Source organism: Lysinibacillus odysseyi 34hs-1 = NBRC 100172 (assembly GCF_001591965.1).
GTDB classification, from domain to species: Bacteria; Bacillota; Bacilli; order Bacillales_A; family Planococcaceae; genus Lysinibacillus_B; species Lysinibacillus_B odysseyi.
Window position 1 is genome coordinate 346,029 of the sequence record NZ_BCVX01000004.1, and the last position, 57,143, is coordinate 403,171.

General features: G+C 41.0%; 59 protein-coding genes and 1 pseudogene (2 of these 60 cut by a window edge). 35 read left to right on the forward strand and 25 right to left on the reverse strand.

Translation table 11 applies throughout. The features are described from left to right. The 6 genes from BOD01S_RS08885 to sufB form a co-directional block, all read left to right on the forward strand. Nucleotides 1-84, forward strand: the final stretch of a protein-coding gene (locus BOD01S_RS08885; RefSeq protein WP_036156966.1) for a glutamate synthase subunit beta. Its footprint begins 1,398 nt before the window's first position; only the last 84 of its 1,482 coding nucleotides appear in the window; its start codon lies beyond the left edge, outside the window; its stop codon occupies nt 82-84. Nucleotides 85-789: 705 nt separating this feature from the next. After that, the gene (gene sufC, locus BOD01S_RS08890; RefSeq protein WP_036156964.1) at nt 790-1,569 is read left to right on the forward strand and encodes a Fe-S cluster assembly ATPase SufC; all 780 of its coding nucleotides are present in this window, start codon (nt 790-792) and stop codon (nt 1,567-1,569) included. An 18-nt stretch (nt 1,570-1,587) separates the two neighbouring features. Continuing rightward, a complete protein-coding gene (gene sufD, locus BOD01S_RS08895) occupies nt 1,588-2,895 on the forward strand; it encodes a Fe-S cluster assembly protein SufD (RefSeq protein ID WP_036156962.1) in 1,308 nt (435 codons plus the stop codon). Continuing rightward, nucleotides 2,892-4,121 carry a cysteine desulfurase gene (locus tag BOD01S_RS08900; protein WP_036156960.1) on the forward strand — a complete coding sequence of 410 codons (1,230 nt, stop codon included), beginning with the start codon at nt 2,892-2,894 and terminating at the stop codon, nt 4,119-4,121. Before sufD ends, BOD01S_RS08900 begins: the two co-directional genes overlap by 4 nt. Beyond that, nucleotides 4,111-4,554 carry a Fe-S cluster assembly sulfur transfer protein SufU gene (gene sufU, locus BOD01S_RS08905; RefSeq protein WP_036156958.1) on the forward strand — a complete coding sequence of 148 codons (444 nt, stop codon included), beginning with the start codon at nt 4,111-4,113 and terminating at the stop codon, nt 4,552-4,554. The genes BOD01S_RS08900 and sufU overlap by 11 nt, the downstream gene beginning before the upstream one ends. 170 nt (nt 4,555-4,724) lie before the next feature. Next, the gene (gene sufB / locus BOD01S_RS08910) at nt 4,725-6,122 is read left to right on the forward strand and encodes a Fe-S cluster assembly protein SufB (protein WP_036156956.1); all 1,398 of its coding nucleotides are present in this window, start codon (nt 4,725-4,727) and stop codon (nt 6,120-6,122) included. Nucleotides 6,123-6,189: 67 nt separating this feature from the next. Here sufB and BOD01S_RS08915 read toward each other — a convergent pair whose 3' ends face one another. Together BOD01S_RS08915 and BOD01S_RS08920 are read right to left on the reverse strand one after the other, a co-directional pair. Beyond that, a complete protein-coding gene (locus BOD01S_RS08915) occupies nt 6,190-7,035 on the reverse strand; it encodes an AraC family transcriptional regulator (protein ID WP_036156954.1) in 846 nt (281 codons plus the stop codon). 432 nt (nt 7,036-7,467) lie between these two features. Continuing rightward, nucleotides 7,468-8,193, reverse strand: a complete 726-nt coding sequence (locus BOD01S_RS08920) for a glycerophosphodiester phosphodiesterase (RefSeq protein ID WP_036156952.1) — start codon at nt 8,191-8,193, stop codon at nt 7,468-7,470. A gap of 189 nt (nt 8,194-8,382) precedes the next feature. Here BOD01S_RS08920 and BOD01S_RS08925 point away from each other — a divergent pair, with 189 nt between their 5' ends. The 5 genes from BOD01S_RS08925 to BOD01S_RS23525 all read left to right on the forward strand — a co-directional run bounded on the left by BOD01S_RS08925 (nt 8,383) and on the right by BOD01S_RS23525 (nt 13,912). Further along, nucleotides 8,383-9,471 (forward strand): ABC transporter ATP-binding protein, encoded by a 1,089-nt coding sequence (locus BOD01S_RS08925; RefSeq protein WP_036156950.1) that lies wholly within the window; start codon nt 8,383-8,385, stop codon nt 9,469-9,471. An 11-nt stretch (nt 9,472-9,482) separates the two neighbouring features. Beyond that, the gene (locus BOD01S_RS08930; protein WP_052124934.1) at nt 9,483-10,367 is read left to right on the forward strand and encodes a carbohydrate ABC transporter permease; all 885 of its coding nucleotides are present in this window, start codon (nt 9,483-9,485) and stop codon (nt 10,365-10,367) included. Nucleotides 10,368-10,369: 2 nt separating this feature from the next. Next, nucleotides 10,370-11,182 carry a carbohydrate ABC transporter permease gene (locus tag BOD01S_RS08935; RefSeq protein WP_036157656.1) on the forward strand — a complete coding sequence of 271 codons (813 nt, stop codon included), beginning with the start codon at nt 10,370-10,372 and terminating at the stop codon, nt 11,180-11,182. 20 nt (nt 11,183-11,202) lie between these two features. Beyond that, entirely contained in the window at nt 11,203-12,576 is a 1,374-nt protein-coding gene (locus tag BOD01S_RS08940) for an ABC transporter substrate-binding protein (protein ID WP_081978029.1), read from the forward strand. Nucleotides 12,577-12,883: 307 nt separating this feature from the next. After that, on the forward strand, nt 12,884-13,912 hold the full coding sequence (locus tag BOD01S_RS23525) for an ArsR/SmtB family transcription factor (protein ID WP_081978028.1): 1,029 nt from the start codon (nt 12,884-12,886) through the stop codon (nt 13,910-13,912). A 281-nt stretch (nt 13,913-14,193) separates the two neighbouring features. On the opposite strand, the gene BOD01S_RS08950 is transcribed toward BOD01S_RS23525, so the two are convergent. After that, nucleotides 14,194-14,982 (reverse strand): glycerophosphodiester phosphodiesterase, encoded by a 789-nt coding sequence (locus tag BOD01S_RS08950; protein ID WP_036156947.1) that lies wholly within the window; start codon nt 14,980-14,982, stop codon nt 14,194-14,196. Between the two features lie 99 nt (nt 14,983-15,081). On the opposite strand from BOD01S_RS08950, the gene BOD01S_RS08955 reads away from it, so the two are divergent. From BOD01S_RS08955 to BOD01S_RS08985, 7 genes are all read left to right on the forward strand, one after another. Continuing rightward, a complete protein-coding gene (locus BOD01S_RS08955; protein WP_036156946.1) occupies nt 15,082-15,939 on the forward strand; it encodes a DUF72 domain-containing protein in 858 nt (285 codons plus the stop codon). Next, a complete protein-coding gene (locus BOD01S_RS08960; protein ID WP_036156944.1) occupies nt 15,939-16,760 on the forward strand; it encodes a sulfite exporter TauE/SafE family protein in 822 nt (273 codons plus the stop codon). Before BOD01S_RS08955 ends, BOD01S_RS08960 begins: the two co-directional genes overlap by 1 nt. Before the next feature lie 15 nt (nt 16,761-16,775). Further along, the gene (locus BOD01S_RS08965; RefSeq protein ID WP_036157650.1) at nt 16,776-18,140 is read left to right on the forward strand and encodes a bifunctional metallophosphatase/5'-nucleotidase; all 1,365 of its coding nucleotides are present in this window, start codon (nt 16,776-16,778) and stop codon (nt 18,138-18,140) included. A 78-nt stretch (nt 18,141-18,218) separates the two neighbouring features. Next, the gene (locus BOD01S_RS08970) at nt 18,219-19,322 is read left to right on the forward strand and encodes an HD-GYP domain-containing protein (RefSeq protein ID WP_036156941.1); all 1,104 of its coding nucleotides are present in this window, start codon (nt 18,219-18,221) and stop codon (nt 19,320-19,322) included. Nucleotides 19,323-19,383: 61 nt separating this feature from the next. After that, a complete protein-coding gene (yunB, locus tag BOD01S_RS08975; RefSeq protein WP_036157648.1) occupies nt 19,384-20,133 on the forward strand; it encodes a sporulation protein YunB in 750 nt (249 codons plus the stop codon). Nucleotides 20,134-20,243: 110 nt separating this feature from the next. After that, nucleotides 20,244-21,170 (forward strand): lipoyl synthase, encoded by a 927-nt coding sequence (gene lipA, locus BOD01S_RS08980; RefSeq protein WP_036156939.1) that lies wholly within the window; start codon nt 20,244-20,246, stop codon nt 21,168-21,170. Between the two features lie 51 nt (nt 21,171-21,221). Next, nucleotides 21,222-21,545, forward strand: coding sequence for a YutD family protein (locus BOD01S_RS08985; protein ID WP_036156937.1), 324 nt, complete (start codon nt 21,222-21,224; stop codon nt 21,543-21,545). A gap of 214 nt (nt 21,546-21,759) precedes the next feature. Here the strand turns inward: BOD01S_RS08985 and BOD01S_RS08990 are convergent, their stop codons facing one another. Next, nucleotides 21,760-22,026, reverse strand: coding sequence for a DUF3055 domain-containing protein (locus tag BOD01S_RS08990; RefSeq protein WP_036156935.1), 267 nt, complete (start codon nt 22,024-22,026; stop codon nt 21,760-21,762). Nucleotides 22,027-22,114: 88 nt separating this feature from the next. On the opposite strand from BOD01S_RS08990, the gene BOD01S_RS08995 reads away from it, so the two are divergent. Beyond that, nucleotides 22,115-22,564: a DUF86 domain-containing protein gene (locus BOD01S_RS08995; protein WP_036156933.1), complete on the forward strand. Its 450-nt coding sequence runs from the start codon at nt 22,115-22,117 to the stop codon at nt 22,562-22,564. 1 nt (nt 22,565) lies between these two features. Beyond that, nucleotides 22,566-23,327, forward strand: coding sequence for a TIGR01457 family HAD-type hydrolase (locus tag BOD01S_RS09000; protein ID WP_036156931.1), 762 nt, complete (start codon nt 22,566-22,568; stop codon nt 23,325-23,327). A 210-nt stretch (nt 23,328-23,537) separates the two neighbouring features. Here the strand turns inward: BOD01S_RS09000 and BOD01S_RS09005 are convergent, their stop codons facing one another. Next, nucleotides 23,538-23,774, reverse strand: a complete 237-nt coding sequence (locus BOD01S_RS09005; protein ID WP_036156929.1) for a YuzB family protein — start codon at nt 23,772-23,774, stop codon at nt 23,538-23,540. A 181-nt stretch (nt 23,775-23,955) separates the two neighbouring features. On the opposite strand from BOD01S_RS09005, the gene BOD01S_RS09010 reads away from it, so the two are divergent. Next, nucleotides 23,956-25,026: an NAD(P)/FAD-dependent oxidoreductase gene (locus tag BOD01S_RS09010; protein WP_036156927.1), complete on the forward strand. Its 1,071-nt coding sequence runs from the start codon at nt 23,956-23,958 to the stop codon at nt 25,024-25,026. Nucleotides 25,027-25,177: 151 nt separating this feature from the next. Here BOD01S_RS09010 and BOD01S_RS09015 read toward each other — a convergent pair whose 3' ends face one another. Continuing rightward, nucleotides 25,178-25,552: a HesB/IscA family protein gene (locus BOD01S_RS09015; RefSeq protein WP_036156925.1), complete on the reverse strand. Its 375-nt coding sequence runs from the start codon at nt 25,550-25,552 to the stop codon at nt 25,178-25,180. A 151-nt stretch (nt 25,553-25,703) separates the two neighbouring features. Here BOD01S_RS09015 and BOD01S_RS09020 point away from each other — a divergent pair, with 151 nt between their 5' ends. Beyond that, a complete protein-coding gene (locus BOD01S_RS09020; protein WP_036156924.1) occupies nt 25,704-26,399 on the forward strand; it encodes a DUF2225 domain-containing protein in 696 nt (231 codons plus the stop codon). An 81-nt stretch (nt 26,400-26,480) separates the two neighbouring features. Here BOD01S_RS09020 and BOD01S_RS09025 read toward each other — a convergent pair whose 3' ends face one another. Continuing rightward, nucleotides 26,481-26,717: a NifU family protein gene (locus BOD01S_RS09025; RefSeq protein WP_036156922.1), complete on the reverse strand. Its 237-nt coding sequence runs from the start codon at nt 26,715-26,717 to the stop codon at nt 26,481-26,483. Between the two features lie 85 nt (nt 26,718-26,802). Here BOD01S_RS09025 and BOD01S_RS09030 point away from each other — a divergent pair, with 85 nt between their 5' ends. The 6 genes from BOD01S_RS09030 to BOD01S_RS09055 all read left to right on the forward strand — a co-directional run bounded on the left by BOD01S_RS09030 (nt 26,803) and on the right by BOD01S_RS09055 (nt 33,076). Beyond that, on the forward strand, nt 26,803-27,129 hold the full coding sequence (locus BOD01S_RS09030) for a YuzD family protein (protein WP_036156920.1): 327 nt from the start codon (nt 26,803-26,805) through the stop codon (nt 27,127-27,129). Between the two features lie 173 nt (nt 27,130-27,302). After that, entirely contained in the window at nt 27,303-28,508 is a 1,206-nt protein-coding gene (locus tag BOD01S_RS09035; protein WP_036156918.1) for an EAL-associated domain-containing protein, read from the forward strand. Nucleotides 28,509-28,800: 292 nt separating this feature from the next. Beyond that, nucleotides 28,801-30,012, forward strand: coding sequence for an NAD(P)/FAD-dependent oxidoreductase (locus BOD01S_RS09040; RefSeq protein ID WP_036156916.1), 1,212 nt, complete (start codon nt 28,801-28,803; stop codon nt 30,010-30,012). Between the two features lie 138 nt (nt 30,013-30,150). Then, on the forward strand, nt 30,151-30,648 hold the full coding sequence (locus tag BOD01S_RS09045) for an NUDIX domain-containing protein (RefSeq protein WP_036156914.1): 498 nt from the start codon (nt 30,151-30,153) through the stop codon (nt 30,646-30,648). Nucleotides 30,649-30,772: 124 nt separating this feature from the next. Beyond that, the gene (locus BOD01S_RS09050) at nt 30,773-32,578 is read left to right on the forward strand and encodes a carbon starvation CstA family protein (protein WP_036156912.1); all 1,806 of its coding nucleotides are present in this window, start codon (nt 30,773-30,775) and stop codon (nt 32,576-32,578) included. Nucleotides 32,579-32,743: 165 nt separating this feature from the next. Continuing rightward, nucleotides 32,744-33,076, forward strand: a complete 333-nt coding sequence (locus BOD01S_RS09055) for a YuiB family protein (RefSeq protein WP_036156910.1) — start codon at nt 32,744-32,746, stop codon at nt 33,074-33,076. Between the two features lie 517 nt (nt 33,077-33,593). Here BOD01S_RS09055 and BOD01S_RS09060 read toward each other — a convergent pair. Continuing rightward, nucleotides 33,594-34,109 carry a divergent PAP2 family protein gene (locus tag BOD01S_RS09060; protein WP_407655994.1) on the reverse strand — a complete coding sequence of 172 codons (516 nt, stop codon included), beginning with the start codon at nt 34,107-34,109 and terminating at the stop codon, nt 33,594-33,596. 101 nt (nt 34,110-34,210) lie between these two features. Here BOD01S_RS09060 and BOD01S_RS09065 point away from each other — a divergent pair, with 101 nt between their 5' ends. Both BOD01S_RS09065 and BOD01S_RS22535 read left to right on the forward strand, forming a co-directional pair. Then, nucleotides 34,211-35,704: a leucyl aminopeptidase gene (locus BOD01S_RS09065; protein WP_036156905.1), complete on the forward strand. Its 1,494-nt coding sequence runs from the start codon at nt 34,211-34,213 to the stop codon at nt 35,702-35,704. A 793-nt stretch (nt 35,705-36,497) separates the two neighbouring features. Then, on the forward strand, nt 36,498-36,707 hold the full coding sequence (locus tag BOD01S_RS22535; protein WP_081978026.1) for a hypothetical protein: 210 nt from the start codon (nt 36,498-36,500) through the stop codon (nt 36,705-36,707). A 38-nt stretch (nt 36,708-36,745) separates the two neighbouring features. Here BOD01S_RS22535 and mnhG read toward each other — a convergent pair whose 3' ends face one another. Genes mnhG through BOD01S_RS09100 form a run of 7 tightly spaced genes read right to left on the reverse strand, consistent with a single transcriptional unit; the run spans nt 36,746 to nt 42,504 of the window. Further along, on the reverse strand, nt 36,746-37,114 hold the full coding sequence (gene mnhG / locus BOD01S_RS09070) for a monovalent cation/H(+) antiporter subunit G (RefSeq protein WP_036156903.1): 369 nt from the start codon (nt 37,112-37,114) through the stop codon (nt 36,746-36,748). After that, entirely contained in the window at nt 37,098-37,379 is a 282-nt protein-coding gene (locus BOD01S_RS09075; protein ID WP_036156901.1) for a Na(+)/H(+) antiporter subunit F1, read from the reverse strand. The genes mnhG and BOD01S_RS09075 overlap by 17 nt, the downstream gene beginning before the upstream one ends. Continuing rightward, a complete protein-coding gene (locus BOD01S_RS09080; RefSeq protein ID WP_036156899.1) occupies nt 37,376-37,855 on the reverse strand; it encodes a Na+/H+ antiporter subunit E in 480 nt (159 codons plus the stop codon). The genes BOD01S_RS09075 and BOD01S_RS09080 overlap by 4 nt, the downstream gene beginning before the upstream one ends. A gap of 1 nt (nt 37,856) precedes the next feature. Beyond that, the gene (locus BOD01S_RS09085; RefSeq protein WP_036156897.1) at nt 37,857-39,344 is read right to left on the reverse strand and encodes a Na+/H+ antiporter subunit D; all 1,488 of its coding nucleotides are present in this window, start codon (nt 39,342-39,344) and stop codon (nt 37,857-37,859) included. Further along, complete coding sequence (locus BOD01S_RS09090) at nt 39,337-39,678, reverse strand: Na(+)/H(+) antiporter subunit C (protein ID WP_036156895.1); 342 nt, start codon at nt 39,676-39,678, stop codon at nt 39,337-39,339. Before BOD01S_RS09090 ends, BOD01S_RS09085 begins: the two co-directional genes overlap by 8 nt. Continuing rightward, a complete protein-coding gene (locus BOD01S_RS09095) occupies nt 39,678-40,100 on the reverse strand; it encodes a Na(+)/H(+) antiporter subunit B (protein WP_036156894.1) in 423 nt (140 codons plus the stop codon). Before BOD01S_RS09095 ends, BOD01S_RS09090 begins: the two co-directional genes overlap by 1 nt. Further along, nucleotides 40,087-42,504 (reverse strand): Na+/H+ antiporter subunit A, encoded by a 2,418-nt coding sequence (locus BOD01S_RS09100; RefSeq protein ID WP_088321719.1) that lies wholly within the window; start codon nt 42,502-42,504, stop codon nt 40,087-40,089. Before BOD01S_RS09100 ends, BOD01S_RS09095 begins: the two co-directional genes overlap by 14 nt. Nucleotides 42,505-42,662: 158 nt before the next feature. On the opposite strand from BOD01S_RS09100, the gene BOD01S_RS09105 reads away from it, so the two are divergent. Together BOD01S_RS09105 and BOD01S_RS24025 are read left to right on the forward strand one after the other, a co-directional pair. Further along, nucleotides 42,663-43,223, forward strand: a complete 561-nt coding sequence (locus tag BOD01S_RS09105; RefSeq protein WP_036156889.1) for a DUF5366 family protein — start codon at nt 42,663-42,665, stop codon at nt 43,221-43,223. A gap of 268 nt (nt 43,224-43,491) precedes the next feature. Further along, nucleotides 43,492-43,763: pseudogene (locus tag BOD01S_RS24025) on the forward strand (hypothetical protein); the annotation flags it as partial. Here the strand turns inward: BOD01S_RS24025 and BOD01S_RS09110 are convergent. Beyond that, nucleotides 43,753-45,603: a transglycosylase domain-containing protein gene (locus tag BOD01S_RS09110; protein WP_036156887.1), complete on the reverse strand. Its 1,851-nt coding sequence runs from the start codon at nt 45,601-45,603 to the stop codon at nt 43,753-43,755. The pseudogene BOD01S_RS24025 and the gene BOD01S_RS09110 sit on opposite strands and share 11 nt — an antisense overlap. Nucleotides 45,604-45,657: 54 nt before the next feature. Continuing rightward, nucleotides 45,658-46,875: an MFS transporter gene (locus BOD01S_RS09115; RefSeq protein WP_036156885.1), complete on the reverse strand. Its 1,218-nt coding sequence runs from the start codon at nt 46,873-46,875 to the stop codon at nt 45,658-45,660. Between the two features lie 287 nt (nt 46,876-47,162). On the opposite strand from BOD01S_RS09115, the gene BOD01S_RS09120 reads away from it, so the two are divergent. Continuing rightward, complete coding sequence (locus BOD01S_RS09120; RefSeq protein ID WP_036156883.1) at nt 47,163-47,750, forward strand: peptidylprolyl isomerase; 588 nt, start codon at nt 47,163-47,165, stop codon at nt 47,748-47,750. Nucleotides 47,751-47,771: 21 nt separating this feature from the next. Continuing rightward, nucleotides 47,772-47,996 carry a hypothetical protein gene (locus tag BOD01S_RS09125; RefSeq protein WP_036156881.1) on the forward strand — a complete coding sequence of 75 codons (225 nt, stop codon included), beginning with the start codon at nt 47,772-47,774 and terminating at the stop codon, nt 47,994-47,996. 49 nt (nt 47,997-48,045) lie between these two features. On the opposite strand, the gene BOD01S_RS09130 is transcribed toward BOD01S_RS09125, so the two are convergent. The 8 genes from BOD01S_RS09130 to BOD01S_RS09165 all read right to left on the reverse strand — a co-directional run bounded on the left by BOD01S_RS09130 (nt 48,046) and on the right by BOD01S_RS09165 (nt 56,973). After that, nucleotides 48,046-49,236 (reverse strand): MFS transporter, encoded by a 1,191-nt coding sequence (locus BOD01S_RS09130; protein ID WP_036156879.1) that lies wholly within the window; start codon nt 49,234-49,236, stop codon nt 48,046-48,048. A gap of 21 nt (nt 49,237-49,257) precedes the next feature. Next, nucleotides 49,258-50,529, reverse strand: a complete 1,272-nt coding sequence (locus BOD01S_RS09135; RefSeq protein ID WP_036156877.1) for a TRAP transporter large permease — start codon at nt 50,527-50,529, stop codon at nt 49,258-49,260. After that, on the reverse strand, nt 50,510-50,998 hold the full coding sequence (locus BOD01S_RS09140) for a TRAP transporter small permease (RefSeq protein WP_244887297.1): 489 nt from the start codon (nt 50,996-50,998) through the stop codon (nt 50,510-50,512). The genes BOD01S_RS09135 and BOD01S_RS09140 overlap by 20 nt, the downstream gene beginning before the upstream one ends. A 75-nt stretch (nt 50,999-51,073) precedes the next feature. Next, nucleotides 51,074-52,117, reverse strand: coding sequence for a DctP family TRAP transporter solute-binding subunit (locus BOD01S_RS09145; RefSeq protein ID WP_036156873.1), 1,044 nt, complete (start codon nt 52,115-52,117; stop codon nt 51,074-51,076). A 70-nt stretch (nt 52,118-52,187) separates the two neighbouring features. Beyond that, nucleotides 52,188-53,225, reverse strand: a complete 1,038-nt coding sequence (locus BOD01S_RS09150) for a DctP family TRAP transporter solute-binding subunit (RefSeq protein WP_233153071.1) — start codon at nt 53,223-53,225, stop codon at nt 52,188-52,190. A gap of 179 nt (nt 53,226-53,404) precedes the next feature. Then, nucleotides 53,405-54,073, reverse strand: a complete 669-nt coding sequence (locus BOD01S_RS09155) for a response regulator (protein ID WP_036156871.1) — start codon at nt 54,071-54,073, stop codon at nt 53,405-53,407. Nucleotides 54,074-54,075: 2 nt separating this feature from the next. Further along, nucleotides 54,076-55,611: an ATP-binding protein gene (locus tag BOD01S_RS09160; RefSeq protein ID WP_244887298.1), complete on the reverse strand. Its 1,536-nt coding sequence runs from the start codon at nt 55,609-55,611 to the stop codon at nt 54,076-54,078. 192 nt (nt 55,612-55,803) lie between these two features. After that, nucleotides 55,804-56,973 carry a MalY/PatB family protein gene (locus BOD01S_RS09165; protein ID WP_036156867.1) on the reverse strand — a complete coding sequence of 390 codons (1,170 nt, stop codon included), beginning with the start codon at nt 56,971-56,973 and terminating at the stop codon, nt 55,804-55,806. An 80-nt stretch (nt 56,974-57,053) separates the two neighbouring features. Between BOD01S_RS09165 and BOD01S_RS09170 the strand changes: the two genes are divergently transcribed. Beyond that, a protein-coding gene (locus BOD01S_RS09170; protein WP_174523072.1) for a DUF1871 family protein crosses the window boundary here: on the forward strand, nt 57,054-57,143 show its start. Its footprint extends 171 nt past the window's final position; only the first 90 of its 261 coding nucleotides appear in the window; its start codon is at nt 57,054-57,056; its stop codon lies off the right edge, out of view.

Genomic DNA, 57,143 nt, shown 5'->3' on the forward strand with positions numbered 1-57,143 from the left:
CTTGTCGTATGGGCCATTAAGGAAGGACGCAGCGTAGCAGCAAGCGTACATTATTATTTGCAGGAAACACGGCTATTTGCCTGAGTGATAGGAAAGAGCATTTGGAAAGTTGTTTTGTATCTTCTTTTTATGGTGATAAGAGGAATAGTTTCCGATAGGCACATAAGTAAGTAACTTCGAAAAACACGTAACGAAAAAAAGAGTTATCCAGAAAGACCCCACTTTCTGGATAACTCTTTTTGTATAGCTGCTCTTTGTAGCATAAGCGAGGCAATAAATCTAGTTATCTCAGTCCGCCTCCTATTCTCCCAGAATATCGAAACGGGATATCTTTTGTATTTTCTATATTTGTACCCTCTATAACACGCACCCGCCTTTATATCTAGTAAGAGGAGAACTGGATTTTCCTTTGTTGATGCAAAGAGTCTGATTAATGAATTAGTTGGGAAAGAGAGATAGGTTTAAATTACCCGGAAGAGAGAAATAATTAGGGAGGTTTAAAAGAGATAGGAGGAATGTATGAAAGAAAGGGACGAGGGTGGGACAGAAAGTAGCAAAATGATATTCATTCTCATTAGTGGCATTCTTATTGAAAAAATAAAAATAAAAGTCAAATTCCTTATTAACATATAAAATCTCAATATGGTAGCGTTTTCAAAGGAAAATTAGGAGTTATTTAATTAAAATCATTCTAAACTATTTGCAACTCGATTCTATTTCAGTTAAGATGGTTAATGATGAAAATAAGTAATGGAATATCCATTCAATTGAACATATGGAGGGTAACTTATGGCAACTTTAGAAATCAAAGATCTTCATGTTGAAATCGAAGGCAAAGAGATTTTAAAAGGTGTAAACCTAACTATTAACACAAACGAAATCCATGCAATCATGGGTCCAAACGGTACTGGTAAATCTACATTAGCATCTGCAATCATGGGTCACCCTAAATACGAAGTAACACAAGGTGAAGTATTACTTGATGGTGAGAATGTATTAGAAATGGAAGTAGATGAGCGTGCGAAAGCCGGTCTATTCCTAGCTATGCAATATCCTTCAGAAATCTCTGGTGTAACAAATGCAGACTTCCTGCGTTCTGCAATTAATGCACGCCGTGAAGAAGGCGATGAAATTTCTTTAATGAAATTCATCCGCGAATTAGATAAAACAATGGACTTTTTAGAAATGCCAGAAGAAATGGGCCAACGTTACTTGAACGAAGGCTTCTCCGGTGGTGAGAAAAAGCGTAACGAAATTCTTCAGTTAATGATGATCAAGCCTACTTTCGCTATTCTTGATGAAATCGACTCAGGTCTTGATATCGATGCGCTGAAAGTCGTTTCAAAAGGTATCAATGAAATGCGCGGCGAAGGATTTGGCTGCTTAATGATCACGCACTATCAACGTCTATTAAACTACATCACACCAGATCACGTACACGTTATGATGCAAGGCCGTGTCGTAAAATCAGGTGGTTCTGAATTAGCACAACGCCTAGAAGCCGAAGGCTATGAGTGGATCAAAAAAGAATTAGGTATCGAAGACGAAACAGTTGGTCAAGAAGCATAATTAAGGAGGACGAAAGAGATGACGGTTGAAACTAAATTGGCGTTATCAGCACAAGAAGTACGTTCGTTCTCGCAAAACAACAACGAACCGGCAGCATTTGCTGATTTCCGCGTTGCAGCTCTTGAAAAGGCAGCTGAACTAGCGCTCCCAAAACCAGATAAAACGAACATTACAAAATGGAACTTTACGGAATTCCCAGTTCATGCTGTGGAATCGGCGAAGTTTACATCTTTAGAAGAGCTTCCTGCAGAAGTGAAAGCGCTAATCGACATCGAAGGTCAGGAAAATCTTTATATTCAACGTAATAATACACCAGCCTTTATCAAAGTATCAGAAGAGCTGACTTCAAAAGGCGTGATTTTCACAGATATTGAAACAGCAATCCGTGATCATGCTGAGCTAGTAGAAAAATACTTCATGACAACTGCTGTAAAAGTAGATGAGCATAAATTGGCTGCTTACCATGCAGCATTAGTCAATGGTGGGGTATTCGTTTATGTGCCTCGCAATGTAATTATTGAAGAGCCACTTCAAGTTGTATTTTTAAATGACAATGAAGAAGCTTCATTATTCAACCACGTGCTCATTGTGGCGGAAGAATCTTCAGCGGTTACATACGTAGAAACGTATGTTTCGACAGTGGAAGAGGCAAAAGGCCAAGCAAATATCATCGCTGAAGTGATTGTAAAAGATAATGCACAGGTTACTTTCGGTGCTGTCGATGTATTGGCAAAAGGTTATACGACATATGTTAACCGCCGTGCGCATCTGACACGTGATGCAAAAATTGACTGGGCTCTTGGTCTAATGAATGATTCAGATACAATTTCTGAAAACATTACACATTTAGTAGGTGACGGTTCTGTTGCTGATACAAAAACGGTAGTAGTCGGCCGTGGTTCACAAAAACAAAACTTCACTACTGAAGTTCGTCATTGGGGTAAAAACTCTGATGGGCAAATCCTGACGCATGGTGTAATGAAAGAAGGAGCACAATCTATTTTCAATGGTATTGGTAAAATCGAACATGGTGCGACAAAAGCAAACGCTGAGCAAGAATCACGCGTATTGATGCTTTCTGAGAAAGCACGTGGCGATGCCAACCCAATTCTTTTAATTGATGAAGATGATGTAACAGCAGGACACGCAGCATCTGTTGGACGTGTTGACCCGACTCAACTGTACTATTTGATGAGCCGAGGCATTTCGAAAGCAGAAGCAGAGCGCCTTGTAATTCACGGATTCCTTGCGCCAGTTGTTACTAACTTGCCAATCGAAGGCGTTAAAAAGCAGCTGACGGAGGTTATCGAAAGGAAAGTTCGATAATGAATCAAGACATTAAACGTTATTTCCCAATTTTGAATCAAGAAGTAAACGGGCATCCGCTCGTTTACCTTGATAGTGCTGCAACGTCCCAAAAGCCAATTCAAGTAATCGAAGCGATGAGAAATTACTATGAACTTGACAATTCAAATGTCCACCGCGGTGTTCATACATTAGGAAACCGTGCTACGGATCTTTATGAAGGTGCACGTGAAAAGGTACGCAAGTTCATTAATGCAAATTCGACGAAAGAAGTTATTTTTACTCGCGGTACAACGACTTCTTTAAACACTGTTGCTGGAGGATATGCTCGCCAAACACTCCAGGAAGGCGATGAAATCGTGATTTCCTACATGGAACACCATTCCAACATCATCCCTTGGCAGCAGGTTGCAAAGGAAAAAGGCGCTGTATTAAAGTATTTGGATTTAGAGGCAGATGGTACGATTTCACTTGATACGGTTCGTAAAACAATTACGCCGAAAACAAAAATCGTATCTGTCATGATGGTTTCAAATGTACTGGGTACGATAAATCCAGTAAAAGAGATTGCTAAAATTGCTCATGAAAATGGCGCAATCATGGTTGTTGATGGAGCACAGGCTGTTCCTCATATGAAAGTGGATGTCCAAGACATCGATTGTGACTTTTTAGCCTTCTCAGGCCATAAAATGTGTGGTCCTACGGGTATCGGGGTACTATATGGAAAACAAGCAATCCTTGAAAACATGGAGCCGGTGGAATTTGGCGGGGAAATGATTGACTTTGTGGGTCTTCATGATTCGACATGGAAAGAGCTTCCGTGGAAGTTTGAAGGAGGCACACCAATCATTGCGAGTGCCATTGGACTTGGTGCAGCCATCGATTTCTTAAATGAAATTGGTCTCGAGAACATCGAAGCATATGAGCATAAGCTAGCAGCATATGCGATGGATCAGATGGAAACAATTGATGGTCTAGAGATTTATGGTCCACGTGATCCGAACAAACGCTGCGGCCTGGTGACATTCAATCTAGCTGATGTGCATCCGCATGATGTAGCAACAGTGCTGGACATGAACGGTATCGCTGTACGTGCGGGACACCACTGTGCACAACCGCTGATGAAATGGCTTCAAGTATCGGCAACAGCTCGTGCAAGCTTCTATATGTACAATGACGAAGCAGATATCGATGCACTTGTTGCGGGATTGCAAGCGGCGAAGGAGTATTTTAACGATGTCTTTTAACAATAACCTTGATCAACTGTATCGCTCAGTTATTATGGATCATTATAAAAACCCTCGTAACAAAGGGTCCTTGGAAGATGAAAGTGTTACTATTGATATGAATAACCCAACTTGCGGCGACCGTATCCATTTAACATTAAAAGTAGAAGACGGGATTGTACAGGACGCAAAATTCGATGGTGAAGGCTGCTCCATCTCCATGTCTTCCGCTTCCATGATGACACAAATCGTCAAGGGCAGAAAAAAAGAAGAAGCACTTGAACTAGCGGAAATTTTCTCGAAAATGATGCTGGGTGAAGAGTTTGACGTAGATAAATATGATTTAGGGGACGTGGAGGCACTACAAGGTGTCGCAAAATTCCCGGCACGCATTAAATGTGCAACACTTGCTTGGAAAGCGATGGAAAAAGGCGTGAAAAGCGATAACGAATAGTTATTGCTTAAGTAACGAACTGTCTAGGCAAAGGCGCTGATTGCCTCAAACTTTCAAGATGTGTGATAGTCAGCTGCGATAAAACATGGGCCGGCTGACTATCTGTTCAAGCATTGGAGTGGATGAGCGAGCGCTTTAGCACTTTTCTATAAACGAACGGAGGAGACAACATGGCGAAAAAGATGCCTGATATCGGCGATTACAAATATGGCTTCCATGATAAGGACGTATCAATTTTCCGTTCAAAACGTGGATTAACTGAAGAAATCGTTCGAGAAATTTCGAAAATGAAAGAAGAGCCGGAGTGGATGCTTGAATACCGCTTAAACGCTCTAGAAATCTTCTATTCAAAACCAATGCCGCAGTGGGGCGGCGACCTTTCTGCATTAAACTTCGACGAAATTACGTACTATGTAAAGCCGTCTGAAGCTACGCAAAAATCATGGGATGAAGTACCTGAAGAAATCAAACGTACATTTGATAAATTAGGTATTCCAGAAGCAGAACAAAAATACTTGGCTGGTGTATCTGCTCAGTATGAATCTGAAGTAGTTTACCACAACATGAAACAAGACCTTGAAGATATGGGGATTGTATTTAAAGATACAGACTCAGCACTTCGTGAAAATGAAGACATCTTCAAACAATACTGGGGTACAGTAATTCCAGCGTCAGACAACAAATTCGCTGCACTTAACTCAGCAGTATGGTCAGGCGGTTCATTTATCTATGTACCACCAGGTGTGAAAGTAGAAACACCATTACAAGCTTACTTCCGTATTAACTCTGAAAACATGGGTCAATTCGAACGTACGCTAATCATCGTTGACGAAGGTGCACACGTACACTATGTAGAAGGATGTACAGCACCTGTTTATACAACAAACTCACTACACTCAGCAGTAGTAGAAATCATCGTTAAGAAAGATGCCTACTGCCGTTATACAACGATTCAAAACTGGGCAAACAACGTTTACAACCTAGTAACAAAACGTACAGTTGTAGAAGCAAACGGTACGATGGAATGGATCGACGGAAACATCGGTTCAAAATTAACGATGAAATATCCGGCATGTATCCTAAAAGGTGAAGGCGCACGTGGTATGACATTATCCATCGCATTAGCTGGCCGCGGTCAGCACCAAGATGCTGGTGCGAAAATGATCCACTTAGCACCAAACACATCTTCAACAATCGTATCAAAATCAATTTCTAAACAAGGCGGTAAAGTAACATACCGCGGTATCGTTCGCTTTGGTCCTCGTGCTACGGGTGCACGTGCGAACATCGAGTGTGATACATTAATCATGGATAATGAGTCTACTTCAGACACAATTCCATACAACGAAATCTTAAATGACAATGTATCTTTAGAGCATGAAGCAAAAGTTTCAAAAGTATCTGAAGAGCAATTGTTCTACCTAATGTCTCGTGGTATTTCAGAGGAAGAAGCGACAGAAATGATCGTAATGGGCTTCATCGAGCCGTTCACAAAAGAGCTTCCAATGGAGTACGCAGTAGAGATGAACCGTCTGATCAAGTTCGAAATGGAAGGTTCTATCGGTTAATGATAAAAGATCGAGTGCAATGTGCACTCGATCTTTTTTTCGTCAGTAAAGAGTTCATTCTAATATATTATGGAGAAACAATTGGGACCCACAGCTCATGTCTTGGCTTACGTTTGGGCCCGTAATAGCATTCGATACAAGGCAAATTGGCCAGCTCATAGCCAGACGTCGGTACCCATTCTGTATATAATCTCTTCCATGCTTCTACGATATTCGGAAAAACCGCCCATGTACTTGGAGGAAGAGTGAGAATCTCCATATCATTTGGTGGCTCGCTGTCATATCTTACTCCCATAAAATAAGCAAATTCGTCATCGGTAATGGATGCTTCTTTACCGCAAACACCTAGCAAACCCTCAAGCGAGCATTTTGGATTTTCCCAAGATAGATCAATCAGTTCCTGCATAAAACCATCTTTCTTTGCACCGTTCCATAGCGTAGGGATCGTTTTAAAGGCTCTTGCCGTTTTGACAGGTTTGCTTTTTCCTATGATTCGCAGCTCAAAGTCAATATTTTCAATTCTGTATTCCATTTCTGTGTCTCCTTTTATAGAAATGTGGAAAGAGATTTTAGGGAAGGCCTTTAATTCAACACCTTGCTTTCTAGCTGCAGAAGGAGTTAAGCCGTGTATCTTTTTGAAAGCGCGTGTAAATGAATCAACGGAATCATATCCATATTTTGCTGCGATATCGATGATGAGCACGTTGCTTTTTTGAATTTCAAACGCTGCAATAGTTAAACGTCTTCTTCTGATGTATTCAGAAAGCGATATTCCGGAAATAGAAGAAAACATACGGGGAAAATGGTACTCTGATGTACAGGCAATCTTAGCTATTTCCTTATAGCTTATCTCCCCGTCGATATTTTGTTCAATATAGTCCAATACGTTATTCATTCGCTCCAGCCATTCCATATAATTTAATCTCCCTCAAACAACATAATAAGAAACTTACAAAAGTTTTGCCCGTCATTTCCTGCCTAAAAAAGTCGGATACACCATCTTTAAAATTGAGCAGTATTAATTATATTTTAGAAAATTTACCTGTAAATGTATATTAACTTTTGCTGTAGAATCTTATATTTATACGCCATCATCAACGTATAAAAGAGACATAAACAGCTATGACAGGGCTTATTGACATAGCGCTATTATGAGCGGAACCTTAAACAGGCCATAAAGAGGATTAATCGGTACTGGAGAAATAACTAGTAATGGTTTGTTTCGCTTGCTTCTTCTATAAGAGCAGGAAGAATCGAAGGAAGTACATGTTTAGTAAACGGCCTTTCTAGTCGACATGTTGAAGGGAGAGATAGTAAACGGCCTAGCGATAGTGAATTTAACTGTTCAACTAATACGATGCAGACTAGACAAGATGATATCAGGTACATCAGTAAAAATAGCCTCAATTCCAGCTGTTTGAAGCTGCCTAGCAATTGCTGCATCGTTTACTGTAAAGGCCCTTACTGTGCATCCATCTTCAATCACCCTTTGGATTGCATGGCGGTATATATGGTAGTAATGGATGTGCAGTGCATCCCCAGGCAAAGAATTTACATAAGAATTAATATCAACGATAAGAGAGCTAAACAGCACCCCTGTTTGAATAGTTGGCTGCAATTGATGGAATCGCTGGATGCTCTCATGATTAAAAGAAGAAATGATAATGCGTTCCTGTATTCCGGCCATCTCAATTTCCTCAGAAATAAGCTGTTCAATACCTTTGTATTCAAAAATATCGGATTTGATTTCAATATTCAGGATGTGGTCTGTTTCCTTGAAAACAGCAAGGACCTCTCGAAGAGTAGGAATCTTCTCACCGGCAAACTGCTCCCCAAACCATTTCCCGTAATCGTATTGCCGGAGCTCTTTTAGTGTCATGTCCTTTACAAAGCCGGAACCATTTGACGTACGGTCAATTGTTTCATCATGAATGACAACCAATTGTCTATCCGCCGTTAGATGGACATCAAATTCTACACCGAATATGTCCAGCTCCGCTGCCTTACGGAAAGCAAGAAGTGTATTTTCCGGATATTTTCCACTGAATCCCCTATGTGCAAATAGCTTCATTTTCTTTTGTCCCCACTTTCGTATGAAAAATAGTAAAACTTCTTCTCTGTTTAGAATATAGTGATTCAAAGACCGACACAACCAATTTACAGAAAATTCATATGGAGTTAACGCTCGCTTGATATCGGCCTTTTATAATGGTTTTTGTAAAGGAGCGTTAGCCCGTCAAGAAGGGGGAGAAGAAGGTGCATGGAAAGAGTAAAGCTGGAGAATGTGAAAAAGTCTTATGACAAACAGACGGAAGTGCTCCGGGATATCAATGTAGAAATAGAACCGGGAGAATTTTTTGTGCTAGTGGGCCCATCAGGATGCGGAAAGAGTACAATGTTGCGGGTTATCGCAGGGTTGGAGGAAATATCGGCAGGAAGCCTGATTTTCGGAGAGGAAATCGTTAATGATATTCATCCGAGTAAGCGCGGGATTACGATGGTATTCCAAAATTATGCCCTGTATCCACATATGACAGTAGCTGAAAATATCGGATTTGGGCTTCAGGTGAAGAAGCTTGGCAAACAACTTCGAAAAGAAAAAATAGAAGAAGTGGCGGCTATGCTCGGCTTAAGTGATTATTTGAGCAGGAAGCCGCGGCAGCTATCAGGCGGTCAGCGGCAGCGTGTGGCGCTAGCAAGAGCAATCGTGAATGAGCAGCCGATTTGTTTGATGGATGAGCCCCTTTCCAACCTGGATGCAAAACTGCGTGCCCATATGCGCTCTGAGCTTCGGCGCTTACAAAAAAAGCTAGGCTTTACGATGATCTATGTTACACATGATCAGGTGGAAGCGATGACAATGGGAGACAGGATGATGATTTTAGATAAAGGGATTGCCCAGCAAATCGGCAGTCCGATGGATATTTATAATTATCCTGAGAATACATTCGTCGCTACATTTATCGGCTCGCCGCCAATGAATTTGAAAAAAGCAATTGTACAAGCAGGAGCCCCTGCCATCAGGCTCAGTTCCACTATTACGCTGTCTGTTGAAGCAGAGCTTTTAGAGAAATTACCGGATAGTGTCATTTTCGGGATTCGGCCGGAGCATCTTGTACAGCCGGTAGAAGGAAGCAAGATTTACAAGGCACCGGTAGTAAATGTAGCACTTTTAGGAAATGAAACATTGATTTCGCTTGATTTGGATGGAGAAGAATGGATTTGTAAATGGGGAGGGCAATGGCATTATAAAGTCGGCCAATCACTTGAATTTTCTATTAACGAAGAGGAAGTTTGCTTGTTTGATCCGGAGACAGAAAAAATCATCCAAAAAGGGATGAAAGGATAAGGGGGAAGTTTATGAAGCTATGGAAACGTACTGTAAACGTAAGAGTGGGACTGCTTTACCTGCTCCCCTCGATTATCCTTTTTGGACTGTTCGTATTCTACCCGATGGCAAAGACAATTTATTTAAGCTTCTTTTTAACCAATCAAAACGGCTTGCCTGTCTATTTTAATGGGCTGGAAAACTATACGTTTATCTTTTCGTCGGATGAGTTCCGTAATAGCATGAAGGCGACTTTGTTATTTGTTGTTTATACTGTCCCGGTGAGTGTGTTGATTGCGCTTATCATGGCCATTTTGGCGAATGAAAAACTGAAGGGAGTCGGCTTCTACCGGACTATCTTTTCATCAACGATGGGCATTTCCGTTGCGGCTTCGGCTGTCGTATGGCTGTTTCTGTTCCACCCATCAGTCGGTGCTTTTAACAATATCTTGAAAACCGTTGACTTGCCAGCTGTCCAGTGGCTGCTGGATCCTGATTGGGCCTTGCTTTCTGTTTCCTTGACGACGATCTGGATGAATATTGGCTTCAACTTTCTCGTCATTTTAGGAGGTCTGCAAAATATTGATGAAAGCCTGTATGAAAGTGCAACGATAGACGGGGCAGGTTATTTTACAAAACTGCGCCGAATCACCATTCCGCTTTTATCTCCTACATTATTTTTCATCATTACGATTTCATTAATTAATGCATTCCAGAGCTTCGGCCAAATCGATATTTTAACAAAGGGCGGTCCGATTCAGTCAACAAACCTCGTTGTGTATTCGATTTATAAGGAGGCCTTCGTCAATTATCAGTTCGGTACCGCCAGCGCGCAGGCTATTGTATTATTTGGCGTCGTGCTCATTGTGACGATCCTGCAATTTAAGTTTGGAGAAAGGAAGGTTCATTACCAATGAAAATGCCTCTTTCTCAAAAAATACTCTTCTATATTCTTCTGACGGTTTTTGCCGTTCTCGTATTTTTTCCTGTCGCCTATGCCTTTTTGATTTCATTCATGACGCCGCAGGAAGTGCTGATGGGCAATATTCTGCCGCGCAGCTTTTCATTTGGAAACTACGAACAAGCTTTTGAGCGTCTGCCGCTTCTGAAATATTTATTCAATAGCTTTGTTGTTTCTACAGTCGTCATGGCAGGACAGGTATTGGTATGTGCTATGGCTGCCTATGTATTTGTATTTCTGCCGTTCCGAGGCAGCAACCTGATCTTCTTCCTGTTCATCTCTACGATGATGATTCCGTGGGAGGCAACAATGATTCCGAATTTCCTGCTTATTCAGGGGTTCGGCTGGACGAATACGTATATGGCACTAACACTGCCCTTTTTTGCATCTGCATTTGGTACGTTCCTGTTGCGCCAGCACTTTTTGACAATCCCATATGAATTGTATGAAGCAGCTCAAATTGGAGGAGTCGGCAAGCTGAAGTTTTTCTGGAAGGTTGTATTGCCGATGTCCAAAACAAGTGTCATTACATTGGGCGCCTATAGTTTTTTAACGACGTGGAATATGTATTTATGGCCGCTGCTTACGACAACGAATGATACGGTTAGAACCGTTCAGATCGGTATTCGCCAATTACAGTCAAACGAAAGTGCAACAGATTGGGGGGTGGTCATGGCAGGTGTAATGATTATTATTTTACCTACGTTAATTCTGCTCTTTTTAGGTCAGAAGCAATTGCAAAAAGGATTAACGCAAGGAGCTATTAAATAAATGAAAAGGGGCTTAGAAGAATGTCCAATGTAAAGAAGCTGTTTATGTTTGGTTTGATGTTTGCTTTATTATTTATTATTAGTGCCTGTAATGGCGAGGAAGCTGCTGACGAACAAAATGAATCATCAGAAGGAAAAACAGAAGAAAATACGGCGGCACCAGCCGGAGAAAAAACAAAAATTGAATTTTGGCATGCAATGAGCGGGCCGAACCAACAGGCGATTGATAATATTGTAGCTGACTATAATGCCTCGCAGGACAAATACGAAGTAGAAGCGCTATTTCAAGGAAGCTATGAGGAATCTTTGACAAAGCTTCGAAGTGTTGGCGGGACAGCGGATGCCCCGGCTATTATGCAAGTATTTGAAGTTGGAACAAAATATATGATCGACAGCGGCTATATCGAACCGGTACAAACATTCATTGATAAGGATAACTATGATATCGGCCAATTAGAAGAAAATATCCTAAACTATTATTCTGTCGATGATCAGTTGTATTCAATGCCATTTAACTCTTCTACCCCTGTTATGCTCTACAATAAAGATGCATTTAAAGCTGCCGGGCTGGATCCTGAAAATCCGCCTGAAACATTTGCGGAAGTGAAAGCAGCGGCTGAAAAACTAACAAATGGTGATATGAAGGGCTTTTCAATTCTTTTATACGGCTGGTTCTTTGAAGAAATGCTTGCAACACAGGGCGGTCTTTATGTAGATGCTGACAATGGCCGTACAGGTCAAGTAACAGAAGCATTATTCAATGGCGAAGAAGGACGTCGTGTATTTGAATTCCTCAAAGAAATGAACGATGCGGGCACTCTTGGTAACTTCGGCTCTGTATGGGATGATATCCGGACTGCCTTTGTATCCGGTCAAGTAGCGATGTATCTCGATTCATCTGCCGGGATTTCAGGCCTAGTGGAAAGTGCGCCATTTGAAGTAGGGGCAGCGTACATTCCGTATTCTGAAAAGGCAGAGCGTAACGGGGTTATTATCGGCGGGGCATCATTATGGATGATGAACGGTATCTCCGAAGAGGAGCAGGCTGGTGCGTGGGATTTCATGAAATACTTGCAAACAGCACCTGTTCAGGCAAAATGGCACGTAACAACAGGCTACTTTGCAATCAATCCAGCCGCATATGATGAAGCGATTGTCAAAGAACGTTGGGAACAGTATCCACACTTCCAAGTGACAGTGGACCAACTGCAGGATACAAAGCCGTCTACAGCGACACAAGGAGCCCTGATTTCCGTGTTCCCGGAATCACGCGAGCATATCGTAACAGCAATTGAAGAGCTGTACCAGGGCGGTGACCCACAGGCGGTACTTGACAAGGCAGCAGAGTCTACAAATCGTGCTATCGAAATCGCTAATAAAACGAGCGGTAAATAATTTATGTAAGGGGCTGTGTTAAAGGTCATTTTGACTTTTAACACAGCCTTTTTCCATCATAAATAGCTGCTGTAACATAATGCGCCTGGGTCATCCCCCCTTCCTAAAAGAGATGTTTCGGAATGTCTTCTCGAACAACTACTTCCTTGTTTTAGAAAGGCTGATGACTTTTAACGCGAAAGGGAAATAGTTTGCTTTTTACTGTATACTTGAAAGAGAAAAGAAAAATCCACAGTGAATCATAATAGAAAGTATCTTATAAGACGGCCATCTAATTTGGGAGGCTGCGTTATGTAGAAAGGCGGCTATGCAAAACATGGGGCATGAAGTGGATATGAGAGAACATAACGAAGAGCAGGTCATCTATTTAAGTTCTCCTGTAATCGAAACATTAGCACTGTTCAGCTCGCTGATCCAGGTGAAAAATGACTTTTTAACCGAAGAGAGAGAGCAGTTAGAAGAGGCGTATCAAAACAATTTTGCAGTTGTCCAGTTAAAGAAATTACCAGACTATAGTGTATATAATCTTTTTAATTTACTTATTCCTATACCTCATTTTTCTTCTGTAGAGCTGTTTGCTGAAAGTTTAAAACGGATGGCGCCAGGGAAATTCCTTTATTACTTTTGGGGAGAGGATGTACCCGTAGAAATAGTGACGAAGCTGTGGGAAAGTCCAAAAACAATTTGGGAACTAGATAGCAACTACTATTGGCAGACGGATGAAGTGAAGGCTATTTACGAACAATGGCTTCCGGTGCTGCAGGGTTTTAAGAATGAGCTGGCGGAACTTTTAGTGAACATTTCAAAAACTGCTGTGTTTCATGCAATGTGGCAGGAACGGGAGCCGCTTATGGAAGCATCGATTCGGGAGCTTCAACAACTATCGATGCCTTCGCTATCTTTGGCACAATATGTTATGGGAAAAACCTTTAAACGCACAAGCTTGTATAAAATGTATTACTTCATTCCGAGCTACTGCATGACCCCGGCACGCATCCGCATATTCAATGAATCGGTATGCATGGTGATTTACGGCTGTGCCAATGCATTATCGAATGAACGAGAGTCAAGCGAGGAGCTGGCCATCCGTTTAAAGGCGCTGGCGGATCCGAACCGCCTGCTTATTCTCCGTTTGCTGTCTGTCAAAAAAGAATATGGAGCAAAACTGGCTGAATATATCGGTCTTACAACAGCCACGATTTCCCATCATCTAGACATATTAAAAAAGGCAGGTCTTGTGAAAGAGGAAAAAATCGGCACGATCAAATATTTTGCAGTCGACAAGGAACAGATTACGGAAATGATGCAAAGCCTGCAGCACCTTATCGGGAAATAAGGTACATGATAGTAGTTAAACGAAGAGCAGGGGCCTTTTTTACAAAGTATAGTAGAGAAGGAGAATAGGTTTTATATGTTTTCATCAGGGCTGTGTTAAAAGTTGAAATGACTTTTAACACAGCTTTTTCCATAATATATTTGCTGCAGAGTACCGTTCTCCTGGTGACCGGCTGCCATGTCACCGTTCTAGCCGCGAAGGGTATGTCAAGGTTGCTTGGACATCCATTTTGCGTTTTTATATCGTTTAAATAATCCGTTTATTAATAGTAAACTACCTTTCTACTCATACAAAATAGCATATAAAATATCTGGCCGGTCAGTGATAATCCCATCAATACCATATTTAATTAATTTTTTCATGGCACGGGGCTTATTAATCGTATATACATGCACCTTCAAATGCTGGTCATGGGCTGTTTGGATGAGGCTCTCTGTAACAGCGCCCTGATGAACAATAATCCCGTTTGCATATTGTTTCACTTGCTGCAGCTTTTCTACAGTGAGATCGCTTGTTGCCTCTTCTGTGAATAATTGAAAGAGCTGAAGGGAGCTGTTTTGCATACGAAGCAGGCGCAGGCTTTTTTCTGAAAATGATTGGATGATAATCGTTTCATCATTCAGCCGATCTGCTATTTGCAGCTCTTTTAACAGTGTCGCTTCTACCCCGTCACGTCTGTTTTTTGTTTCGATGTAAAGCTGCTTGTCAGGATATTTTGCCAGCACTTCCTGCAATGTAAGGATAGAGGAAATACCAAATTCATTTTTCCTTTTCAATAATTGCAATTCTGCATATAGATAGTCTTTGATCGCACGTCCATCGCCATAGGAAGGAAGGGCATCATGTTCAACGACCAAGACGTCATCCTTTGTCATCTGCATATCGAACTCTAAATAGTCTGCCCCTTGAGCCAGTGCAAGGTCATACGCCTCAAAGCTGTTTTCAATTGCATAGTAGGAGGCTCCGCGATGTGCAATGATTAAAGGTTTGTTTGTGAATGGATTGTGGAAAAGCAACAACAATATAATAACTGCTAGAATAATAGATAATAGTAAATGCCATTTTTTCAATCCCCTCAGCGCCTTTCAAAATAATAGCTTGCCTATATGATAATTTGTAAAATTGCTATTCGGATAGGCTATAATAAATAACATAAAGGAGGCATTCTCATGATCCACATTGGATTAACAGGATGGGGAGATCATCCGACGCTTTATTCAGAAGTGACATCTGCCCGTGATAAATTATTTGATTATAGCGGCCATTTTCCAGTCGTTGAAGTCGATACTTCATTTTATGCGATTCCTAATCAGACGAATGTGGAAAAATGGTGTAATGAAACGCCTAAAAACTTTCAATTTGTATTAAAGGCCTATCAAGGTATGACGGGCCACCTACGGGATGATTTACCATACGAAACAAAAAATGATATGTTCAATGCCTTTATTGAATGTGCGGAGGGCTTTAGGAAGCACGGAAAATTAGCGATGATTCTCGTCCAGTTTCCTCCTTGGTTTGACTGCTCAGCAAAAAATGTGCAATATATTCGTTATGTGAAGCAGCAGTTAGCCATGTTCCCTATTGCCATCGAATTTCGTAATCAGACTTGGTATGCGGGCGAGATGAGAGAAAGGACGCTTCAATTTTTACGGGAGCAAAACCTGATCCATACCGTTTGTGACGAACCGCAGGCAGGAAGCGGTTCTGCGCCGCTCGTACCTATAGCAACTTCCGATAAAGTGCTTTTACGGATTCATGGACGTAATATCCATGGATGGCGTAACAGCGGAAACAATCAAAATTGGCGCAAGGTCCGCTTTTTATATGATTATAATGAAGAAGAACTGCAAGGGCTGGCTGCTCATATCCGCGCACTTCAAAAGCAGGCAAAGGATGTTTATGTACTTTTTAATAATAACTCGGGAGACCATGCCGCGCCAAATGCAAAACGTATGCAGCAGATCCTTGATTTAGAATTTGAAGGACTGGCACCGAAGCAATTAAAGCTGTTTGAAGGAGAAATTTGATGGCGTTTTTTGTATTATTTATTATTGCGGTAGCATCAGGAATTGTAGGGGCTCTCGTTGGTTTAGGGGGCGGCATTATTTTAGTGCCTGCAACTTTGTATATCGGAAACAAGCTTGAGCTTATAGCAGGAGTTACACCTCAAACAGTTGTTGGCTTATCTGTTATTATGATGATCTTTACAGGGCTTGCTTCTACCCTTTCCTATATGAAAACAAAAACAGTTGATTTTAAATCAGGCTTCATTTTTTTTATTGGAAGTATGCCGGGAGCTGTCGTAGGTGCCTGGATTAATAAGGGCCTGGATTTACCTTCGTTTAATCTTTATTTTGGTATTTTCCTTATTTTTATTGCTATAGTTTTGATGATCCGCGATAAGCTAAGACCGGTAAAATGGTTTGTTGAGAATGGCTGGAAGAGGGAATATAAGGATAGGGAAGGAAATAGTACAGTTTATGGATACCCAATTTGGTTTGCTGTCTTCTTATCCTTTTTTGTTGGGTGTGTATCAGGACTTTTCGGCATCGGCGGTGGAGCAATTCTTGTGCCGGCCATGCTGATCTTATTTCAGTTTCCCCCTCATGTCGCTGTGGCAACAAGTATGTTTTTAGTATTTTTAACGGCTCTTGTTAACTCGGCGAGTCATATCATGCTTGGTAATGTTCTATGGCTGTATACGCTGCCTGTTATACCTGGTGCGTATATTGGAGCAAAAGTCGGGGCAGCTATTAATCAAAAATTAAACTCTACTGCGTTAGTATACGCGCTACGGATTGTTTTATTATTAATGGGAATACGTTTAATTACTGAAGCGTTACTTTAGAAAGGGGCGGAGATGGTGCTCGAAAAAATTCATATATTTCATACAAATGATTTACATAGCCATTTTGAATATTGGCTGCGCATGCAGGCCTTTATAAAAGAGCAGCGTCAATTGTTGGCGGGAAGGGGAGAGGCAAGCTTCCTGCTGGATGTAGGCGATCATCTCGACCGTTCCAATATCTTTACAGAGGCGACGCTCGGCAAAGGAAATGTAGAAATGCTCAATATGGCTTCCTATGATGTCGTAACGATCGGCAATAATGAAGGAATTACATTGGCATTCGATGATTTGTCCGCTCTTTATGAAGGGGCTGATTTTGATGTAGTCGTTGCCAATCTTCGGGCGCTGACAGGAGAAAACCCAAGCTGGCTGAAGCCTTATACAATTTTAACGACCATGCATGGGACAACAATCGGGGTAATTGGAGCAACCGCTCAATATGATGCATTTTACCGAACGCTGAATTGGGAAGTAACAGAGCCGCGAAAAGCGCTGATCTTACTCGTTCAAACGCTCCGGCAGGAAGTAGATTTGATTGTTTGTTTGTCGCATCTAGGCATTTCAGAAGATGAGCTTTTGGCAAATGAATGTCCCGATATTGATGTTATTCTTGGAGCCCATACACACCATACGCTGCCGGAAGGAAAGGTTGTCAATGGCGTCCTGCTGACAGGCGGCGGCAAGTTCGGCCAATATACAGGACATTTAACCATTTCCTATAGCCATGCAGAAAAGCAGGTAATGTCGCTTGAAGAGCAATTGATTGAAAATGGTCAATTGGCAACAGTACCGGGAGAGGCAGAATTTCTTTTTGGTCTTTCAAAAAAGGGCAGCTCCTTAATGGGCGACCCGGTGATTCAACTGCCGAAAACTTATTATAAAGAATGGTTCCATTACTCGCCCCTTTCCGATTTATTTGCAGAAGCGGTATTTGACTACACAGGTGCTGACTGTCTTATGTTCAACGCAGGGATTTTTGTGGAGGATTTAAAAAAGGGATATGTCAGCCCATATGATATGCATAAAATTTTGCCGCATCCAATCAATTTATGTTTGATTGAGCTGACAGGAGCGGAATTAAAAGAAATGTATGTACAGGCACAAAATGAGGAATGGTGGCAGCTGCAACTGAAAGGCCTAGGTTTCCGCGGCGTCGTATTAGGCAAGCTGCTGCTGTACAATTTGAAAATGGATCGGCAGCGCCAGCTGTTTCTGAATGGGGAAATTGTCGTTCCGACGCAAACCTATACATTGGCCACACTTGATTTGTTCACATTTGGTTACTTTTTCCCGTCTTTTAAATACGCAAAAAAATATTATTATTTACCTGCCTTTTTAAGGGATATACTCCTTTCTTACCTGCAGAAATCAAGAAGTTAACAGGTCATCTTTTCTATTTAAGTAAATCAGATTATAATTTACAATATGGAATAATAACGATGGGAGTTTAGAAAACCAATGCGCTTAATATCAATCAATGTGCTGAGGGCGGGTATGGTTGTCGGAAGGACAATTTGGAATGAGGCTGGCCATCCCCTTTTACAAAAAGGGGTAGTTGTGACGGATGGGATATTGGTTCGATTAAAGCAATTGAATATCCATTATATTTATATAGAAGACCGGATTTCATATGGGATTGAAATTGAAGAAACAGTCGAACCAGCGTTACGCAGTAAAATTGTCAATAAAATTACCGAATCTTTTCATTCAGTGAGAAAACTAAATTCAAAGCAAATCTCTTTTGTGTTGGATCAGCAATCAAAGGCAATCGGCAATATAGTAGAGGATTTGCTCCAGGCAGTCCTGGATAGTAAAGAAATTTTAATGGTTTTGACGGATGCTTTTATGTATGACGAATATCTATACCAGCACTCCTTTCAAGTAACCCTTTATTCACTGGCTATTGGAAAGGAAATGGGTTATTCCTATGAAGACCTTCGCTTAATTGGTATGGGAGCCCTGCTGCATGATATAGGGAAGTTAATGGTGCCTAAAGAAATCTTATTGAAACCTGACCCTTTAACAGATGAGGAATACGAAATAATGAAGCAGCATACGAAGCATGGGTTTGATCTACTGCGCAATCTGCACTCCGTTTCTCTTCTTGTTGCCCATTGTGCATTCCAGCATCATGAACGGCTTGACGGCAGTGGATACCCAAGAGGGATTATGGATGCTGAAATCCATCCTTTCGCCAAAATTATTGGAGTTGCTGATGTGTTCGATGCTGTTACCTCAAACAGGGTGTACCGGGAAAAGCTCCTGCCTTCACAAGGAATGGCTATTATTGAAGCAGGCAGCGGCACGATTTTCAGCCCGGCAGTAGTCCAGGCACTGCGCCGAAGTGTCGTGCATTATCCAAACGGGTCTGTGCTTCTGCTGTCGGATGGCCGAAGAGGAATTGTATCAAAACAAAACTCGGGATCTCCCGAGCGGCCGAAAATTAGGGTTTTTGAGGAAGATAATATGATTCTTCCAGCTACATATGAAATGAATCTAGTAGATTTTCCAGACATATTAATCGACAAAGTGGAGCTTGAATATGCAGCGCTTGTCGAATAGAAAAAATGCCCCCTTCATATGGTAGATAGGGGGGCTTTTTTTGCTTTATAAACGACGTAGAATGCGTTTCAGACGAAAGAAGAAGGCTTCTACAAGGCTTACGCTCGTATTAGTCAGTTTACTTATCATGATCGTTGTTTCGCTTTATTATGTAAACAGTCGCCTCATGCCGGTCTATCTGGAGTATGCCGAGGTACAGACGGAAAAGGTTGCTTCCTATGTCGTAAGTAAAGCGATTAATTCCAGGACTTCAAGCGTGTTGGATGTGAATGATATTATTGTCGACCTTCCGCCTGGTACGAGTGAAATGGTGACGACGAAATTTAATACAGATATTATTAATCAGGTGCGTGCGGAAACGACATCTCTTGTAAAGGAATATTTGGAGCAAGCAGAAAATGGCGACCTTGCACATTTACCTAATCTTGAAAATGTTGAATACGATGTAGGGCGCATGGAGGCAGGAGATGGAATTGTTTTCTTTGTCCCATTGGGGCAGGCGCTGAATTTACCGATATTGGGCAATTTAGGCCCCCGTATTCCTATCAGGTTTCATATCATTGGCAATGTGCATAGCAGTGTTGAATCAACGATTGAGGAGTTCGGCATTAACAATGCCTACGTAGCAGTAAGCATTCATTTAGAAGTAAATGTGCAAATTATTATTCCATTTGCCAGTAAATCTGCTAAAGTAGAACAGTATATTCCAGTAGCGATTGGATTGATCCGGGGTACTGTGCCGCACATTTATACAGACGGCGGGGGGGAAGGAGTCCAGCCATCTCTAGAGGTGCCAGTTCCGTATGATTAATAAATCATAGGATAATTTAAAAAGCCGGTTGTTGGTTACCTCGAATATATGATACATTGACATCAACAATAGTAGTGAAAATTATGGTACATCGATAAGGGGCGAATTTCATGACATCTTGTAAACCAACGAACAACAAAGAAGAGCACTTACGTAAACCGGAATGGTTGAAGATAAAATTAAATACAAATGATGAGTATAAAGCATTGAAAAAGCTAATGCGCGAAAATAATCTGCACACTGTATGTGAGGAAGCGCGATGCCCTAATATTCATGAATGCTGGGGAGAAAGACGTACAGCAACAATGATGATTTTAGGTTCGGTTTGTACGCGGGCATGCCGATTCTGTGCGGTAAAAACAGGTCTACCGACAGAGCTTGATTTAGCAGAGCCGGAACGTGTAGCAGATTCGGTAAAAATTATGGACTTAAAGCACGTTGTTATTACGATGGTAGCTCGTGATGATTTAAAAGACGGCGGAGCGGGCGTGCTTGCTGAGACAATTCGTGCTATCCGGCGAAAAGCACCCCTTACGTCTGTAGAGGTACTGCCTTCTGATTTAGGCGGAGTGGAAGAAAATCTGCAATTGCTGATGGATGCGAAACCGGACATTTTAAACCATAATATTGAAACAGTCCGCCGCCTTACACCAAGAGTAAGAGCAAAAGCAAAATATGAGCGTTCGCTGGAATTCCTGCGTAAAGCAAAAGAAATGCAGCCGGACATCCCGACAAAATCTTCGCTGATGATCGGCCTTGGAGAAACGTGGGAGGAAATCCTGGAAGTAATGGATGATTTGCGTGCAAATAACGTGGATATTATGACAATCGGGCAGTATTTACAGCCTACGAAAAAGCATTTGCCGGTAAAGAAATATTATTCGCCGCTTGAGTTCGGTAAGCTGCGTAAAATTGCAATGGAGAAAGGGTTCTCACATTGTGAAGCTGGTCCGCTAGTACGAAGCAGTTATCATGCTGACGAGCAGGTGAATGCGGCAGCGAAAGAACGGCTTCTTCAAGATACACAAACAAGTTGATTTCAAGCCGTATTTTACTTAACATGGTCATAAGAGATTGGTGGTGGAATCATGATCCTTGTAGAAGGCTATATGTATGAATTATTGGAAGATGTAAGAGAGGGCTTTAAAGAAGAGGAATTTTTAGCCCGTTATTCGGACATTTTATTGAAATATGACTATATTGTTGGTGACTGGGGCTATGGGCAGCTTCGATTGAAGGGCTTCTACGATGATAAAAACCAAAAGTCGACATTTGATACGAAAATTAGTACGCTGCAAGATTACTTGTACGAATATTGCAATTTTGGCTGTGCTTATTTTATCATCAAGAAGATCGGGAAGGCACCTGCACCTATTCAGGAAACAGAAGAAGTGGAACAGACAGTAGAATAAAAAGGAGAGGGGCGCCTGAAAGACAAAGTCGAGGCGCTCTCTTTGTCATAAGTATAATGATGCTGTAACATAGACATCGATAATACTTTAAAAGCAGTATTTATTAAGAAAGGGCTGGGCAGAAAGTATATACTTTCTGCCCAGCCCTTTTTCTTTTTAAATTGGAAACTCCTGCTTCTTCTTAAGTTGTTTTAAGAGAGCCATTAGACGTTTATTATCCTAGTAATTCACGCAAATATTCCCGTAAATCTGCCGCCTCTTCCTCCGAACGGTTATAGACATGCTCTAAATAGCCCGGTTCCTCCACATCATCAGGGCCAATGATAGCAAATCTGCCGAACTGGATATCCAGCACAAGCACTTTACCGAAAAAACGGCTGCTTTGAAGAATGGCTAAATCATACCGCTGCGTCCGTCCTGTAAAACTTACAAAGCGCGTTTTTGTATCTTCTACATCATCATATAAGAAAAATCGTTCCATTATGGCGAAAGCTCCTTCCAATTCTCAAGAATATGTTACTATAGATAAGAAAACAGTATCAACATTTATTGATTGGAGGCAGTACATTATGTACTTCGTAGATCGTAACAAGATAACTTTAAATTTACAACATATTAATGAATTAATCGCCGTATTGGAAAATGAGACGGACTGGTTAGATTCAACAATAAATAAACTGGCGCTTCAACGCATCGGCCATAACTTAATGGAGTCAATGATGGATGTTGGGAATTTAATGATTGACGGCTTTATCATGCGTGATCCGGGAAGTTATGAGGACATTATCGACATTCTTGTTGATGAAAAAGTAATTACCCAGGAAATGGATGCGCCGCTAAAAGCAGTTGTTGGATTACGTAAAATGCTTGTACGCGAATTTATTCAAGTGAATGATCAAGAGGTGCTGGATGTGTTGACGTCAAGCCTCCCTGCCATAAAAGAATTTCCCTCAAGAGTACAGGATTATGTAACGAATGAATTAGGCCCTGTTTCTGCCTTTTTACCTGAGGACAAGTAGGATGAAGCGTTTTTGCTTTGATCTGGACGGTACAGTCTATAGAGGAAAATCGGGCATTCCGTCTGCTGTTGAATTTATTCACCGTTTGCAGGCGGAAGGGAATGAGCCGTTTTTTGTTACGAACAATTCATCAAAGACACCTGATCAGCTGCAGCAGGCGCTTACTGCAATAGGTATTCACGCAAAGCGCGGGCATATTTATTCAAGCGCATTATCTACAGCGAAATATGTCGCAAAAAACTATCGTACAGCAAAAGTGCAAGTTATTGGCGCAGATGGAATCCGGTATGCACTGGAAGCGGAAGGAATTACTGTTTCCGAAGAAAAAGAAGTGGATGTACTCGTGATGGGAATCGACCGGACAATCGACTATGCCCGTATTGCGGATGCCTGTCTGACAGTCCAGCGCGGTGCTAAACTCATTGGGACGAATGAGGATATTCGTTTTCCGACAGAGGACGGTTTTTTACCGGGAAACGGTTCATTTGTATGGATGGTAGCCAATGTTTGCGGGGTGGAACCGCTATTTATTGGAAAGCCTTCACCCGTCATGCTGGAAATGATTGCAGAGGAGCATGGACTCACACGTGATGAACTTGTGATGGTAGGGGACAATTATGATACCGATATTTTATGCGGCATTAATTTCGGATGCACAACAATCCATGTGAATACAGGTGTTACGTCTTCAGAAATCGTAAAAGGCAAGCCAACACAGCCAACATATGTAGTAGAGGATTTATCAAAGGTACCGCATCTTTAAAGATGCGGTTTTCTTTTGAAGATATACGGGAAAAAAGAAAAAACGCTGAAGAATCAGCGCTGGTTTAACAATATAAGAAATATTCATTTTTGATTTATAGCCGTTCAAGTATTTGCGCCAGCTGCCCGGGGTCATTTCTTAAATAGTTCCCTGCAAACAAATGTGGGATCTTAATCATCACCTGACGCAGCTAAAAGGCATAAATACTATTTACCATAAAGGATTTTCTTCAATATATGCATATATTTTTTCTGTCAATTCGCCAGGGGTGTCTGCTTCAACAATGTCGCCATTAACGACAGCATAGAAATTGCTTGCACATGTTGTACAGTAACTAAGACATCCGTATTCCAGTACATCGATATTCGGGTCTTTTTCTAATGCTTCTAATGTTTCCTGTGCACCATTTGCCAAATTGCTAATACAGAACTCGACCATAGGGTTCATGCCTTCGTCACCTCACTCATTGTATGCTACTAGCATTTGTATCTTTAGTCAATTCCCATAACTTGTGAAAAGTTTCACAAAATCACGATAACATATTGTGAAACTTCTCACAATCAGCTATACTCTTTTATGGAGTCTTTGTGAACATACTAGAATGAGCGAATAACTAAAGGAGAATATTATGAATAAACTAGTTTTATTAGGCGGCGGTTATGGAAATATGCGTGTATTACTGCGTTTATTGCCAAATAATTTACCGTCAGATACAGAAATTATTTTAATAGATCGCACCCCTTTCCATAGTTTAAAAACAGAATTTTATGCATTAGCTGCTGGTACTTCGACAGATAAAGAAATCCGTGTGGCATTCCCGGAGCACGAGCGCTTGCACAAGGTATTCGGTGAAGTAATCCGAATCGACCGGGAAGAAAAAGCTGTATATTTGGAAGATGGCAGAGTTATTGAATATAACGATTTAGTAATTGCTTTAGGCTGTGAAGATAAATACCATGGTGTACCGGGAGCGGAAGAATATACGTACAGTATTCAGACAATTGCTAATTCCCGCAGCACGTTTGAAAAAGTTTGTGGCCTGCCTCCGGGCTCTACAGTAGCTATTGTTGGCGCTGGTCTTTCTGGAATTGAGCTTGCGAGTGAACTGCGTGAAAGTCGTGCAGATTTGAAGGTGAAATTATTTGACCGTTCACACCGCATTTTACGTGACTTCCCGGAAAAACTGAGCAATTACGTAAAGTCCTGGTTCGAGAAACATAATGTAGAGGTTATCGCACAATCGAATATTACGCGTGTAGAACCGAACCGTCTATACAACCATGACCAAGTGATCGAAGCAGATGCTATTGTATGGACAGCAGGTGTTCAGCCAGTGAAGATTGTTCGTGACATGGAAGCAGAGAAGGATAAATTCGGCCGTCCGATTATTACTCAATATTTCAATTTGCCGGATGATGAGCATATTTACGTAATCGGTGACTGTGCTTCGTCTGACCTGCCTCCAACTGCACAACTTGCAGAAGAACAGGCAGAACGTGTTGTAAAAGTATTAAAAACACGCTGGAGCGGAATGGCATTGCCTGAAAAAATGCCAGAAATTAAGCTGAAAGGCTTTATGGGCTCATTGGGCAAAAAACAAGGCTTTGTACATCTTGCGGATACAACAGTAACAGGTCGTATTGCACGATTAATGAAGTCGGGTCTTCTTTGGATGTACAAACGTCAAAACGATAACTAAAATAAAAGGGGCTGTCCAGAAAGCATTTACTTTCTGAACAGCCTTGTTTTTTAAATAATTTACCGTAAAAGGAGCACCCGGCTATACATTTTCGGGTGCTCCTTTTTAGTAAGTCATAGACTGTGGCATTCTTATTAGCTAAGAGAATGCACTAGTCACATACTTCCGGTGAACCTTCACGCTGAGGGGCGCGGAATGAAGTGCCGCATCCGCATGAAGCGATAGCATTCGGGTTGTCAATTGTAAAACCGCCACCTAGCAGGGATTGCTTATAATCAATCTTTGTTCCCTGCAAGATAGGAGCGTCTTCTTTATTTACAATGATTTGCAGCCCGAATTGCTCATCTATAAAGTCATCATCGCTTTTGTTAGTATCGAAATTCATACCATATGAAAGACCGCTACAACCGCCGCCGCGAACTGCGACGCGTAAATAAGAGCCTTCTTCTTCATTGTGCTTCATCATTTCCTTGATTTGGAAAGAAGCAGCCTCAGTTAAAATAATTACTTGTTTTTCAGCTGTCATCACAGTCACCTTCCTTTCTTCTATCATATCAATAGTGTTTCCCATCTGACAACAAAACTGATTTGAAAATCAGTCAAATAAAATTGATACGCCGCTACTAAAAATTGTTATAATAGGCATAGGAATAAATTACGAGAAGGAATGAAAAAAGATGGAGATTTCACCCTATTATGAAAAGAAAATCGAATGCTTGCATTGTAAAAAAGACTTTTCGACGTTAAAAGTCCGTTCAAAGTTCATAAAAGTCGCTGATACAGACACGGACTTTATGCCTATTTACGCAGAGGGTGATGTGCCAGCTATGTACTACAATGTGTTTGTTTGTGAACATTGCGGCTTTTCTTTTACGGAAGACTTTTCCCGATATTTTGCTCCGGGAACGGCAGAGGAAATCAAAAGCCAGATCACGACTAAATGGGTCCAGCACAGTTTTAACGGAGAACGTACGGTGTCGGAGGCAATCCAAGTATATAAGCTTGCTTTATTATGTGCCAATATAAAAAAAGAAAAACATGTAGCTAAGGCTGGGCTGGCTCTTCGTTTGGCATGGTTTTACCGGTCTCTTCAAAATGAAGCACAGGAGCGCCGTTTTATGGGTATTGCGCGAGATCAATATTTGGAATCCTTCTCAACAGAGGATTATGCGAGTACTCAAATGTCCGCAACACGTATTATGTACATGATAGCAGAACTTTCCCGCCGTTTAGATGATATGGAAAATGCTACACGATTCTTTTCAAAGGTAATCGAAAGCCAGCGAGCCGGCGGTGAAGCAAAAGTAGTTGAAATGGCGAAAGAGCGCTGGGAAGAGGTACGGGCTGACCGTGATAAAAAAAATACGCCATAAACAATAACAAAAAGCGGCCCCTTATCTTTATAAGAGAGCCGCTTTTACTCTGTTAATGAGGCATGGACAAAATGCCGATCATTAAAATACTTGTTCTACTTCAACAATTCCTGGTACTTCTTCTAAAAGGGCGCGTTCAATACCAGCTTTTAATGTGATTGTAGAACTTGGACAGCTGCCGCATGCACCTAAAAGACGTAATTTTACAACACCGTCTTCAATATCTACTAATTCGCAGTCACCGCCGTCGCGTAATAAAAATGGACGTAATTTATCTAAAACTTCCTGTACTTGTTCTTTTTGTTCGATTTCTGTCATTTCACTCGACTCCTTTCACTAAAATCATTATAATGTGAAGAAAACAAAAAATCCAATACTTAAATACTGAAAGGTTGGAATAAAAATGATTGAACCGAAGGCAATGATTGAAGTATATGGAGCTGACATTATATGCGCAAGCTGTGTCAATGCACCTTCTTCTAAGGATACATATGAGTGGTTACAAGCAGCCATTTCCCGAAAGTTCCCTGACCAGGAAGTAAAATATCGCTTTATCAATATCGAAGAAGCACTTGAGAATGAACGTGACATTGATTATGCTAATCGAATTCAAGAAGACGAATTTTTCTATCCCCTTGTCCTGGTAAATGATGAAGTAGTAGGGGAAGGATATGTGCAAATCAAGCCGGTATATGAAGCGTTAGAAAAATTGGGATACAGCGCAAAATAAATAGTTTGAAGTTTTCAAAGCCGTTTGAATACCCCTTGTTATTCAAGCGGCGTTTCTTTATACTATGAAAAGTGTATAAAACCTATTATTTTAGTATGTTTTATAGCTCCTTTTGAATTAGATGACAATTTGTTTTATGATGGACTTAAGATGTTGAAGGGGGTTCAAATCCTATGGATGTTTTGAACGTATTAGATAAGCTTGACCAGGTGGAGATTTTTTTCGAACCCATCTATAGCGCAGATGAACATATTATCGTTGCCTATGAAGTAAGCGGGCGCATTGTAGAGGGAGAATCGGTAATCGATATCACAACATTTACATATAACGAAGATATACCAGAGGAAATCCGTGCAGAAGTAGAACAGCTAGTCGTGCGCCAGGCAATCGAAAAGGTTGGAGAAGAACTGGAGAACGTTGATTTATATATCCCATGTAATCCGAATCTGCTGGTGCTGGATTTTGGAGAAAGCTATTTTTCTTTACTGAAGGAATTAGTGGATGAGGAGAAACTTTCTCATATTATCCTTGTGATGAATGACTACTTGTTTACTACTGATTTGAACCAGCTGCACCATCTGATAAAATATATTCAAACATACGGGGTAAAGGTATCACTATCCAATGTGGGGGCGCATAGCCAGTTGGATTCCCTGCTATTGCTTGAGCCGAGCGTACTTTGTATTGATGTAGACCAGCTGAGCTATAATAAGTGGGGCAACCAAAACTATGTATTTACGACGCTGCGCACATTGGCTCTGAAAATGGGGGCTTCCTTAATGGTGAGCAAGGTGGATACACTCTATCAATTACAGCACGGCTGGAAAAACGGAGCACGCTACTACAAAGGAGCCTATCTTCAAAAACCGGCAAAAGATTTTATTCCGCGGGATACACTAAAGCCGCGGTTCCGGGATGAATGTAAACAGTTTATAGCAACAGAAAAAAAATTGATCACACATAAGCTAGAAGAAATAAAATTACTTGAAAGAAAAATTATTTCAAGTGTGGAATCGATCATACCAACAAGTAAACAGGCCGATAAGCTGATGGAATTGGCAAAAAAATTACAGAATTATGCATTCAGGCTTTATATTTGTGATGGAGAAGGGTTCCAAACGACACCTAATATCTGCTGGAAAGAAGGTAAATGGGTGATAGAAAAAGAAGCGCTGCGAAAAAATTGGAGTTGGCGACCCTATTTTCTCGAAAACTTGCTGAAAATGCGCCAGGAACAAATTTCAGACCTTTCCAATGCTTATTCGGACATTGAAACGGGAGAATTAACACGTACATTCAGCATGGCTCTGCCGAATAACGAATACTTGTTTATTGATATTTCCTACGATTACTTGTATGAACATAATATTGTGAATTAAATTACTGCAAGCCGCTCATTCTATTTATAAGCTGGGCGGCTTTTTAGTGTTTGAAAAAGGCATGGGGTTTCTCTTTTGCAAATGCAGACTCTTTTCAAAAGTTTATTTCCTATTTTTCCTTCCTTTGAATCTAGAGTGTTGAAATTCCAACTTAAAAGGGCTAATATATAGGATGTAGATATTTTGTCGAAAATATGTGGACCTAGCGTAATAAACTATTGAAGTATAAAATGGTACTTCATTTTTTGTTTGCCTTGCGCTGGTACAAAAAATTAAAGGGGTTTTGATTTCAGTGAAAAGACCGACAATCTTAGTATTAGGCGCAGGATATGGTGGATTGACTACCGTTGTAAATTTACAAAAAATGGTTAGTGCAGACGAGGCGGAAATCATCTTAATCAACAAAAATGATTACCACTATGAAACAACTTGGTTACACGAGGTAGGTGCCGGTACAATTTCTCCGGACAAGGCCCGTTATCCAATTTCCAGTGTTATTAACCATAATGTACGTTTTGTACAAGCAACGGTTGAAAATCTAGATGTGAATACGAAAAAAGTAGAAACTTCTGCGGGCGAATTCACGTATGATTATTTAGTAATCGGTTTAGGATTTGAAGGAGAAACGTTTGGTATTAAAGGATTAAAGGAATATGCACTTTCTTTAACAAATATCAACACAGCACGCCAAGTACGTGAGCATATTGAATATCAATTTGCTTCATGGTCATTGGATGAAGTAAAAGATGACAGCAAATTGACAATCATTGTAGGTGGTGCAGGCTTCACAGGTATTGAGTTTTTAGGAGAACTTGGTAACCGTATTCCTGAACTTTGCAAAGAATTTGATATTCCACAGGAAAAAGTTCGCGTTCTGTGCGTAGAAGCAGCTCCAATGGTACTGCCTGGATTTGATCCGCAGCTTGTAGAATATGCAAAAACACAATTATCGAAAAAAGGTATCGAGTTCTCAATCGGTACGCCGCTTGTGGAAGCAACTCCAGAAGGCGTTAAGATTAAGAAAGGTGAAGACGAATTTGAATTCGTTAAAGCCGGTACAGTTGTATGGGCTGCAGGGGTTCGCGGAAACAGCTTAATTGAAACTTCCGGCATCGAATCAAACCGTGCACGTATCGCTGTTCGCAAGGATATGCGTGCTCCTGGATTTGACGATGTATTTGTAGTAGGTGACTGTGCGTTCCTATTAAACGAAGAAGCAGGTCGTCCATACCCGCCGACTGCTCAAATCGCTATGCAGCAAGCAGTAAACATTGCAAAAAATATCAAGCATTTAATGAAAGGTGAAGATACAGAAACATTTGTATATGATGACAAAGGTGCTGTATGTTCTCTTGGTCATGATGATGCAATCGGTAATGCAATGGGCCGCAAATTCACTGGTAAAACAGCATCTGCTCTTAAGAAAGTGGTTGATGACCGTGCACTATTCCTAGTAGGCGGCGTTGGCTTAACATTGAAAAAGGGTAAATTTAAATTCCTTTAATTTAAACGAAATGCAGGAAAAGTCATTGTCACTTTTCCTGCATTTTTCTCTTAGTGAACAAGAGGGAAGTGAATATTTCTCTTTGTAGAAGATAATCGCTATACTAATAATAGAATATATAAAGGGATTGGTAGAGAGATGAAAAAGGATCGTGGAAAAGTATGGCTCGGAGTCAGTGGTGTAGTAGAAAATGAGAATGGGGAATGGCTGGTTGTCAAAAAGACATATAGCGGATTGAAAGGTCGTTGGTCTCTTCCGGCAGGCTTTGTCCAAGAGGGAGAAACGATTGATGAAGCAGCAGTGCGGGAAGTAAAGGAAGAAACAGGTATTGATTGCTATGTGAAAGGTCTTATCGGATTTAGAACAGGTGTAATCCGAGGGGAGATCAGTGATAATATGGCGATTCTCTATTGCGGCCAAGTAGACGCTTCCCAATCAATTGTCGTACAGGAAAGAGAGATTTTAGAAGCACATTGGATTTCACCAAAGCAGCTTGCAGTAGATGAGCTCTCAAACATCATGCTAAAGGAAATAGCGAAAAATGATATAAAAAGAAATGCGGTGGACATTGTAGAAGACATCGTGCCTGAAGAGATTTTTGGCTACACGCAATATAATCTATTTATTAAAAAGTAAAATAACAGATATAATTACCGAGCAGTTAAACTCTTATAAACAATTATCTGATTATTTTAAAAATATTTTCCCCTCTTCTTTCATACGTTGCAATAAGCGTAAAGAAGGGAGGAGGAGTTTTATTATGAATGCGATTTCGATCGTGATCGGTGCTATCTGTATACTCGTCATCGGTTATCGTTTGTATGGCTACTTTTTTACGAAGAAAGTTTTAAAAATTAATGAAAAAGAGCCGACACCAGCGCATCAGCTAAAGGATGGAAAGGATTATGTCCCCACGAACAAATGGGTGGCGTTTGGTCATCATTTTGCGGCTATTGCTGCGGCGGGACCGCTTGTAGGGCCAGTGCTCGCAGCCCAGTTTGGCTATCTGCCGGGGTTGTTATGGCTGCTGATTGGGGCCGTCATCGGAGGAGCTGTGCATGATGCGGTTGTGCTATTTGCTTCGATGCGGAGGAAAGGAAAATCCTTGTCTGAAGTAATGAAGGAGGAGCTGGGACCTGTCGCAGGCTTTTGTACAGGGCTTGCAATGCTATTTATCATTACCATTACTATGGCAGGGCTATCGCTTGTTGTATTAGGAGCACTTGAGCGTAACCCATGGGGGACGTTTGCGGTTGCTATAACGATTCCAATCGCTATTTTAGTAGGCATAGCATATAAGAAGACGGGCAATTTGCTTGTTACATCTGCTGTAGGCTTTATTTTGCTGATGATCGGTGTATTTTTGGGTCCTTCTCTACAAGGTACATGGCTGGGAGACCTGCTGACATTAGAACGTGATACTTTAGCACTTATTTTACCGATATATGCATTCTTCGCGGCAGCTTTACCTGTTTGGCTGCTTTTGGCTCCCCGTGATTATTTGAGCAGCTTTATGAAGATAGGGGTATTTGTTGCCTTAATCATTGGTGTGTTTATTGTCAATCCCGTTATCCAGTTCCCGGCCGTTATTCCTGACTTTTTAGGAGGCGGCGGTCCTGTTGTAGCAGGACCGGTCTGGCCATTTGTATCCATTACGATTGCCTGTGGCGCTATATCGGGCTTCCATGCATTTGTCGGCTCGGGCACAACACCAAAGATGCTGAATCGTTGGGAGGATATCCGGGTAGTTGGTTTTGGGGCCATGCTTGTAGAAAGTTTGGTAGGTGTCATGGCGCTTATTGCAGCTACGTCTTTACATCCAGGCGACTATTTTGCTATTAATTCAGCGCCTGCTGTTTTTGCTACGCTCGGGATGGATACAGTGAACCTGGGCATGCTGGCTGATCAAATCGGTATGGATTTGGAAGGGCGCACTGGTGGAGCTGTAACATTAGCTGTTGGGATGACGTATATTTTCACGGGAGTACCTTGGTTTGCGGATATGTCCTCATATTTTTATCAATTTGTCATTATGTTTGAGGCAGTTTTCATTTTGACAGCCATTGATGCGGGAACAAGGGTAGCCCGCTATCTCATTCAGGATTTCGTAGGGGAAATCTATAAACCATTGAAAAAAACAGATTGGATGCCGGGAGCTATTTTTGCGAGTGCCCTAGCCTGCTTTATGTGGGGGTATCTATTGTACTCGGGTGATATCAGCTCTGTTTGGGCATTGTTCGGAGTGTCCAATCAATTAATGGCCTCGATCGGTTTGGTGTGCGGTGCGACGATTATTTTGAAGATTGCGGACCGGCGTATCTATGTGTTGACTTGTATCATTCCGCTTGTCTATTTATATGTAACAGTAAATGTGGCAGGAATATGGATGGTGAAAAATGTATATTGGAACAGTCAAGCAGGAGGCTACTCCATACTAAATGGTGTGCTTTCAATTATTATGCTGATTCTTGGTCTTATCATTGTCGTGACTGCTATTAGAAAATGGAAAGATCTATGGAATAGCAAACGATATGTAAATGGTGTGGCAGTAAATACAAGAGTGTAAGCAATCCCCCTATAAGCCTGGCTTATAGGGGTTCTTTTATGAGATCTATTATTTATATTCATTGACAGCTCCTTTGTCCGTTTCATGACGATATGGATATATTCATTGAAAGCCCACTTTTTATCAGGTAAACTAATGTAAGGAAAAATGGAGGGTTTACATAGAATGAATGATGTTTCTTTAGTCCAATTAATTATTTCGGTCGTGCTATTTTTCGTCATGTTCTTTGGCATTGGCTTTTTGCTGAACATGTTGCTGCGGATGACATGGCTGATGGCCATCGTGTATCCTGTTGTTGTCATCTTTATAGTGGATGAAAAAGGGGTGAGTTTCCTAGATTATATTTTTAAGCCGGGGACTGCTTTTCCAGCACTGATGGATAGGCTGCAAGTATTACAAGTTGTGGATATCGTTATTTTATGCGGCGGTTTTGCTGGAGCGATTGTGTCAGGGATTGTCATGATTTATTTACGTAAAGCAGGATATAGAATGTTTTAACATGCATCGGAATGGATGCATGTTTTTTTATTCCTCCGTATTATCTACTTTGAGATTTACAAAAGCATAATAGAGGATTCACTATAACAGCTCCACAGAGTAATTTAGAGTGGAAGAATAATTAGCTTTTTATCCGTCTTGCTGTATTGATTGGAGATTAACTTATATAGAGAGGAATATTAGCTGCTCAAGGGGGATTATTCTGCTGATTACTTTCTGTAACAAAACATTACGGGCAGCAAAAGGATATAGTAATCTATTGAAAGAATGGCAAGCTGAAATCATCAGAAGGATCTGAATTATCTTTATTCCAGTCGCAGCTATGACCTACTGTTTATATGTTAGACGAAAAAATCGGCTTTATTTATCGCTTCACATAGCTTATATCGCGGATATGTGTAGTGCAGTGTTTTCACTGGTTGAGGGTGTATTGTATTATAACGGAAAGAAAATATAGAAAAATGCACACCTTGCTTAATAAGGTGTGCGAAAGGGAGTTTGGAAATCGTTTTGTCCGTTAATGAAGAATGACAGAATAGACGGCACAGCTAAAGAAGATACCAGCCAAGGCTCCTGCCAGCACTTCGCTTCTTTTATGGCCGAGCAAAGTTTTTAATTCCTCTATTTTTTCTTCTTCATTCATATTGGGCCAACGCTTAATATCGCGGAAAAAAATTTGTAAATCACGGCGGATTTCATTTAATGCAGCTGCATGCTGTCCAGCTTGGTAACGAATGCCGCTTGCATCATACATAACGATCGAGGCAAACATGGCTGCAACTGCAAATAAGGGCGTATCAAACCCGGCTTCAAAGCCTACAGCTGTAGCTAAGCTGGTAACGGCTGCTGAATGGGAGCTAGGCATACCGCCTGTAGAAGTAAGGAGTGACCAATCCAGTTTTCTTGTCATAATGAAATGGACAGGTACTTTAAGGATTTGGGCAAAAAGGATTGCCAATAAGCTTAAAATAAGAGGAGTATTTTCCAGCAAGGCCATCGCCACCGTTCCTTCCCTATGGGTTATTGCTCCCATCATAACATATTTTGAAAATGATGAAAAATTATGAATTTCGATATCCGAAATAATAGAATCGATGTATAATAGGGTGGATAAACCATTTAGGAGGAAGTAGCATGAAAATCGAAACTGAAAACAGAACATTCGAAACAATTTCAACAGGAACACTCATTATTGGTGTTCAAAAACATCGTGAACAGATGAAAAATTGGGAGGCATTCGGCGGCTTTTTCGACGCATCCCTAGAAGAATGGATCCGTACTGGCGAAATTAGCTCAGATCGTAAAAAGTTGACGAAGTTTCCGGTGACTACAGCAAATGAACAGCTGAAGCGTGTATTGTTTGTAGGACTTGGAGAAGGAAAGTCATTAACAGAAGAAGAGCTGCGTGAAGTGTTTGGATTGGTAGGTAAAGAACTGAAATCGCTAAAGGTAAACGATTATGCTATTTGGCTGGATTCATTTGCTACACCAACAGTGGAAGAAACAGATGTTGCATTTTTAGCAGGTGAAGGAATCGGTATGGGCTTTTATACAATACCGAACTACAAAACAACTTCCAACGAAACTGAAACGTATCTTGATCGTGTGGAGCTTATGACAAATAGTGATCTAGAAGAAGCGGCGGCAAGCTTTGATGTAGGCCGTATTTATGCAGAAGCGGTAAATGAAGCCCGCAGTCTCATTAATTTACCACCAAATCTTTTGACAGCTACGGATCTGGCAGACTATGCGGTAGAGCTGGCGAATCAATATGGTTTCGAAGTGGAGATTCTAGATAAAGCACAGTTGGAAGAGCTGGGCATGGGCGGTATTTTAAGTGTAAATCAAGGTTCTACCGAAGAACCAAGAATGATTACGCTGAAATATAAAGCAAACGACAACTGGGAAGATGTAGTAGGCTTCGTTGGAAAAGGTGTAACATATGATACTGGCGGCTACTCTTTGAAACCACGTGAAAGCATGGTCGGTATGAAGGGGGACATGGGTGGAGCAGCAGCAGTCCTAGGTGCGATGAGAATTATCGGAGAAACACGCCCTAATCGCAATGTAGTGGCAGTCATCGGTTCTACGGATAATATGGTATCGGGTACTGCCTTTAAGCCTGATGATGTAATCACAACGTACAGTGGTAAAACTGTAGAGGTGTTGAATACAGATGCAGAAGGCCGTCTTATATTAGCTGATGCAATGACTTATGCAAAACAGCAGGGGGCAAACTACCTGATTGATGTAGCAACGCTGACAGGTGGGGTAATCGTAGCGCTGGGAATGGATAAAACAGGTGCTTTAACAAACAATGAAGAATTCTTTGAAAGCTTTATGGAAGCGGCAGTAGAAACAGGAGAGTTCGTATGGCGGCTTCCATTGACTGAAAAGGATAAAAAACGTATCCGCAAATCAGATCTAGCTGATTTGAATAATTCACCTGGCCGTGATGGACATATGATTTTCGGAGGCGGCTTTGTCGGTGAATTCGCGGAAGATACACCTTGGATCCACCTGGACATCGCTGGTACATCGGATGCCTCTTCTCCCCATGATTTAGGGCCAAAAGGCGGTACGGGGGTTATGGTGCGTACGCTGGCTGCATTTGTGGAACAATTCTAAGTGGTAGGGAAAAACGATTTCTCATTTTATAATGAGAAGTCGTTTTTTATTTTATTTTTTACATGGGAATTCGCAGAGAAAGTATTAATTCCCTTAACTCTTTTTCATTCTCTTTCATCCAACAACCTATACGATTGATAAAAAATACAGCATTAATCCCCAGCAGAGAAAACAACCCCGCATAGCCAGCTCAACCTTCTCATATTATAGCTATAGAAACATAGTATAGTTGAATAATTATAGTCAGGAAATTCAGAAATGTTTTTGAAATTGCCTTTTTATCCTTTTATAATCAGGATAAGTATTCAAATGAAAAAGGATACATTCGTGTTAACTCGTACAGACGGTATGATGTACGGACCTTCAAAGCGTTTGAATATTACATGTTGAACCGGATGAAGCAACGTATGCAGACTTCTCAAGCTTGAGAGGTCTGTTTTTCTATGCCAAGACCAAATCCCGGGAATTCTCTTTCATTTTTTCAGCAGACTTCATAGGCAGCATAAAGGATAAGGGACTATACACTTTTTCCGCGTATAACCTGCTGTTTGTAAAAAAGAAGTGAAAACCTGGAGGAGACGCCTTGATACCGGCTTTTTCATAAATATAAAAAAAGGAAGTGTGATTATGCTGAGGCCCTATCGATTCGTATAGTACCTAGTTATTTTATATATGGAGAAACTGATGATGTTTTGGCTGTTAACCTCAATTAACATTTTATCGTTCTGCCTTCTAGGCTAATACCAAAGTATAATAGCACTTTCCTCATACGATACTGTAGAGGAGGGATTCGATGGCAAGGTTCTACGGGGGAGGCAGATTTGTAGGCCCGGGCTTTGGCTATTTTGGCGGTCCGTTTATAGGTGGTCTTTTAGGTGGGGCTCTTGGAAGTGCTCTTGTTCCAAATTATCGGCCATATCCATATTATGGCGCCCCATATCCGTATCCATATCCGTACCCATATCCATACCCTTATCCATACCAACCGTATAGACCATATTAAAAAGCACAAATCCGCCCCACGGTGGATTTGTGCTTTTCTTATTTAATGCCTTGTTCTTTTTTCATGCGGTGGATCTCTTCTTTTAAATCGTCATGTGTTGTCCCGCTCCATGGCTTTACTCCCGCGATATAAGAGGAACGGCTCATAATATGCCCCCCTACAGGACCGGTAATAAAGATGAAAAGAATTCCCAATAAAATCCGCGCATTGAAATGGCCCTCAATCAGCCAAAAATGGAGGAATACACCGATTAAAACACACATGACTCCGAGTGTAGCACTTTTGGAAGCTGCATGGGCCCGGGTATAAAGATCAGGCAAACGAAATAACCCGATCGCTGTAACGACGATAAATAACACGCCGACTGCTATAAAGAAAACAATCAATATATTAGCGAGAATTGTCACGTTCAATGATGTCTCCTTTCTCTATGAATTTAGAGAAAGCAACCGTACCGATAAATGATAAAATCGCCAGGAGTAGAATAATTTCCAGGAAGAAACTTGTTTCTACCATAATGGAAAACAGCCCTACAAGTGAAATGAGACAGACACCGATTGTATCAAGAGAGATGACCCTATCAGAAGCGTCAGGACCTTTTACTAAACGATAGATGATCACAATCATTGAGAGAGTAATGAGGACAATGGATCCCCAAATAAAGTATGTCATGTACGGCTCACCTCCAGAATAGCTTTTTCGAATGAATCACGTATCGATGCAATTGTTTCGTCAATATCTGCCGCATCAATGGCGTGGACATATAAATATTTATTATCATCGGAAATATGGACAACAACTGTTCCAGGTGTAAGAGTGATCAAGCTGGATAGAAGCGTGAGCTCCCATTCTTCGGTTAAGGCTGTTTCATACTTGAAGAAGGCTGGCTGCATATCCAGTTTCGGTTTTAGTACAACTTTTAGCACCGCAATATTAGCGAGAATTAACTCCTTTAGAAACAAGAAAGTTAATGCAATAATCGCCCATACCCTTCCGATGTAAAGACGGCTTTTAAAGAAGCGGCGCATAATAACGAGGGCGATAGCCCCTAGTATAAAGCCAATAAGGAATCCATTGGCACTGTAATTCGCAGATAGGAACATCCATAAAAACGCTAAGGAGAAATTAAGCAGGATTTGAAAAGCCACTTTATTTTCCTCCTTTCATGACGGCGTCTACATATATGCTTGGATCTACAAGGATTTTTGCCGCATTGTCCATAAATGGTACAACCCATTCCGAACCAATTCCATAAGCGACTGAGATAACTACAAGGACGGCTGTTGGGAAGAACATACGGTTATAGCGGTGTTTTTCTATAGTGATACGTTTCCCTTCCTCACCCCAAAATGCGTAGATAAAGATCCGGATTACCGATAATAAGACTATCAAGCTTGAAGCCAGCAGGAAAATGCTGCTCCAAATATTGCCTGCTTCAAATCCCCCTTGGACAATGAGCAGTTTTCCAACAAAACCACTTAAAGGCGGAATCCCGGCAAGTCCAAACGCAGCAATCAAGTAAAACCATCCTAACGCAGGGTATGTCTTCATGAGACCGCCCATATTTCGGAGATCCGCTGTTCCTGTAACATAGATTACCAAACCGACAAGCATAAACAAGACAGCCTTAATAATCATATCGTGCACAAGATAGAAGAGAGCACCCTCCAGACCTGTTTCATTCATCTGCGCAACACCAAATAAAATGACACCGACTGCTATGACAATATTATAAATAATAATTTGTTTTACATTAAATGTGGCAAGCGCACCAATGCATCCAGCCAAAATGGTTAAAACGGCTAATATGAGTAGCAGTTTATGTGTATAGGAAACATCATGTACGAAAAAGAGCGTGTATGTACGCATAATCGCATAGACTCCAACCTTTGTGAGCAATGCTCCAAATAATGCAAGAACAGGAATAGGTGCTGCTCCGTATGAACTCGGCAGCCAGAAGTAAAGCGGGAAAATCGCTGCCTTCAATCCGAATACAAGCAGGAATAGCACGGCGATTGTCGTAATAATACCAGGCTGGTTAATTTCCGCAATTTTTACTGAAATGTCTGCCATGCTTAATGTCCCGACGACGGAATATAAATATGCTACTGAAATAACAAACAAGGCGGAGGAGATGACGTTAACCAAAATATATTTGATAGACTCCCGAAGCTGTCCCTTCTCTCCTCCCAGCACGATCAATAGATAAGACGACATTAAGAGCACTTCGAAGAATACAAACAAGTTGAAAATATCACCTGTTGTAAAAGCACCCGTCACTCCGGTTAAAATAAACATAATACCGGGATAATAGAAAAATTGTTCCCGCCCCCGGCCGATGGATTCAAAACCATACCAAACGATGAAAAAGCCGAGAACAAAAGTAGTAAATACTAATAGTGAAGACATACCGTCTGCTACCATTGTAATTCCGTATGGGACAGGCCAGTCGCCGAAAGTTACAGATTGGATTCCTTCATTTTTCACTTTTACCATTACAAGAAATGCCATAAAGGCGGCGCAAAAAAGCGCCAGCAAAGAAAGAATACGTTGTAAACGCACATTTTTATGCAGGAATATGAGTACCATTCCCGTAAAGAAAGGAATAAGAATGGGAATCAATAGGAAGTTAATCATCTTCTTCACTTCCTTTCATTTTAGTCGTATCATCCGTTCCAAGCTCCTGATAAGCGCGGTAGGCGAGCACAAGGAAGAACGCCGTGACACCGAACGAAATAACAATCGCTGTTAAGATGAGCGCCTGCGGAAGGGGATCTGCATAGTCCGTTACACCCTCTCCCAGTACAGGAGGGCTTTCGCCTCCGAGACCTCCCATCGTTAAAATAAGCAGATGAGCACCGTGACTTAAAAGTCCAGTTCCAATAATGATTCGTAAAAGGGAACGGGATAAGATTAAATAAATAGCGGCCATGAATAGGAATCCGCATACAAAAGCCATTACAATCTCCATTATTCATCCTCTCCTATCGTTTGAATAATGGTCATCGTCACACCGACAACAACTAAAAATACGCCCAGATCAAACAAAGCGGCTGTATGAAGTGATGTCTTTCCAATTAGCGGTAAGTGGAAATAATCATAGAAATGGGTAAAGAATGGTTTTCCTACAAACATAGGAAAAGCGGCCGTTCCTAACGCCAATATTAATCCGATTGCCGTCATATACATATAATTCACAGGCAGAATCATCTGCACCGTTTTTAAATCATAGGCAATTACAAGAAGAACAAGGGCACTGGACATTAATAGACCGCCCACAAATCCTCCCCCTGGCGTATAGTGTCCTGCAAAGAAAATATGGACAGCAAAGAAGAAAATGATGAAGAACACAAATTTCGAAGTGAATTGAAGAATTAAATTATTTGTTCTCATTACTTTTCTCCTTTCTGCTTAAACGAAGCTTAATCATTGCGTAAATGCCCATACCAGCGATAGCCAGTACTGTAATTTCAAATAATGTATCGAATCCACGGTAGTCTACTAGGATAACGTTTACGATATTGCCGCCGCCGGCAAGTGAATACACTGTCTCCTTATAATAGCCGGAAATCGACTCTACTAATTTTTGTGAATGGGCTGATAATGCTAATAAAGTCACCATAGCGCCAACACCAAACGCAATAAGGGCACGTCCTACCTGGAAACGCATCCGTTCTTCAACACGTCCGAGCTTAGGCAAATGATAGAAAGCCATCAGGAATAAAGCGACGGAAATCGTCTCGATGACCAACTGTGTTAATGCAAGATCCGGTGCATTGAAAATAACAAAGAATAGAGCGACTGTGTAGCCGACTGCTCCTAGACCAATGATCGCTGTAATACGTGATTTGGCAAATAAAGTAGTAAGCGTTCCAATTACTAATACGATGAGCAGCGTCACATCGTATAAGGCAATAGGGGAAACGTTTTCAAAAGATAAGCTGAATGCATCTTTAAAGAAAAGGGTACCGATCACAATGCTGACAATTGCAGCAAACATATACGTTAAATATTTTCGGATGGACTCTGTCATATATAGACTTGAGAAACGCTCCATTGCCGTATCCAGTACTGTATTCATAATAAAATCATACAGCCGGTTCAAAGATAGCCATTCGGGAATTACCCGATAGATTTTCTGCCATTTAGGAAGCAGAGCAAATAATAGCAGTCCCGCCGCCACAATACCGACTGTCATCCAGAATTCCGGCTTGAATCCGTGCCAAGCCTGTACCGCAATATCCACCTCATCAGGTGAATCATATAAAAATGGCTGGATTGCTGCGACAGCAGGTTTTACAAAGAGATCTCCAACAATATTCGGAATGAAAAAGACTACTACAACAAGACTAGCAAGAATAACTGGGGAAACCAGCATACCAATCGGTGCTTCATGCGGTTTTTTCGGTAATTTCTCTGCCTGCAATTTTCCGGTAAAAGTTTTAAATACAAAGTAAAAGCTATAGACAAATGTAAATACACTTGCAATCCAGGCAAGAATCGGGAATAATACACCAAATGTTTCGAAGTTAAATAAATCAAATTCTTTAACTGAAAGCATTCCCGTCAAGAACATTTCTTTACTCAGGAAACCATTGAACGGCGGGAGACCAGCCATGGAGAAGCTGCCGATTAATGCAACAGTAAAGCTGACTGGCATGAGACTCATAAGTCCGCCTAATTTCCTAATATCGCGGGTCCCTGTTTCATGATCTACAATTCCTGCAATCATGAATAGGCTTCCTTTGAATGTTGCGTGATTGATCAAGTGGAAGATTGCTGCAAATCCAGCATATTTAAATATAGTGCCTGCTGCATCTTCTACATGGAAAGCCATTGCTGCCACACCAAGAAGCGACATAATAAGACCAAGCTGACTGACTGTGGAGAAGGCTAAAATCCCTTTTAAATCCGTTTGCTTGGAAGCAAATAAGGATCCCCAAAGCAAAGTAAGCAGGCCTATACCGGCAACGAGCCATACCCATACTTCGGAAAGGGCAAAAATTGGCGTAAAGCGTGCTACTAAATAAATACCTGCCTTTACCATTGTAGCGGAGTGAAGATAAGCCGATACAGGTGTCGGCGCCTCCATTGCGTCAGGCAGCCAGATGTAGAATGGAAACTGAGCAGATTTCGTAAATGCCCCTAGTAAAATTAGTACAAGCGCCAGGACGAAATAATCATGTGTCACTATGCTAGGTGCCTGGACAATTAACTCGCGGATGGAGAATGTTCCACCCATCAGTGATAAAAGAACGAAACCGCCAAGCATCATCAGCCCGCCGGCAACTGTAATCATCATTGATTTTAAAGCTCCAAAACGAGACTTATCACGATTGAACCAGTAACCGATTAACAAGAAGGACGAAATGGAAGTTAACTCCCAAAACAAGTAAAGGGTAATGACATGGTCGGATTGAACGACCCCAAGCATCGCTGTCATAAACATCAATAAGTAAATATAGAAATTATGCAGCTGCTCTTTTGTTTGATCCAAATAGAAAATGGAATATAGGACAACCAACGAGCCAATTCCTGTTATAAGAATGGAAAAGAGTATGCTCAATCCATCTAAATAGGAAGTGAACGAAATATCGAGGGAAGGTATCCACTCCATTGTGGCAACGACTGATTGTCCATTAATCGTTTGCTTAACAAATGTGAGGTAATAGCCGAGTAAAATAAGGGGTACCAACAATACAAACCATCCCGTATGTATAGCCCGAACTTGCTTAAATAAAAACGGCAATAAAATTGCTGCGATAATCGGGATGAATATGGCAAGGACTTGCATCACCACGCCTCCTTTCAAGAAATATTATTTTCAATAGTCCAATTATAACGTACTTCTAATAGAGATGCATACCTACAATCTGTTTCTGGAGTTGATAGAAAGAGGGTTTTTTCAGTATTATTAAATATGTAGGAATATAGAAAAACGGGGTAAAAAAATCAATGAAAAATCCATATTTATATGGCTATCTACCGCTTTTTACGATTTTGCTGTTTAGTTTAACATTCGGTATTTATGCAGTAACAGAATCAATGGGGATTTTGCAGGGAATCGGTATTTATGCCGGTATGCGTGAGTTCCTTTCGGAGATGGAGCTGAAGGTATTTTTACTCATCTTATTTTCTCTCTGTTTCTTTATGCTATTTTCGGCGTTAAAGCTAATAGGAGAGACAGTGCATGAGCTGGGTATGCTTTTCTTTTCAAAAGATTATAAAGGGGAGACAATGAGTGCGGCACGCGGAGGATATGTTATTTTCTTTGTCGGCGCACTACTGTCGACTTTCGGTATTCAATCGGCCGTTATATTGTTCGCTGTGTTTGTATTGACCGTTGCTGTGTATTTTGTTTATACGATTTATAAAATGAGCTTCTTTATGAATATGACAGGATTGATCGGCTTGATCTTTTTTGAAATATTAATTTGGGCATTATTGAGCACGACGATTTTATACATACTTATCAAGCTTTATAACGGCATTATCGCGAGTCTGCCGTTTATGTGATCAAAAATAGCTGCACTTAGAACACCTTTCAAAATAGTGTTGTTGTGGACAACGAAGGATGATCCGGCAGTTATAAATATGTAAAAAGGGCTGGGGCAAAAAACTAGCTGAATAATAAAAGACAATCATGATTTTTCCATCATGGTTGCCTTTTGTTTTCTATGGAAATATCGCTCTCCGTTTCGCGGCCGAAACGGAGAATAACTTCCTTCTATCTCTACTCAACGTTTGGCCGTGAACAAAAGGATCATTCTTTACTAACATAGTAGAAGCAACAGCACTGATCTACCATCAACGTAAAATGAACGTGGGGCCATTCTTCGGATTTTTAAAAGCTAATATAGGTTTCACTCGATTTTCTATACATGGGAATCGAAGACCAAAAATGAAATAGGCCTCGCATTCATGGCCTCAAATGTAAGAATGGGGGGATTCCCCTTGTTTTTATATGAAAAATCTAAAGGGTGGGTTGCCACAAACACCCCGCCCTTTGATAGGAGACGGAACATACTTATGTTCCAACATCTTTTTAATCCATAATAGCATTGAATATTCTAAAATGAATGCGGCTTTTTTCAAGATTTTGCATATTACGTGGTTCATCGTAGCCGGTCCAGATGGCAGTCGTATAGTTTTCTGTGAGCCCTGCCACCCAGAAGTCCTTGTAGTCATTTGTTGTGCCGGTTTTAGCTCCGATGTAGGATGTACTAGTAGATAAACCAATGCCTGTGCCTTTTTGGACGACGTCAGTTAGCAGGCTTCGCATATGACGTACTGTTTTCGCTGACCAGATGATTTTTCGTTCATCCGCCCATTCATAAAGCGTCTTTCCTTGGAGATCTGTCACTTTCCGAATGGCTCTTGCGGGCACATAACTTCCATCTATAAAACTTGTATAAGCATCTCCCATTTCCAATGATGTGACACCATATGTCAGTCCACCGAGCCCTGCAGAGAAATTACGGTCTTTCTCTACGATGGACTGGAAATGAAAGCGGTCTATAAAACCGAATGCCTGCTCCAAGCCTACCTTGTTGAGAAGACGTAGGGCACTTGTGTTATAGCTCCAGCTAAAGGCTGTAGAAATGGAAACATTTCCATAGACGCCGCCGCCATAATTCTGCGGACAAAAGTTACCGATGCAGTAGGGGGCACCGCTAATGATTGATGAGGGCGTATAGTGCAGCAGCTCAATAGCAGGTGCGTAATCAATTAATGGTTTGAAAGCAGAACCCGGCTGGCGGGGTGCCTGGAAAACACGATGCAGATTCAGTTTTTCGTAGTTTCTCCCGGCAAACATGCTGACAATTTCCCGTGTTTGATTGTCGATGACAACAGCACTTGCTTCTATACCATAAGGAGAAAGAATTTGATTAACAGCTGCTTCATCCGCTGCTTGCTTCTCGGGCAAAAGAGCAGTGTATATTTTGATTCCACTCGCTAGTAACTCATCTATACGGGCATCTAATTGCAACGAGATGAGCTTGCGTTCCTCCGTATTGTCTGTTTTGGCCAACCGCTCATCAAAACCTTCTGACTGTGATACGAGCCAACGCAGCTCCTGTAAGACATAAGTGCTATAAGCCGGATGATGCTGCAATTTCTTTTTGATATGAAGTTCGATCGGCTGCTGTTTGGCAGTTGCTGCATCTTCTAGAGAAATAATATGATTTTTAGCCAGCGTATCGAGCAGACGCTCCTGCCTAGCCTTTGTATTATCATAGTTCTTCAATGGATCATAAAGGCTTGGATTGTTAGGGATGGCTGCTATAAAGGCAAGTTCAGCTACAGATAAATCACTGAGCGGGCGGCCGAAATAGTAAGTGGCTGCCCCTGCAATTCCGTATACTTGATGGCCAAAATAGATTTCATTCAAATACATCTCAAGAATTTCTTCTTTGCTATACATTTGTTCAAGCTCATAGGCATAGAACAATTCCATCAGCTTTCTCTCATATGTTTTTTCTTCAGATAAATAACGCATCCTCACAAGCTGCTGGGTAATTGTACTGCCTCCCTGCTGCATGGGTCTTCCGGCAGAGTTGGCCATGACAGCCCGAGCAATGGCGCTTACGTCAAAACCGATATGATGAAAGAACGCAGTATCTTCACTATAAATAAAGATATCCTTTACAATCTGTGGGAACGCATCATAGTTGAGCGGCTCACGCCATTCAACGTATTCCTCGCTGAATATTTTACCTTTATCATCGAGCAATGTAACAGGCAGCTGGGCCTGCATTTGCGGAAGATGAATAGAGGCTTCTAGTTTTTCTTCGTGTGCTTTAGCAGCGGCTACTTCCTTCCATATTTCGTTTCCTACAACTAGTAATGAAAGAACGGAACAAAAAATTAGGAAGTACCCGAAAGTCTGTTTCATTTGTTTTCCTCCAACAGTTCACATATAGCAAGAATACCATAGTTTTACTGTGCATTATACGTGATTTTTAAGGAGGTCATCCATATGCTGTTTTGGCAGTTTCTGTAGATAATAAATAACAACAAAGGCAATGAAAAAGAGCAGTCCGGTCGAGTAGAAAACAGCTGGGATGTCCCAGATACCACTAATTACGCCTCCTAATACAGGCCCAATAATATTTCCTAGGAAACGAAAGCTTTGGTTGTAACCCATAATCTCACCCTGCACATCAACAGGTGCTTCACGTCGAATCAGTGCAGAGGTAATAGGGATAAGACCACCTACTACTATGCCAAAAAGAAGACGCAGGGCCATCAGCTGCCAAAGGGCTGTAACAAACGCTTGTGGAATAATGAAAACAACACAGGAAATCAGTAAATATTTTAATACCTTTTCGTATCCGACACGATCACTCAGTTTCCCCCAAAAACGGGCAAATAAGATGTTCCCAAGACCTGTTGCACTAAACGTAATACCTGCAAGCAGGACCACTTCTTCGGCAGCTGTCAGGTGGGATACATAAAGAGATAGAAGCGGTTGAATGCTGAAGTTGCCAATTTGGATTAACGATGTGACCAGCATGACATTGAAGATAAGCCGGTGATGGAAAATGGCCCAGATCACATTTTTTCGTGAGTATACGGCAGATTTTACTTTCCGCTCCATCTTTGGTTCATGAACACTTAAGATGATCAGTAAACCGGCGAGCGTAATCGTAATGGCAGTAAGGATGAAGGTATAGCTGAAACCTACTGCATCTGCTAACGCTCCTCCAATGACAGGGCCGAAAAGTGTACCACCGACACTGCCCATTTGTAAGGTGCCCAGTGTTTTCCCTGCTACTTCTTTTGGTGTATGTTTGCTTATAAAGGCTATTGAGGTAGGGATGAATCCTGTCACAACCCCCATAAATAACCGCAGAAAGAAAAACTGCTCCACATTTTGGACATAGCCCATAAGAAAAATACTTAAAGCAATCCCGAAGGAGTTAATGATCATAATTGGCTTGTAGCCGTATTTGTCTGCTATCCGACCCCAAATAGGAGACATCAGAAAGGCTGTAATAAAGGTAGCCGCAAAAATAAGCCCCGCCCATTTTTGCACGTAACTTTCCGTAAAATTCCCCATTGTCTCGATATAAAGTGATAGAAAAGGCATAATCATTGTGGCAGAAGCAGCTACGATAAAGTTAGAAATGAAGATGACGATAAAATTGTGTTTATTCGTTTGCATTATATCTCTACTTCCTATCTATAATATAAATTTTCGCCTATTTAGTATAACTTATTTCGGGTTACGAAGGAAATGTTCTGTTTAAATGCTAATTCCTTCTCTATTCTTACCCGTTCTTCATACGGCTTAATACCGTACTTTATAGAACAGGCAATGTTAAGTATCCCCGTATAACCGGCTAAAAATGAAAGATGGATTCAGGCATGACTAAGCGGAAAAAAACGACAAGGTATGGTACACTAAATCGAGGTAAGAAACACCTAGACTTATTTAAAGGAGAGACAAACATGCTTCCACAATTAACAAAAGAATTAAATCCCGGTGAAGTACTAGTAGAAATGAAAACAACAATGGGGTCACTAAAAATTAAACTATTCCCGGAACAAGCACCAAAAACTGTAGAAAACTTTTTAGGTCATGCTAAATCAGGTTATTATGACGGCATCATTTTCCACCGAGTTATCCCGAATTTCATGATCCAAGGCGGAGACCCTACAGGTACTGGTATGGGCGGCGAATCCATTTGGGGAGGTACATTTGAAGATGAGTGCGTGCCGGAGCTATTAAATATCCGTGGGGCTCTTTCAATGGCAAATGCAGGCCCAGGCACAAACGGCTCTCAATTCTTTATTGTGCAGGCTCCACAAGTAGAAGTATCGATGTTAAAACAAATGGAAGTACGTGGATGGGGCAAAGAAGAAGTAGACCTTTATAAGAAAAACGGCGGTACACCTTGGTTAGACGGTAAGCATACTGTATTCGGACAAGTAATTGAAGGTATGGATGTTGTTGACAATATTGCGAAAGTTGACCGTGATATGCGTGACAAGCCGAATGAAGATGTTAAAATTGAATCGATCACTGTTTTTGAATAATAACGAAAGAAGTGTGAGATTATGGAAAAGTTGATCCTTAACTGGGGATTCCTGTATTTCCCGGAGGATAAGACGACTTATATTCCGGCTGCTATTGAAATGCTTTTATTATTTCTTATCGTCTTTTTTCTGTTTAAATGGCTGCGAAAAAATTCAGCAAAGCAAGCTGCAGAAGCACAGAAGCTGGAAGAACGTGCATTAAAAGAACGCGATAAACGAATAGAGATCGAAAAGAAACATCTTTAAAAAAAAGACAAGCCTCAAATTGCAGGCTTGTCTTTTAATTTGGAGAAAATTACATTTTAGAAGGTCTCTTTTTAAGCGAAAAATGTAGAAACAGCGTATAAAAAAGAGGAACTGCAATAGTAAAAATAACAAGACCATTCCAATTTAAAGATGACCAAATCGGGCTTAAAAGGGTACTCCCTGAAGCGACACCGATGTAGTAGGAAACAAGATATAAGCTGGAGGCAAGGCCTTTTTGTGTTTGTGCAGTAGAGGATACGGTACTTGCCGTTAAGGAATGGGCAGTAAAAAAGCCAAAGCATGCAATACACAAACCTGCTATAATCCCTGGTACGGCGGGAGTTAAGGTCAGTGCAAGACCGACTAAGAGAACCACTATGGCACCATTCCGAAGAGACTGCAAAGAAAAACGGTTGGATAAATAGCTGGCCGTCGGTGCCCCGATAATACCAAAACCGTAAGCGAAATAAAGAGCTGAAATAGTATCAAGTGACATCCCGTAAGGCGGCTCTGTTAAGTGAAAAGGCAAGTAGGTCCACATGCCGGTAAAGGACATCTGTAATGTAATGCCCAGACCAAACATCAAAAGCAGCAATGGATTCTTCATATGTCCGTAAAATCCAAGAAAATCAGTTTTCAGCTTCCGTACACCAGGTGAAAAGTTTTTTGATTTTGGTAAAGCAAAGAAAACGAATATACAAACGACAGCCCCGAATGTACTTAGATAAAAAATAGCATGCTGCCATGTCTGATGTTCTGAAACATAGGCCGTCACAACACGGCCGATCATTCCGCCAAGTGCATTGCAGGATATGTAAAAGGCGGTTGCCAGAGCGCTATATTTAGCGTCAATTTCCTCAGCGATATAGGCAAGAGCAGCTGCGGGAACGCCTGCAAGCATAAATCCCTGTACAAAGCGGATGGCTGCGATCATCCCAAATGAATGTGTAAATGGAATACAAATAAAAGTAAGCAAGGAAAGAAACACAGATAGTTTAATAAACAAAACCCGGCCATGGCGGTCAGAAAGAAACCCTAATATAATTAACCCCGCAATCAGTGAAATGGTTGGTAGCGACATTGTCAAACTGGCAGCGGATATAGAAATATTAAATTCTTCCGTATAGAGAGGAAGAAGGGGCTGAACTGAATACATCACAGCAAATATCAACATCGATGCCAGACCCAAACTCAGCACGATCATCCAATAAGAACGGCTTTCTGGTGAATATCCCTTCAAAGCTTCCCCTCCTCAAACAGCTTATTTTTTCATGAATTCCGGCAACCATAAAGATAATTGAGGGAACAGGACAACAATTACTAAAAAGGCAATCATCAGTACGATAAACGGAATGACTCCCTTTACGACTTCCCCTAATTTCTCTTTAGCAATCCCGCTTACAACAAATAGATTCAACCCTACAGGAGGCGTAATCATACCAAGCTCCATGTTAATCGTCATAATAATAGCAAAGTGTACTAAATTAATGTCGAAGTGATACAGGATTGGCAATAAGATAGGCAGTGTAATTAAGATGATGGAGACCGCTTCTAGGAACATTCCCATAATGAAGAAGAGGATATTAACGATAATGATAAACATCCACTTATTCATATCAGATTCAGCAATCCATCTCCCAACCTCTTGCGGTATTTGAGCATTTGTTAAGTATAGGCCAAATAGTGAGGCAGCAGCTACGATCAGGAAAATCATCGATGTAATGTTGATGGATTCAACAATAATTGGCCGTAAATCTTTCAGTTTCAACTCGCGATAAATAAATGCAGAAACGATAAGTCCGTAAACAACAGCAATAACAGCTGATTCGGTTGGTGTTACAATGCCCGAGTAAATAGAACCTAAAATAATAAATGGCAGTAAAGCTCCCCAAATGGCTTTTAACGATTTTCGCCCGCGCTCGGCCATTGTGGCAGGTTCATCACCTTTAAAGCCGTTTCGTTTCGCATAGAAAATGGCAGCGACAATCAAAATGCCAGTTAGTGCTAATCCAGGGAAGAGGCCAGCCATGAATAAGTCTCCAATTGATTGCTCAGAGGTAATCCCGTACATAATCAGCGGAATACTTGGGGGAATAAGGATACCCAGTGTTCCGCCAGCAGCAACGAGTCCCATTGAATAACGCTTATCATAACCGGCGCTGATCATTGCTGGAATCATAATAGAACCAATTGCTGCTGCAGTTGCAGGGGAGGACCCTGAAATGGCTGCGAAAACAGCACAGGCCAAAATTGTTACAACTGACAGGCCGCCCGGTAAATGACCTACCCAGGAGCGGAGGGCTTCAATTAAATAACGGGAAATACCACCCCGTGCCATGATGATTCCTGCCAGGACAAATCCCGGAATCGCCATCATCGGGAAGGAATCGAGAGCTGTAAACATACGCTGTGGCATCATATTCATATTAAAATCCGATTGGAGCAAAACAAAAATCGTAGATAATGCTAAACTGATTGCGACCGGTACACGTAAAAATAATAATACAAAGAAACTAATTAAGAGGGTTAGCATAGTTTTCATCCTTTCTGCGCAGGATGTGAAGCAAACGTTCAATGAAACGCAGCGAGAATAATACGCCTGAAATCGGCAGGATTAAATAGATAATCCACATCGGTATGCCAACGTCAAGAGATACCATGCCGGAAGAATAACGAGCCTCTACTAGAATATAGCCGTAGTAAGTATAAAAGGCACAAAAAATTATACTTAAAGCTGTGGCGATAATATTTAAGAAGAATTTCATTTTCTCGTTTAACCGGTCATACAAAATATCTACCTGGATATGCTGGTTATGTTTTAGAGCCATTCCGAAACCTCCAAATACCCCCCATATAATTGTATAGCGTGCGATTTCCTCTACCCATGCTTTTGGCTCATTAAAGCCGTAACGCATAACAACACCATAAAAAATTAACGAAATGCCGATAACAAAAAATGTCCCCGAAAAGATTTCTTCTGCGTAATCCCAAATCTTTTTCAACATGGCTGTATGGCCCATCCTTTCTATAAGTCTATTGAGAGATGAAATGCCGGCTTATAGCCGGCATTTCACCCATTATTTTTTCAAAGCTTGAATACCTTCAATCAATTCTTTCGTAATTGTCTCGCCGAACTCATCGTAAACCGGCTGTAATGCCTCTTTTAATGCATCACGCTCTTCTTGCGACATTTCATAAACTTCCACAGTTCCTGAATTTTTGATGTTTTCGAATGATTTTTCATTTTCATCAGCTGCTAATTGATTCGCCAATTCCGTTGCTTCTGCTAATGCTTCTTCTACCGAGCCTAATAAGTCTGAAGGAATAGACTCCCAGAATGTTTTATTAACGAAGATTGCATAGTCAAGACGGCCATGTGCTGTAGTCGAAAGATATTTTTGTACTTCTTGATATTTTTGTGTATCAAAGTTATTGAATGTGTTTTCCTGGCCATCTACTGTCCCTTGTTGTAAAGCTGCATATGTTTCACCAAATGCAATTGTGGCAGACCCTGCATCTAATGCATGGAATTGGGATTCTAATACTTTACCAGCCTGCGCACGGAATTTAAGCCCTTTAAAGTCTCCTACTTTCACAAGTGGATGTTTATTATTAGAAAAGTGCTTGAAGCCGTTACCCCAGAATGAAATACCTTTAATATCGTTTGCGGCTAATTGATCAGAGTTTAAAATCGTTTGTGCTACCTCTGACTTGAAGAATGCCTGCACATGCTCGTCATTTTCAAAAAGGAAAGGCATGTCGACATACTGCCAGCGCGGGTCGATCTTTACCATCTTTGTTACAGAAGGTGCAATCATATGCACGTTCCCCGATACTAACGCATCAAGTTCATCGTTATCACCATATAAAGAAGAAGAAGGATACACTTCAACTTTTACACGGCCTTCTGTTTTTTCGTCCACTAGACGAGCAAACTCATCAGCAGCTTTTCCTTTGACAGATTCAATTGATGTTACATGAGAAAACTTAATTACCAATGGTTTTTCTGCTGTGTATTGATCACCGGAATCGGATGAGCCTTTATCTGCATCATCGCCGCCGCATGCTGCCAACACTAAAACAATAATGCTTAGAATCGACATAAAAATCCATTTTTTCATGTGATTTGTCCCCCTGATTTCTCTAAATTAATATGTTAAAAGAACGTGGTGTCCTTTATAACCAAATGTCTTACGAAAACTTTGGAAGCGCTTTTATATAACGGTCTGGATATCGCATTTTATAAAAGTCGTAGACAGGGTCAAAAGCCTTTTCCCAACGCTTCTTTTCTTCCTCAGGCAATGTGTAGATTTCCACACATTCACACTGCTCGATTTCCTCCTGCTTTTGAATGTTCAATTCATTTACCAAATCCCACTCCCATTGCTGGACTTCCTGTAAAGCGCTTACTAAAATGGCCTGCACATCTGGTGAAAGGCTATTCCAGAACTCATAGTTAAAGAGGAGCAGATAACCTAAATAACCATGATCGGATATCGTTAAATAGTGCTGGAGTGAATAAAGGTTTTTGCTGGAAATATTGGATAGTGTATTTTCCTGACCATCAATGCTTCCTTTTTTTAATTCATTAAAGACTGTATTAAAATCAATCTTTTTTGAATTGGCGCCAGCTATTTCAAATTGTTTATATAATATGTCGCTTGGCATAATCCGCATATTCAGCCCTTTCAAATCGGAAAAGGTGTAGATGGGATTTATGTTATTGCTTAATTGTTTAAATCCGCTGTCCCATATACCTACTGAATATAGATTGTGCTTTTGCAGTTTTTCAGTCAGCTCCTGCCCAACTTCACTCTGCAAATAGTCATGAACTTCCTCTAATGACCGAAAAGCATAAGGCAGGTCGAGCACCGATATTTCAGGAACAAGGTGAGTCAGTTTTGAGGTAGCCGGTGCGATCATTTGAATATCGCCGCGCATCAATGCCTCCAATTCTTCGCTGTCTTTATATAACGTCCCGTTTGCAAAAACTTGTACCTCTATGTAGCCGTTACTGTATTTCTTTACAAGCTCGGCGAATTTTCGAGCTGCTGTTCCTTTTGGAGTATCTTCACCGACAACGTGGGAAAAGCGAATGACCAGCCGCTCATCTTCACTAAGCTGCTCGTAGTCTGTAGGATACGATTGATTATTTTGACAGCCTGCCAATAGCAATAAGAACAAACAAATGGAAAGGAAACAGTAAGAGCGTGTAATGATTTTCTTCAATCTAACACCTCAAACCTTTATGAGATTAATTGAATTGTAAATAAAATTACAAAATAAACAATATTATGTTAATAAAGAACATTTTGGTCTTTTTGATATATAACAAAAGATATTTTAATATAACTGTTATAATACATAATAAAAACGCCTGTATCATTTTGATACAAGCGTTTTAAGCATTACTTTAGAGAGTAGTATTTCGTTGGGCGTCCGACTGTGCCGTATTTTAGTTCAATGACTACTTTCTCTTTATGGGCCAGGAAATCAAGGTATTTCCGCACCGTTACCCGTGCCATACCAACGTTTTGAGCAAGCTGCTCAGAAGTGACAGCCGAATCTACCGCCTGCAGACCTTCTACAATTTGCTTCATCGTCATCTCATTTAACCCTTTAGGAAGACTAGCCTCCTCTTCTTTAAGACCAAGCATACTGTCTATTTCCTGCTGGCCATATAAACCATTTACAGGCTGTTGTTTACTATAACGGATATAATCCTGCAAAGCACGGTGGAAACGCTCAAAGCGGAAAGGTTTAATCAAATAATCAAAAGCCCCTAATCGTACTGCCTCTTGAACTGTCGGGGCATCACGTGCAGCCGTAATCATAATAATATCAGATGGAATTCTTTCATTCCGTAAACGAAGAAATAAATCCATTCCTGAAAAATCGGGTAAAAACATATCAAGCAAAATTAAATCCGGCTTCAACTGCAAAATCTTTTCGTACGCATCCTTTGCCGTTGAAGCTTCACCTATACAGACAAAGTCATTTATTTTACTTAAAAACCCTTTGTTTACCTCCAAAACCATCGGATCATCTTCTACTATGAATACTGAAAGCTTTGTCATACTTATTCCACCCCGATTTTAATCGTCATTGTAGTTCCTATGTCAATAGCCGATTCTATTGCAACTATCCCATTATTGGCTTCTACTAATTGCTTAACGAGCGCAAGTCCAATTCCTCGGCCATCCCGTTTTTTCGTGCTGTAGCCATATTCAAAAATTTTTTGAGAATGGCCGCTAATACCACAGCCGCTGTCCTGTACCTCGATAAACAGGAAATTTTTGTTTCCCTGTAATAGTAAATGCACATCTCTAATATCACGCTGAAGGCATGCCTCCATTGCGTTATCCAAAATGTTTCCTAAAATGGTGACAAGATCCCCGCTTGAAATCCCATTTTTAAAGTCTGAGAGAAACGATGTATCGTCAATGGTTAAGGAAATGCCGAGTTCCTTTGCCCGCGAGTATTTACCTAACAGAAGACCTTGAATAGAATAGTCAAAAATTTTATCGCGTAAGGTCTGAATGAGTTCTTCCTCGTCCGTTATTTCATCAATAATCAAACTTACTGCCTCCTCATTCCGGTCTAATTGAATTAACCCTGCAATACTATGTAACCGATTCATATATTCATGCTGCTGGGCACGAAGGGAATCTACTAAAATCTTGATTCCTGTCAGCTCCTCCGCTAAACTATGAGCTTCCCGGCGGCTGGTCATCATAATAAGATGTCCCACTAACTTATCATGTGCTTGAATAGGAAATGTCCTTACCAGATACATTTGGTCCTGAATGAGAAGTGGGCGGTGACTTTCATGCTTTATAAGCTTTTCTTCCGCCACCCACGTATTCTTGAACAATTCCTGCAATGTAGTAGTTGTGCCAAAAAAGTGTGTATATTGTCGTCCCAATCTATTAATAAATGTGATATGCCCTTCTTCATCTGTTGCTAAAATCCCTACATCCATTGCCTGCATCATACTGGAACGCTCCTCGACGATCCGGGCAATTTCGTAAGGTTCCAAATTCAGCGTCTGCCGTTTTATATGATTTGCTACTAATATGGAGCCGATTAACCCGATGACAAGCCCCCATAATAAGGACATCATAATATCTGTTCGGTATTGTTGAATCAAGTGGTACCATTTAGGTGATAGAATACCAACATTTACTACCCCAATTTGTCTTGAACCTTCTATATTCATGATAGGGACGAATGCACGGATAGAATAGCCCTGCACACCGTAGGCTTTAGAAATATATTCATGCTGTGATAGAGATTCGGTTTGGTCGCTTCCTTCATATAAGGTGCCAACCTTCGCTTCAGAAGGATGGGAATAACGGATCCCATCGGTATCAAATACAACGATATAATCTACATCGGTCGCAAGACGGATACGTTCTGCAATCGGTTGGATGGTTTCTAAACCTTGCGTAGTACCTACTGTCTGCTGAATTTCCCCATGCAGGGCGACTGTTCGGGCGATGGCTATGGCCCGTGACCCGAACTCCATTTCAAATGCATCAGAAATATTATGCAACATGATAAAACCACTTGTGACTACAGAAAACAATACGATAAAAAATGAAAAAATAAACATTTGCAGACGAAGCGATATATTTTTTTTAAATCTTTTTCCTAAAAAAGGCATGGATTCCTCCATTAAAAGTGAAATATATTTCTATATTTTATCATAATTAAGAAAAAATTGATTATTCTTTCATAAGAAACGAGCGTGCCCTATGAAATAGGACACGCTCGCCGGGAGGGGAATAGAAATGTAGAGAATACTTTATGCGAAAGCCTTCTTAAATCTTTGTACCCCATCTTTAATTGTTTCAAATGAAGCAGCAACATTCATTCGTAAAAAGCCGCGTCCTGCCTCGCCGTACTTAGTACCCGGCTCGAGGGCCAGCTTTCCGATTGTCAACAGCCGGTCCATTACTTCTTTTTCTTCTAACCCTGTTGCGCGGTAATCGATCCAAAGCAGGTAGGTTGCCTGCGGTTTTGCTATTTGAATGCCTGGGATGGTAGTCAGCTCTTTAATAATGTAATCCATATTTTCCGATAAGTAGCTTAGCAGTTCATCCAGCCATTGCTCTCCGTGTGTATAGGCAGCATGGATGGCTGCAGGAGCGAATGTATTCAGCTCAAATTGGCCATGTGCAAGGGCATGTTGTTCAAGCTGTGCGCGTAATTGTGCATTTGGTACGACCATCATTGCAGCTTGAATACCGGCAATATTGAATGTTTTTGTAGGGGCAATACATGTAACGATATTTGCCTCCTCAGCGCGTTTTACTGTTAATAACGGAATATGCTTGTTACCATCCATTAGTAGGTCGGCATGAATTTCGTCCGAAATGATAAAGACGTTATATTGAATGGCAAGCTCAACAAGGCGCTCTAAATCCTTTTCTGACCAAACAATTCCCCCGGGGTTATGGGGGTTACATAAAATATACATTTTTACCCCTTGTTTAAAAGTTTCCTCGAGATTTTGGAAGTCATAGTGATAAGTTCCGCTGGCTTCTACTAAATCACAGGAAACGATTTCCCGCTGCTGATGCTTAGGGACATTGAAAAACGGGGGATAGACAGGTGTTGAAACGGCAATTTTATCCCCGGGCTCTGTGAACGTCTCTACTATGCTGGCTATTGCTGGTACAACCCCTTGGTTAAAGAGAATTGTTGCCGGATCAATTGTCCATTGGTGCCGCTTTTTAAACCAGGAAACAATGGATTCCTTACAGTCATCACAAACATAAGAGTAGCCAAACACCGGATGCTCCAAGCGTTTATGCAATGCTTTGATAACTGGCTGAGGTGCAGCAAAATCCATATCTGCTACCCACATCGGCAAAATTTCCGAGGCGTCAGGGATACTATAAACCATATCCATTCTGTCCCATTTTACTGAGCGTGTACTTCTTCTTACATAAGCTTCATCAAAAATTGACATACTATCACTCTTTTCTTTTTGGTAGTATCATAGTTATGTTATCATACAAAATAATGAAAAGAGTAGTCAGGGGAGTTACTGTGGAAAATATTGAAATGAATAAAAAAGCTGTAGCAATGCTTGCAAAGTGGGACCCGTTTAAAATAGGTGAAGACAATTATGATACGGAG

What these genes read in the sequence shown, in the direction of transcription:
- BOD01S_RS09015 (WP_036156925.1), bottom strand. Translation starts at nt 25,552, where the DNA reads ATGACAGCTGAAAAACAAGTAATTATTTTAACTGAGGCTGCTTCTTTC.
- BOD01S_RS09045 (WP_036156914.1), top strand. Translation starts at nt 30,151, where the DNA reads ATGAAAAAGGATCGTGGAAAAGTATGGCTCGGAGTCAGTGGTGTAGTA.
- BOD01S_RS09010 (WP_036156927.1), top strand. Translation starts at nt 23,956, where the DNA reads ATGAATAAACTAGTTTTATTAGGCGGCGGTTATGGAAATATGCGTGTA.
- BOD01S_RS09120 (WP_036156883.1), top strand. Translation starts at nt 47,163, where the DNA reads ATGCTTCCACAATTAACAAAAGAATTAAATCCCGGTGAAGTACTAGTA.
- BOD01S_RS09020 (WP_036156924.1), top strand. Translation starts at nt 25,704, where the DNA reads ATGGAGATTTCACCCTATTATGAAAAGAAAATCGAATGCTTGCATTGT.
- BOD01S_RS09115 (WP_036156885.1), bottom strand. Translation starts at nt 46,875, where the DNA reads ATGCAAACGAATAAACACAATTTTATCGTCATCTTCATTTCTAACTTT.
- BOD01S_RS09060 (WP_407655994.1), bottom strand. Translation starts at nt 34,109, where the DNA reads ATGGGAGCAATAACCCATAGGGAAGGAACGGTGGCGATGGCCTTGCTG.
- sufC (WP_036156964.1), top strand. Translation starts at nt 790, where the DNA reads ATGGCAACTTTAGAAATCAAAGATCTTCATGTTGAAATCGAAGGCAAA.
- BOD01S_RS08985 (WP_036156937.1), top strand. Translation starts at nt 21,222, where the DNA reads ATGATCCTTGTAGAAGGCTATATGTATGAATTATTGGAAGATGTAAGA.
- BOD01S_RS09065 (WP_036156905.1), top strand. Translation starts at nt 34,211, where the DNA reads ATGAAAATCGAAACTGAAAACAGAACATTCGAAACAATTTCAACAGGA.
- BOD01S_RS08970 (WP_036156941.1), top strand. Translation starts at nt 18,219, where the DNA reads ATGCGCTTAATATCAATCAATGTGCTGAGGGCGGGTATGGTTGTCGGA.
- BOD01S_RS08920 (WP_036156952.1), bottom strand. Translation starts at nt 8,193, where the DNA reads ATGAAGCTATTTGCACATAGGGGATTCAGTGGAAAATATCCGGAAAAT.
- BOD01S_RS08960 (WP_036156944.1), top strand. Translation starts at nt 15,939, where the DNA reads ATGGCGTTTTTTGTATTATTTATTATTGCGGTAGCATCAGGAATTGTA.
- BOD01S_RS08940 (WP_081978029.1), top strand. Translation starts at nt 11,203, where the DNA reads ATGTCCAATGTAAAGAAGCTGTTTATGTTTGGTTTGATGTTTGCTTTA.
- BOD01S_RS09125 (WP_036156881.1), top strand. Translation starts at nt 47,772, where the DNA reads ATGGAAAAGTTGATCCTTAACTGGGGATTCCTGTATTTCCCGGAGGAT.
- BOD01S_RS09145 (WP_036156873.1), bottom strand. Translation starts at nt 52,117, where the DNA reads ATGAAAAAATGGATTTTTATGTCGATTCTAAGCATTATTGTTTTAGTG.
- sufB (WP_036156956.1), top strand. Translation starts at nt 4,725, where the DNA reads ATGGCGAAAAAGATGCCTGATATCGGCGATTACAAATATGGCTTCCAT.
- BOD01S_RS08990 (WP_036156935.1), bottom strand. Translation starts at nt 22,026, where the DNA reads ATGGAACGATTTTTCTTATATGATGATGTAGAAGATACAAAAACGCGC.
- BOD01S_RS09075 (WP_036156901.1), bottom strand. Translation starts at nt 37,379, where the DNA reads ATGACATACTTTATTTGGGGATCCATTGTCCTCATTACTCTCTCAATG.
- BOD01S_RS09085 (WP_036156897.1), bottom strand. Translation starts at nt 39,344, where the DNA reads ATGATTAACTTCCTATTGATTCCCATTCTTATTCCTTTCTTTACGGGA.
- BOD01S_RS09095 (WP_036156894.1), bottom strand. Translation starts at nt 40,100, where the DNA reads ATGAGAACAAATAATTTAATTCTTCAATTCACTTCGAAATTTGTGTTC.
- BOD01S_RS09005 (WP_036156929.1), bottom strand. Translation starts at nt 23,774, where the DNA reads ATGAACCCTATGGTCGAGTTCTGTATTAGCAATTTGGCAAATGGTGCA.
- BOD01S_RS09165 (WP_036156867.1), bottom strand. Translation starts at nt 56,973, where the DNA reads ATGTCAATTTTTGATGAAGCTTATGTAAGAAGAAGTACACGCTCAGTA.
- sufD (WP_036156962.1), top strand. Translation starts at nt 1,588, where the DNA reads ATGACGGTTGAAACTAAATTGGCGTTATCAGCACAAGAAGTACGTTCG.
- lipA (WP_036156939.1), top strand. Translation starts at nt 20,244, where the DNA reads ATGACATCTTGTAAACCAACGAACAACAAAGAAGAGCACTTACGTAAA.
- BOD01S_RS09025 (WP_036156922.1), bottom strand. Translation starts at nt 26,717, where the DNA reads ATGACAGAAATCGAACAAAAAGAACAAGTACAGGAAGTTTTAGATAAA.
- BOD01S_RS08935 (WP_036157656.1), top strand. Translation starts at nt 10,370, where the DNA reads ATGCCTCTTTCTCAAAAAATACTCTTCTATATTCTTCTGACGGTTTTT.
- BOD01S_RS09155 (WP_036156871.1), bottom strand. Translation starts at nt 54,073, where the DNA reads ATGACAAAGCTTTCAGTATTCATAGTAGAAGATGATCCGATGGTTTTG.
- BOD01S_RS22535 (WP_081978026.1), top strand. Translation starts at nt 36,498, where the DNA reads ATGGCAAGGTTCTACGGGGGAGGCAGATTTGTAGGCCCGGGCTTTGGC.
- BOD01S_RS08915 (WP_036156954.1), bottom strand. Translation starts at nt 7,035, where the DNA reads ATGGAATGGCTGGAGCGAATGAATAACGTATTGGACTATATTGAACAA.
- BOD01S_RS08955 (WP_036156946.1), top strand. Translation starts at nt 15,082, where the DNA reads ATGATCCACATTGGATTAACAGGATGGGGAGATCATCCGACGCTTTAT.
- sufU (WP_036156958.1), top strand. Translation starts at nt 4,111, where the DNA reads ATGTCTTTTAACAATAACCTTGATCAACTGTATCGCTCAGTTATTATG.
- BOD01S_RS23525 (WP_081978028.1), top strand. Translation starts at nt 12,884, where the DNA reads ATGCAAAACATGGGGCATGAAGTGGATATGAGAGAACATAACGAAGAG.
- BOD01S_RS09105 (WP_036156889.1), top strand. Translation starts at nt 42,663, where the DNA reads ATGAAAAATCCATATTTATATGGCTATCTACCGCTTTTTACGATTTTG.
- BOD01S_RS09050 (WP_036156912.1), top strand. Translation starts at nt 30,773, where the DNA reads ATGAATGCGATTTCGATCGTGATCGGTGCTATCTGTATACTCGTCATC.
- BOD01S_RS09090 (WP_036156895.1), bottom strand. Translation starts at nt 39,678, where the DNA reads ATGGAGATTGTAATGGCTTTTGTATGCGGATTCCTATTCATGGCCGCT.
- BOD01S_RS08995 (WP_036156933.1), top strand. Translation starts at nt 22,115, where the DNA reads ATGTACTTCGTAGATCGTAACAAGATAACTTTAAATTTACAACATATT.
- BOD01S_RS09110 (WP_036156887.1), bottom strand. Translation starts at nt 45,603, where the DNA reads ATGAAACAGACTTTCGGGTACTTCCTAATTTTTTGTTCCGTTCTTTCA.
- BOD01S_RS08925 (WP_036156950.1), top strand. Translation starts at nt 8,383, where the DNA reads ATGGAAAGAGTAAAGCTGGAGAATGTGAAAAAGTCTTATGACAAACAG.
- BOD01S_RS09135 (WP_036156877.1), bottom strand. Translation starts at nt 50,529, where the DNA reads ATGCTAACCCTCTTAATTAGTTTCTTTGTATTATTATTTTTACGTGTA.
- BOD01S_RS08930 (WP_052124934.1), top strand. Translation starts at nt 9,483, where the DNA reads ATGAAGCTATGGAAACGTACTGTAAACGTAAGAGTGGGACTGCTTTAC.
- yunB (WP_036157648.1), top strand. Translation starts at nt 19,384, where the DNA reads ATGCGTTTCAGACGAAAGAAGAAGGCTTCTACAAGGCTTACGCTCGTA.
- BOD01S_RS09160 (WP_244887298.1), bottom strand. Translation starts at nt 55,611, where the DNA reads ATGTTTATTTTTTCATTTTTTATCGTATTGTTTTCTGTAGTCACAAGT.
- BOD01S_RS09000 (WP_036156931.1), top strand. Translation starts at nt 22,566, where the DNA reads ATGAAGCGTTTTTGCTTTGATCTGGACGGTACAGTCTATAGAGGAAAA.
- BOD01S_RS09055 (WP_036156910.1), top strand. Translation starts at nt 32,744, where the DNA reads ATGAATGATGTTTCTTTAGTCCAATTAATTATTTCGGTCGTGCTATTT.
- BOD01S_RS09030 (WP_036156920.1), top strand. Translation starts at nt 26,803, where the DNA reads ATGATTGAACCGAAGGCAATGATTGAAGTATATGGAGCTGACATTATA.
- BOD01S_RS09035 (WP_036156918.1), top strand. Translation starts at nt 27,303, where the DNA reads ATGGATGTTTTGAACGTATTAGATAAGCTTGACCAGGTGGAGATTTTT.